49 protein-coding genes and 2 pseudogenes (1 of these 51 running past the window's edge) are annotated in these 57,671 nt (G+C 68.4%); 17 read left to right on the top strand and 34 right to left on the bottom strand.

Annotated elements, in window-relative coordinates; genetic code table 11:
• The 4 genes in view from A5760_RS03160 to A5760_RS03145 are tightly spaced (at most 47 nt apart) and all read right to left on the bottom strand, a layout consistent with a single transcriptional unit that may run on beyond the window.
• A protein-coding gene (locus A5760_RS03160; RefSeq protein ID WP_064877655.1) for an enoyl-CoA hydratase/isomerase family protein crosses the window boundary here: on the bottom strand, positions 1-90 show its 5' portion. Its footprint begins 870 nt before the window's first position; 90 of the gene's 960 nt are visible here — the first part of the coding sequence; its start codon is at positions 88-90; its stop codon lies off the left edge, out of view.
• Positions 91-93: 3 nt separating this feature from the next.
• Complete coding sequence (gene fadD4 / locus A5760_RS03155) at positions 94-1,611, bottom strand: fatty-acid--CoA ligase FadD4 (protein ID WP_064877654.1); 1,518 nt, start codon at positions 1,609-1,611, stop codon at positions 94-96.
• A 47-nt stretch (positions 1,612-1,658) separates the two neighbouring features.
• On the bottom strand, positions 1,659-2,720 hold the full coding sequence (locus A5760_RS03150; protein WP_064877653.1) for an S-adenosylmethionine:tRNA ribosyltransferase-isomerase: 1,062 nt from the start codon (positions 2,718-2,720) through the stop codon (positions 1,659-1,661).
• On the bottom strand, positions 2,717-3,430 hold the full coding sequence (locus tag A5760_RS03145; RefSeq protein ID WP_064877652.1) for an SDR family NAD(P)-dependent oxidoreductase: 714 nt from the start codon (positions 3,428-3,430) through the stop codon (positions 2,717-2,719). The genes A5760_RS03150 and A5760_RS03145 overlap by 4 nt, the downstream gene beginning before the upstream one ends.
• Before the next feature lie 60 nt (positions 3,431-3,490).
• On the opposite strand from A5760_RS03145, the gene soxR reads away from it, so the two are divergent.
• On the top strand, positions 3,491-3,952 hold the full coding sequence (gene soxR, locus A5760_RS03140; protein ID WP_064877651.1) for a redox-sensitive transcriptional activator SoxR: 462 nt from the start codon (positions 3,491-3,493) through the stop codon (positions 3,950-3,952).
• Positions 3,953-3,986: 34 nt separating this feature from the next.
• Here soxR and A5760_RS03135 read toward each other — a convergent pair whose 3' ends face one another.
• From A5760_RS03135 to A5760_RS03125, 3 genes are all read right to left on the bottom strand, one after another.
• Complete coding sequence (locus A5760_RS03135; RefSeq protein ID WP_064877650.1) at positions 3,987-5,825, bottom strand: phosphoenolpyruvate carboxykinase (GTP); 1,839 nt, start codon at positions 5,823-5,825, stop codon at positions 3,987-3,989.
• A 161-nt stretch (positions 5,826-5,986) separates the two neighbouring features.
• Positions 5,987-7,531: a hypothetical protein gene (locus A5760_RS03130; protein WP_196771967.1), complete on the bottom strand. Its 1,545-nt coding sequence runs from the start codon at positions 7,529-7,531 to the stop codon at positions 5,987-5,989.
• Positions 7,528-8,616 (bottom strand): hypothetical protein, encoded by a 1,089-nt coding sequence (locus A5760_RS03125; protein WP_064877648.1) that lies wholly within the window; start codon positions 8,614-8,616, stop codon positions 7,528-7,530. Before A5760_RS03125 ends, A5760_RS03130 begins: the two co-directional genes overlap by 4 nt.
• 193 nt (positions 8,617-8,809) lie before the next feature.
• On the opposite strand from A5760_RS03125, the gene trmB reads away from it, so the two are divergent.
• Genes trmB through A5760_RS03110 form a run of 3 tightly spaced genes read left to right on the top strand, consistent with a single transcriptional unit; the run spans position 8,810 to position 13,236 of the window.
• Positions 8,810-9,589: a tRNA (guanosine(46)-N7)-methyltransferase TrmB gene (trmB, locus tag A5760_RS03120; protein ID WP_196771972.1), complete on the top strand. Its 780-nt coding sequence runs from the start codon at positions 8,810-8,812 to the stop codon at positions 9,587-9,589.
• A gap of 13 nt (positions 9,590-9,602) precedes the next feature.
• The gene (locus A5760_RS03115; RefSeq protein ID WP_064877646.1) at positions 9,603-10,316 is read left to right on the top strand and encodes an NYN domain-containing protein; all 714 of its coding nucleotides are present in this window, start codon (positions 9,603-9,605) and stop codon (positions 10,314-10,316) included.
• A 49-nt stretch (positions 10,317-10,365) separates the two neighbouring features.
• Positions 10,366-13,236 carry an MMPL family transporter gene (locus A5760_RS03110; RefSeq protein ID WP_064877645.1) on the top strand — a complete coding sequence of 957 codons (2,871 nt, stop codon included), beginning with the start codon at positions 10,366-10,368 and terminating at the stop codon, positions 13,234-13,236.
• A 43-nt stretch (positions 13,237-13,279) separates the two neighbouring features.
• Here A5760_RS03110 and A5760_RS03105 read toward each other — a convergent pair whose 3' ends face one another.
• Positions 13,280-14,428: an AI-2E family transporter gene (locus tag A5760_RS03105; protein ID WP_064877644.1), complete on the bottom strand. Its 1,149-nt coding sequence runs from the start codon at positions 14,426-14,428 to the stop codon at positions 13,280-13,282.
• 180 nt (positions 14,429-14,608) lie between these two features.
• Between A5760_RS03105 and A5760_RS03100 the strand changes: the two genes are divergently transcribed.
• Positions 14,609-15,805, top strand: a complete 1,197-nt coding sequence (locus A5760_RS03100; protein WP_064877643.1) for a TIGR00374 family protein — start codon at positions 14,609-14,611, stop codon at positions 15,803-15,805.
• Here A5760_RS03100 and A5760_RS03095 read toward each other — a convergent pair.
• Positions 15,802-16,356, bottom strand: coding sequence for a hemophore (locus A5760_RS03095; protein WP_064877642.1), 555 nt, complete (start codon positions 16,354-16,356; stop codon positions 15,802-15,804). The genes A5760_RS03100 and A5760_RS03095 overlap by 4 nt on opposite strands.
• A 351-nt stretch (positions 16,357-16,707) precedes the next feature.
• Here A5760_RS03095 and A5760_RS03090 point away from each other — a divergent pair, with 351 nt between their 5' ends.
• A complete protein-coding gene (locus tag A5760_RS03090) occupies positions 16,708-19,755 on the top strand; it encodes an MMPL family transporter (protein WP_064877641.1) in 3,048 nt (1,015 codons plus the stop codon).
• Positions 19,752-20,288 (top strand): hypothetical protein, encoded by a 537-nt coding sequence (locus A5760_RS03085; RefSeq protein ID WP_064877640.1) that lies wholly within the window; start codon positions 19,752-19,754, stop codon positions 20,286-20,288. Before A5760_RS03090 ends, A5760_RS03085 begins: the two co-directional genes overlap by 4 nt.
• Positions 20,289-20,294: 6 nt before the next feature.
• Here the strand turns inward: A5760_RS03085 and A5760_RS03080 are convergent, their stop codons facing one another.
• Complete coding sequence (locus tag A5760_RS03080) at positions 20,295-20,978, bottom strand: hypothetical protein (RefSeq protein ID WP_064877639.1); 684 nt, start codon at positions 20,976-20,978, stop codon at positions 20,295-20,297.
• A complete protein-coding gene (locus A5760_RS03075) occupies positions 20,975-21,646 on the bottom strand; it encodes a hypothetical protein (RefSeq protein WP_064877638.1) in 672 nt (223 codons plus the stop codon). Before A5760_RS03075 ends, A5760_RS03080 begins: the two co-directional genes overlap by 4 nt.
• Before the next feature lie 41 nt (positions 21,647-21,687).
• On the opposite strand from A5760_RS03075, the gene A5760_RS03070 reads away from it, so the two are divergent.
• Complete coding sequence (locus tag A5760_RS03070; RefSeq protein ID WP_064877637.1) at positions 21,688-23,673, top strand: M13 family metallopeptidase; 1,986 nt, start codon at positions 21,688-21,690, stop codon at positions 23,671-23,673.
• Here A5760_RS03070 and A5760_RS03065 read toward each other — a convergent pair.
• The 5 genes and pseudogenes from A5760_RS03065 to A5760_RS03045 all read right to left on the bottom strand — a co-directional run bounded on the left by A5760_RS03065 (position 23,657) and on the right by A5760_RS03045 (position 29,499).
• A complete protein-coding gene (locus A5760_RS03065; RefSeq protein WP_064877636.1) occupies positions 23,657-25,906 on the bottom strand; it encodes a molybdopterin oxidoreductase family protein in 2,250 nt (749 codons plus the stop codon). The two genes, A5760_RS03070 and A5760_RS03065, sit on opposite strands and share 17 nt — an antisense overlap.
• Positions 25,896-26,498 (bottom strand): TetR/AcrR family transcriptional regulator, encoded by a 603-nt coding sequence (locus A5760_RS03060; RefSeq protein ID WP_064877635.1) that lies wholly within the window; start codon positions 26,496-26,498, stop codon positions 25,896-25,898. Before A5760_RS03060 ends, A5760_RS03065 begins: the two co-directional genes overlap by 11 nt.
• 171 nt (positions 26,499-26,669) lie before the next feature.
• Positions 26,670-27,712 (bottom strand): annotated as a pseudogene (locus A5760_RS03055) (L,D-transpeptidase).
• 117 nt (positions 27,713-27,829) lie between these two features.
• On the bottom strand, positions 27,830-29,062 hold the full coding sequence (locus tag A5760_RS03050; protein WP_064877772.1) for an MFS transporter: 1,233 nt from the start codon (positions 29,060-29,062) through the stop codon (positions 27,830-27,832).
• 146 nt (positions 29,063-29,208) lie between these two features.
• Positions 29,209-29,499 carry a metal-sensitive transcriptional regulator gene (locus A5760_RS03045; protein WP_064877634.1) on the bottom strand — a complete coding sequence of 97 codons (291 nt, stop codon included), beginning with the start codon at positions 29,497-29,499 and terminating at the stop codon, positions 29,209-29,211.
• 117 nt (positions 29,500-29,616) lie between these two features.
• Between A5760_RS03045 and ilvD the strand changes: the two genes are divergently transcribed.
• A complete protein-coding gene (gene ilvD / locus A5760_RS03040) occupies positions 29,617-31,329 on the top strand; it encodes a dihydroxy-acid dehydratase (protein ID WP_064877633.1) in 1,713 nt (570 codons plus the stop codon).
• Positions 31,330-31,398: 69 nt separating this feature from the next.
• Here ilvD and A5760_RS03035 read toward each other — a convergent pair whose 3' ends face one another.
• Positions 31,399-31,839 carry an SPW repeat protein gene (locus A5760_RS03035; RefSeq protein ID WP_064877632.1) on the bottom strand — a complete coding sequence of 147 codons (441 nt, stop codon included), beginning with the start codon at positions 31,837-31,839 and terminating at the stop codon, positions 31,399-31,401.
• 161 nt (positions 31,840-32,000) lie between these two features.
• On the opposite strand from A5760_RS03035, the gene A5760_RS03030 reads away from it, so the two are divergent.
• Positions 32,001-32,984, top strand: coding sequence for a nitronate monooxygenase (locus tag A5760_RS03030; protein ID WP_064877631.1), 984 nt, complete (start codon positions 32,001-32,003; stop codon positions 32,982-32,984).
• Positions 32,985-32,987: 3 nt separating this feature from the next.
• Here the strand turns inward: A5760_RS03030 and A5760_RS03025 are convergent, their stop codons facing one another.
• Entirely contained in the window at positions 32,988-33,641 is a 654-nt protein-coding gene (locus A5760_RS03025; RefSeq protein WP_064877630.1) for an O-methyltransferase, read from the bottom strand.
• Between the two features lie 158 nt (positions 33,642-33,799).
• On the opposite strand from A5760_RS03025, the gene A5760_RS25935 reads away from it, so the two are divergent.
• On the top strand, positions 33,800-33,946 hold the full coding sequence (locus A5760_RS25935) for a metallothionein (RefSeq protein ID WP_082279316.1): 147 nt from the start codon (positions 33,800-33,802) through the stop codon (positions 33,944-33,946).
• A 41-nt stretch (positions 33,947-33,987) separates the two neighbouring features.
• Here the strand turns inward: A5760_RS25935 and A5760_RS03020 are convergent, their stop codons facing one another.
• The 4 genes from A5760_RS03020 to A5760_RS03005 form a co-directional block, all read right to left on the bottom strand.
• Positions 33,988-36,063 (bottom strand): beta-glucosidase, encoded by a 2,076-nt coding sequence (locus tag A5760_RS03020; RefSeq protein ID WP_064877770.1) that lies wholly within the window; start codon positions 36,061-36,063, stop codon positions 33,988-33,990.
• Positions 36,064-36,107: 44 nt separating this feature from the next.
• Positions 36,108-36,620, bottom strand: coding sequence for a TIGR04338 family metallohydrolase (locus A5760_RS03015; protein WP_064877629.1), 513 nt, complete (start codon positions 36,618-36,620; stop codon positions 36,108-36,110).
• On the bottom strand, positions 36,617-37,366 hold the full coding sequence (locus A5760_RS03010; RefSeq protein WP_064877628.1) for a DUF2786 domain-containing protein: 750 nt from the start codon (positions 37,364-37,366) through the stop codon (positions 36,617-36,619). Before A5760_RS03010 ends, A5760_RS03015 begins: the two co-directional genes overlap by 4 nt.
• An 89-nt stretch (positions 37,367-37,455) precedes the next feature.
• Complete coding sequence (locus tag A5760_RS03005) at positions 37,456-38,250, bottom strand: alpha/beta hydrolase (protein ID WP_231122532.1); 795 nt, start codon at positions 38,248-38,250, stop codon at positions 37,456-37,458.
• Between A5760_RS03005 and A5760_RS03000 the strand changes: the two are divergent.
• Positions 38,243-39,377: pseudogene (locus tag A5760_RS03000) on the top strand (sigma-70 family RNA polymerase sigma factor). The gene A5760_RS03005 and the pseudogene A5760_RS03000 sit on opposite strands and share 8 nt — an antisense overlap.
• Positions 39,378-39,390: 13 nt before the next feature.
• Complete coding sequence (locus A5760_RS02995) at positions 39,391-40,800, top strand: alpha/beta hydrolase domain-containing protein (RefSeq protein ID WP_064877625.1); 1,410 nt, start codon at positions 39,391-39,393, stop codon at positions 40,798-40,800.
• On the opposite strand, the gene A5760_RS02990 is transcribed toward A5760_RS02995, so the two are convergent.
• A complete protein-coding gene (locus A5760_RS02990) occupies positions 40,797-41,930 on the bottom strand; it encodes a dihydrodipicolinate reductase (protein WP_082279315.1) in 1,134 nt (377 codons plus the stop codon). The two genes, A5760_RS02995 and A5760_RS02990, sit on opposite strands and share 4 nt — an antisense overlap.
• Positions 41,931-42,003: 73 nt before the next feature.
• Between A5760_RS02990 and A5760_RS02985 the strand changes: the two genes are divergently transcribed.
• From A5760_RS02985 to A5760_RS02970, 4 genes are all read left to right on the top strand, one after another.
• A complete protein-coding gene (locus A5760_RS02985; protein ID WP_064877623.1) occupies positions 42,004-42,882 on the top strand; it encodes a MarR family transcriptional regulator in 879 nt (292 codons plus the stop codon).
• A 25-nt stretch (positions 42,883-42,907) separates the two neighbouring features.
• A complete protein-coding gene (locus tag A5760_RS02980) occupies positions 42,908-43,633 on the top strand; it encodes a pirin family protein (protein WP_064877622.1) in 726 nt (241 codons plus the stop codon).
• Between the two features lie 57 nt (positions 43,634-43,690).
• On the top strand, positions 43,691-45,109 hold the full coding sequence (locus tag A5760_RS02975; protein WP_064877621.1) for a YhgE/Pip domain-containing protein: 1,419 nt from the start codon (positions 43,691-43,693) through the stop codon (positions 45,107-45,109).
• A gap of 87 nt (positions 45,110-45,196) precedes the next feature.
• Positions 45,197-46,297, top strand: a complete 1,101-nt coding sequence (locus A5760_RS02970; RefSeq protein WP_196771971.1) for a phosphodiester glycosidase family protein — start codon at positions 45,197-45,199, stop codon at positions 46,295-46,297.
• Here A5760_RS02970 and A5760_RS02965 read toward each other — a convergent pair.
• From A5760_RS02965 to A5760_RS02915, 11 genes are all read right to left on the bottom strand, one after another.
• Entirely contained in the window at positions 46,290-46,991 is a 702-nt protein-coding gene (locus A5760_RS02965; protein ID WP_064877619.1) for a YoaK family protein, read from the bottom strand. The genes A5760_RS02970 and A5760_RS02965 overlap by 8 nt on opposite strands.
• A 37-nt stretch (positions 46,992-47,028) precedes the next feature.
• Complete coding sequence (locus tag A5760_RS02960; protein ID WP_064877618.1) at positions 47,029-47,790, bottom strand: hypothetical protein; 762 nt, start codon at positions 47,788-47,790, stop codon at positions 47,029-47,031.
• Complete coding sequence (locus A5760_RS02955; RefSeq protein WP_064877766.1) at positions 47,757-48,317, bottom strand: hypothetical protein; 561 nt, start codon at positions 48,315-48,317, stop codon at positions 47,757-47,759. Before A5760_RS02955 ends, A5760_RS02960 begins: the two co-directional genes overlap by 34 nt.
• Positions 48,314-49,285: an RDD family protein gene (locus A5760_RS02950; RefSeq protein WP_064877617.1), complete on the bottom strand. Its 972-nt coding sequence runs from the start codon at positions 49,283-49,285 to the stop codon at positions 48,314-48,316. The genes A5760_RS02955 and A5760_RS02950 overlap by 4 nt, the downstream gene beginning before the upstream one ends.
• Positions 49,282-50,070 (bottom strand): hypothetical protein, encoded by a 789-nt coding sequence (locus tag A5760_RS02945; protein ID WP_064877616.1) that lies wholly within the window; start codon positions 50,068-50,070, stop codon positions 49,282-49,284. Before A5760_RS02945 ends, A5760_RS02950 begins: the two co-directional genes overlap by 4 nt.
• Entirely contained in the window at positions 50,040-51,590 is a 1,551-nt protein-coding gene (locus A5760_RS02940; RefSeq protein ID WP_064877615.1) for an MCE family protein, read from the bottom strand. The genes A5760_RS02945 and A5760_RS02940 overlap by 31 nt, the downstream gene beginning before the upstream one ends.
• Entirely contained in the window at positions 51,584-52,753 is a 1,170-nt protein-coding gene (locus A5760_RS02935; RefSeq protein ID WP_064877768.1) for a virulence factor Mce family protein, read from the bottom strand. Before A5760_RS02935 ends, A5760_RS02940 begins: the two co-directional genes overlap by 7 nt.
• Positions 52,754-52,776: 23 nt before the next feature.
• Positions 52,777-54,393, bottom strand: coding sequence for a virulence factor Mce family protein (locus A5760_RS02930; protein WP_064877614.1), 1,617 nt, complete (start codon positions 54,391-54,393; stop codon positions 52,777-52,779).
• The gene (locus A5760_RS02925; protein WP_064877613.1) at positions 54,390-55,982 is read right to left on the bottom strand and encodes a virulence factor Mce family protein; all 1,593 of its coding nucleotides are present in this window, start codon (positions 55,980-55,982) and stop codon (positions 54,390-54,392) included. The genes A5760_RS02930 and A5760_RS02925 overlap by 4 nt, the downstream gene beginning before the upstream one ends.
• Positions 55,979-57,019 (bottom strand): virulence factor Mce family protein, encoded by a 1,041-nt coding sequence (locus tag A5760_RS02920; RefSeq protein WP_064877612.1) that lies wholly within the window; start codon positions 57,017-57,019, stop codon positions 55,979-55,981. The genes A5760_RS02925 and A5760_RS02920 overlap by 4 nt, the downstream gene beginning before the upstream one ends.
• Positions 57,016-57,671, bottom strand: a 656-nt coding sequence (locus A5760_RS02915; RefSeq protein WP_196771966.1) for an MCE family protein, incomplete at its 5' end; no start/stop codon positions are given. The genes A5760_RS02920 and A5760_RS02915, both read right to left, overlap by 4 nt.

The raw sequence follows: 57,671 nt of genomic DNA, 5'->3' as shown, positions 1-57,671 counted from the left end.
CTCGGCGGCCGAGCCGACGGCGACGATCACCCCGGGCGGCGACGGCGGGCCGTCCTGCGGCGCCCTCGACAGGTCGACCACCCGGAACATCGGTCACACCGAGTATTTCTCGATCAGCCCGTTCTTGTAGAGCTTGCCTGTATCGGTGCGCGGCAGCTGCGCTTCGAAGGCGATCGATCGCGGGCACTTGTAGTGCGCCAACCGGTCTCGCAGCCACGCCGTCAGCTCGTCGGCGAATTCGTCGGTGGCGTCGGCCGGGTCGACGGTCTGCACGGCCGCCACCACGCGCTGGCCCATCTCGTCGTCGGGCACCCCGAACACCGCGGCGTCGAGCACCTTGGGATGGGTGACCAGAAGGTTCTCGGCCTCCTGCGGGTAGATGTTCACCCCGCCGGAGATGATCATGTGGTGACGGCGGTCGGTCAGGTACAGGTAGCCCTCGTCGTCCAGGTAGCCGATGTCCCCGACGGTGGCCCAGCCGTGCTTGTCGCGCGATGAGGCGGTTTTCGCCGCGTCGTTGAGGTATTCGAAGGAATAGCCGCCCTCGAAGTAGATCTCGCCGGCCTGCCCGGGCGGCAGCTCGTTGCCGTGCTCGTCGAGAATGTGCACGGCGCCCCCCATGGGCCTGCCGACCGAACCCGGATGCGCCAGCCACTCTTCCGCGGTGATCAGCGTCGACCCGTGCGCCTCCGAGGACGCGTAATACTCGTCGATGATCGGCCCCCACCAGTCGATCATCTGCTTCTTGATCTCCACCGGGCACGGAGCCGCGGCGTGCATCACCCGCTGCAGGCTGGCCAGGTCGTACGAATGACGAACCTGCTCAGGCAGTTTCAGCATGCGGGTGAACATCGCCGGGACGAACTGGCCGTGCGTGATGCGGTGTCGCTGGATGACGTCCAGGCAGCCTTCGGCGTCGAACTTCTCCATCACCACCGTGGTGATGCCGCCGGCCTGCGCGCTCATCGACCACACCGAGGGCGCCGTGTGGTACAGCGGAGCCGGGCTGAGGTAGACCGAGTCGGGCGTCATCCAGAAACCGACCAGTGCGGACATCATGCCGGGTGCCTCGGCCGGTGGCACGTGCGGCAATTCGCGCTTGATGCCCTTGGGCCGGCCGGTGGTTCCCGACGAGTACTGCAGCAGGTCGCCCTCGATCTCGTCGTCGATCGGGGTATCGGGCTGACCGGCAACGCAGTCCGGGTAACGCTCCCAGCCGGGCAGGTCACCGTCGGCGATCAGCAGCAGTTCCGGCAGCCCGCCCGGCAGCTGCTCGGCCAGGCCAGCGAGGGTGTCGCGCAGCGCCGCCGACCCGATGATCGCCTTCGCGCTGCTGTTGTCGATGATGTAGGCCGCCTCTGCCGCGGTCAGGTGGGTGTTGATCGGCACGTAGTACAAACCGCTGCGACGAGCCGCCCACATCACCGCGTGGATGTGCTCGTTGTTCTCCATCAGGATGGCGACGGTGTCGCCCTCGCGCAGACCCGCCTCGCGGAACCGGTGCGCCAGCCTATTGGCACGGGCCTCGAGGTCGTCGAAGGTGACGACCGTTCCGGATGGGTACAGGATGACAGCAGCTTTGTCGGCGCCGACATATGGGCGGATCTGCATGCGCAGACTGTACCGCCGCCAAACTTGACGGGTGTTAAGTGGTCGCTTCACCCGGGCAGGAGCAGCGCGCTGTCGCCGAATTCATGCCACAGGTAGCCGTGTTCCACCGCCTCCCGATACGCCCTGGCGACCAGCTCGGGACCGGCGACCGCCTCCAGCAACAACAGATGCGAGGCGCCGGCATCGTGCCAGCCGGTCACCAGGCCGCCGACGACACGACACGGCCGGTCGGGCCCAAGCACCAGATCCGTCCAGCCCTCCACCTGGCGCACCAGGCCGTCCGCGGTAGCGGCGGACTCCAGGGCGCGCGTCACCGTGGTTCCCACCGCGATCACCCGTCCGCCGGTCGCGCGCGTGAAGTTCACCAGTCGCGCAGTCGCGGCGGGCACGTGGACGGGTTCGGCGACCGGTGGCTCGCCCGCATCCGCCGACGACACCCCCGCGTGCAGCGTGATCGGCGCGATCGCGATGCCGGCGGCCACCAGGTCGGTGACTAGTTCTGTACTGAACGGCCGTGCCGCACTCGGCATTTCAGCGCTGCCGGGTCGTCTGGCGAAAACCGTCTGATAGTAGTGCAGCGGCCACGGCCGTGGCACGTACGAGTACCGGATGGGCCGGCCGTGCGTGGCCAGATACGACGCGGCGTCACCCTCCACAACGACTCGCGCGACCCACAACCGTGCCCCGCTGATCCCCGGGTCCGGGTAGGAGGACTCGATGACAAGGGCTCCGCCGCCCGGCATTTCGATTCGTTCGCCCGGCCGGATGTCGGTCAGGTGCCCCACCGCGTTGCCCGCCGGCCGGAGTTCGACCACCCAGACCAGGGCGGCGCGTGCCGTGGAGAAGTGAATGGCGATCGGCCGTCCGGCGCGGTCGCCATCGACGGCGGCGGGCAGGGTGGCCGAGTCGTTCACCACCAGTAGATCGCCCGGTCGCAGGTAGTCACCGAGGTCGCTGAATCGCGCGTGGTCGACCCTGCCCGGTCGGGCGACCAGCAGCTTCACCGCGTCCCTGGCGACGCCGCGGACCTCCGGCGGCTCGGTGGCATCCGACGTCGGCGCGCGGTGGAAATGCGTCTGCGGGCTCGCCGGCGTCCTGGAGGCGGTCATTGCTGCGCTCCGGATAGCGCCAGATGCGCGGCGCGGTAGCGGCCAGAAGCCGGGCGCGTATCGAGCAATCGCAGCAAGGCCGGCACGACGGACGCGGGCGCTGCACGGTCGGAGATGTCCTCGCCCGGGAAGGCGGCCTGGTGCATCTCGGTACGCATGTCGCCGGGGTCGAAGGCGTACACGCGCACCGCGGGCGTCTCGGCGGCTAGGACGGCTGATAGTTGGTCGAGCGCGGCCTTCGACGAGCCATACCCTCCCCAGCCGGGGTACGGTTCGACGGCGGCGTCGGAGGTCAGATTGACGATCACGCCGGCGTTTTCGGCCAGCGTCGGCAACGTGGCCTGGATCAGGGCCAGCGGCGCGAACAGGTTGGTCTGGTACACCGTGCACAACTCGCTCGCGGGGTAATCGGCGAGGACCGGTTGCGGGCTGGGCCCCAGCCGGCTGGCGTTGTTCACCAACAGGCCAAGTGGCCCGACCGATGCTGCCGCGACCAACTCGGCACGGTGCGACGCGTCGGTGACGTCACCGGGCAGCGCGATGAAATTCCTTGAATTCAGTTCTAGGGCAGTTGATTCCAGTTCAGAGGCGCGCCGGGCATCGCCGACGACGGTCCAGCCGCGCTCGAGCAGGGCGGCGGAAACCGCACTTCCGAAGCCGCGCGAGGCACCGGTGACAATCGCGACGGGTTGCTGTATGGATTGAGTCATCCCCCCATACTGATAGTTGAAGTAAACTTTAAGTCAAGTCACGAATTCGAGAAGGCCACAATGGATAAGCGAGACTTGTTCACCGTCAGTGAGATAGCGAACCGCAGCGGCTTCGCGGCGTCGGCGATCCGGTTCTATGAGAGCCAGGGCCTGATCACGGCGACCCGGACCGCCGGTGGCCAGCGCCGCTTCGAGCGGCAGATGCTGAGGCGCCTGGCCTTCATCAAGGCCGCCCGAAATGTCGGCCTGAGCCTGGATGAGATCGCCGACGCGCTCGCCACGCTTCCGGATGGCCGCACCCCGACCCGCGCCGACTGGAGCCGGCTGTCCAAAACCTGGCGCGCGCGCCTCGACGATCAGATCGCCGGGCTGATCGCGCTGCGCGACAACCTGGACTCGTGCATCGGCTGCGGTTGCCTGTCGCTCAAGCGCTGCGCCATCTCCAATCCCGCCGACCTGGCGGCCAGCGCCGGGACGGGAGCAGTCTACCTGCCGAGATCGCTACGGCGGCAGGCGATTTAGCGGCTGAGGTCTACCTCATCGCCCGCCAGCGGGCTCAGCCCGCTTCGGACAGCCGCTGCTTGAGCGCCTCGAACTCGTCGCGGACGCCGGTGGGCAACTTGTCGCCGACGAACTCGAACCACTCCTCGATCAGGGGCAGTTCCTCGCGCCACTCGGCGGCGTTGACCGCGAGCGCCTTGGCCACGTCGTCGCCATTGACGTCCAGGCCGTCCAGGTCCAGGTCGTCGGCGGTCGGCACGATGCCGATCGGGGTGTCCTGGCCGCCGGCCTGGTGCTCGATGCGGTCCACGATCCACTTGAGCACCCGACTGTTCTCGCCGAAGCCCGGCCACAGGAACCCGCCGTCTTCGTCGCGGCGGAACCAGTTGACGAAGAACACCTTCGGCATCTTGGACTCGTCGGAGTTCTTGCCCAGGTCGATCCAGTGCTGGAAGTAGTCACCGACGTGGTAGCCGAGGAACGGCAGCATGGCCATCGGGTCGCGGCGCACCGTGCCGACCTTGCCCTCGGCGGCGGCCGTCTGCTCGCTGCCCATGGTGGCTCCCATGAACACGCCGTGCTGCCAGTCGCGGGCCTGCGTCACCAGCGGCACCGTGGTCTTGCGGCGGGCGCCGAACAGGATGCCCGAGATCGGCACGCCCTGCGGGTCGTCCCACTCCGGCGCCAGGATCGGACACTGCGACATCGGGGTGCAGTAGCGCGAGTTGGGGTGCGCGGCCTTCTCGTCGGAATCGGGCGTCCAGTCGCGTCCCTTCCAGTCGGTCAGGTGCTGCGGGTCGCCCTCCAGGCCTTCCCACCACACGTCGTTGTCGTCGGTGAGCGCCACGTTGGTGAAGACGGTGTTGCCGGCCTCGATGGTGCGCATGGCGTTGGGGTTGGACTTCCAGTTGGTGCCCGGCGCGACGCCGAAGAAACCGAACTCGGGGTTGACCGCGTACAGGCGGCCGTCCTTTCCGAACCGCATCCAGGCGATGTCGTCACCGAGCGTCTCGGCGCGCCAGCCCGGGATGGTGGGCTGCAGCATGGCGAGGTTGGTCTTGCCGCACGCCGACGGGAACGCCGCGGCGAAGTAGTAGGCCTTGTTCTCCGGGGAGATGAGCTTGAGGATCAGCATGTGCTCGGCGAGCCAGCCCTCGTCGTGGGCCATCGCCGAGGCGATGCGCAGCGAGTAGCACTTCTTGCCCAGCAACGCGTTACCGCCGTAGCCCGAGCCGTAGCTCATGATCTCGCGGGTCTCCGGGAAGTGGGTGATGTACTTGGTGTCGTTGCACGGCCACGGCACGTCTTCTTTTCGGGTTCCGTCCCGACCTTCCAGCGGCGCGCCCACCGAGTGCAGCGCCTTGACGAAGAACCCGTCGTCGCCCATCTTTTCCAGGGCGGCCTTGCCCATCCGGGTCATCACTTTCATCGAGATGACGACGTACTCGGAGTCGGTGATCTCCACGCCCAGCTTCGGGTCGTCGGCGCCCAGCGGGCCCATGCAGAACGGCACCACCCACATGGTGCGGCCGCGCATGCAGCCGCGGTACAGGTCGGTCATGATGGACCGCATCTCGGACGGGTCCATCCAGTTGTTGGTCGGGCCGGCACCGTCCTCTTGCTCGGTGCAGATGAAGGTCCGGGATTCCACGCGTGCCACGTCGGACGGGTCCGACAGCGCCAGGTAGGAGTTCGGGTGCTTCTTCTCGTTGAGCTTCTTCAACGTGCCGGCCTCGACCAGCTGGGTGGCCAGCCGGTTGAACTCCTCGTCGGAGCCGTCAGCGAAGACCACCCGGTCGGGCTGGGTGAGTTCGGCGACCTCCTGCACCCATGACAGCAGGCCCTGGTGGTTCGTGGGTGCTGTGTCCAAACCGGGAATGGTCGCTGCGGTCATCGAACTCTCCTGGATTCATTTGCGTATCGGGCTGGTGTTGCTCGCTATGCTCTCGCCCACACAATTAAGGAATTGGTGGCGTTAACTACAGGTTATCGTGAGGATCTTGTCGGGGAAGTCTCGGGCAGGTATAAGCCTTCTCACAACAACGATTCAGAAGCTCATGACGGGTCGCCATCTTCGCTCCTCGAAGCGGGTTTTTCGGTGTGGTCACCGCCGGCGTTTTCGGAGTGACTTTCGTCCTCTCGTATACCCGGTTCTCCCAGTTCTGCACGCACGGCCGCCAGGGCCGCGGTCACCGCGGGCATCTCCCGATCGCGCGCGGCCGAGGCCCGCGCGGCGGCCAGGGCGTGCTCGCGCAGTTCGGTGTCGATGGCACCCACCGAGGCGGACACCGCCGCGTTCTCGGCCTCGTCCTCTGCCAGCAGCGCTTTGCTCAACACCGACTCGGCGACCAGCACCCGGGTGGCGACCAGCTCCTCGGCGACCGACTGCAGCGAGGCGGTGACGTCGCCCGCCCAGCGGTCCAGCAGCGCCCGATCGTGCAGCAGCGCACGGATGTTGATCACCATGAAGGTGAGCCCCACCGAGATCGCCACGCATGCCAGGGCCGCGACGACGGCCAGCGCGGGGTTCAGCCGCGAGGCCAGGCCGCTCATCAACCGGCTCAGCGTCAGCGCCACCCCGAGACCGAACCCGACGCCCAGCAGGATCATCAGCCAGGTCTCCTGGCGCCGCGATTTCAGCGGCGGCGGCGAGATGTCCACCGTCGGCAGCTGCTCGAGCGGCGGCAGCTCCATCGGCACATCCATCGCCTGCGCCACCTCGGCCAGTTGCGTGTCGGTGTCTTCGCTGACCTCGGCGACCACCCCGTCGAGCTGGTCGCGGGTGACCGCCTCGAAACCGGACATGTTGCGTCGCGACAAACCCGCCGCGTATTCCTGCAGTTCGGTGCGCACGCCCGCGCACCGGTTACGCGCCGAGTGGGACAGCGCGACCCGAGCCTGCTGGATCTGACTGCGCAGCGTGATGGTGCGCTCGCTTTTCGCCTGACGCCGCTGCTGCAACGCGGTGCTGCGCTCCTCGCGCAGCGCCTCGACCCGGGCCCGCCGGCCCGACCCCTCGACCTCGCGGTCAAACCGCCGCGCTACCGTCTGCAGGCGAGATTCCCACGCCCGCAACCTGTTTCGCCGGGCCAGATCGGGGTCGTCGAGTTGCGCCGAGACGGCGTCGACCAACTCGTCGACCTCGGGCTCACCCAGATCGGGCAGGGCCGCCACACCCACCCAGGGTGCCCGGCCGTAGCGGGGCGCGTGCGCGCTCAGCGAGTCGCAGTTGGCGGCGACGATGTCGCGCCAATTGAGATGCACGTCGATCTTGGACACCACACCGACGACCGCATCGGTGTGCTCGGTCGCGGCGTCCAGCAGCGCACAGTCCGATGGTGTCAGGTTGGCCGCCGCCGACACGACGAACACCACGAGCATCGGCACCTCACCGGGCCCCAGGTCCGTCGACTCCACGAATCTGTGCTGCGGCAGCCGTTCCCGCAGGGCGTCGGCCACCGCGGTGACCCCGGCCATCCACGGACCGGTCACCAGCACCACGTCGCAGCGCTGAATCGCCGGCGGATCCAGTCCCGGACCGGCCGCCGCCACCAGCGCGTCCACCGCGGCGACGGGATCGTCGCTTGTCGCGGCGCTCACCAGGATCCCCCCGGCAGCGAGCCGCAGGCCTGGGACCACAGCCGCAGCGACCCGCGGGCGATGTCGGCGCCGCAGGCGCGGTGCAGTTCGCTGGCCGACGCGCGGCTGTAGCGCTGCCACCGCACCGCCCGCGGCAGATGCGCGGACGGGTCGCGATGCGCGTCGAGAGGTTGCGGGTCACCCGGCTCCAGCCCGGCGGCCTCGGCCAGGTCCACGGCGGCCGCCATGCGGGCCAGGACGGTGTCGTCGCGGGACAGGAACCCGCTGATGCGCTCGGCGAGCCTGCCGCCCCCGGCGGCCAGCGCCTCGAGTTCGGCGACCGCGTCCAGCACCCGCTGGTAGCGCGCCTCGGCGCCCAGCGCGCCGATTTTGGCCAGGACGGTGTCCACGCCGCTCATCCGGTGCAGCAGGGTCAGCACCTGGGCCGGGGTCCGGCCCTGCCGGAGCGCGGCGACCGCCAGCGCGGTGCCGAAAAGGTCGAGGGTGTCGAGCAGGCGCTGCCGCACCTCGGTCGGCACCGGGGCGTCGGCGGCCAGGAATGCGGCGAAAGAGCCGTCGAAGCACGCAGTGCCGGGATGTGCGGCCAGCGCGGACAACGCCGTCCACTGGGCGCTGTCCAGGTCGTCGAGCGCGGCGACCGCAAGCAGACCCGTCATCGGTTCCATGGGCACGCCGACGAGCGCCGAGAGCTCCGTGCACCTGGCGCGCGCCGGCGCGCTCGGCCCGTCGCCGCCCCGGCCGGACAGCGAGCCCGCCAGGTCGGCCTTGTTCAGCACCGCCAGCACCGGACGCCCGGCCGACGCGATCGCCTGGGTGTCCTCGGGCTTGACCACCTCCGTGATCACGTAGACCACCGCGTCGACGTCGCGCTCGGCCGCCGGGCCGTCGACCACGATGCCCGCCGCGCGTCCCGCGCCGTCCAGGGCGCGGCGCACCGTGCGGCAGCCGACCCCCCGGCGGCCGCGCACAACCACGCGCAGGGGCGCGGCGGATCGCTGCGCGACCGCCGTCAGGCGCGGGTCGACGTGGCCGGCGGCGAAGCGCGCCAGCTCATCGACGAAACTCTGGTGTCCTTGTCCCCTCATATCCCGCCTGTTCGGTCCGGATGACCCCACCCCCCGGCCGGCGTCGCCGCTACCGGAGGCAGCGCCGGGCCCGAGCGGCCCCACCGAATGGTGGCACCCACGTCACCAAGAAGCGAGCCACCGTTAATGAGTTACCAGGTGGAGGCAACTGTTGGGTATCAATCCGGACCAGGGGCGGCTACATCCGAGGTTTATAGGCCACCATGGACAAATGCATGCGCAGCGCGGGATGGCGATGTCTGCCGACACGCCGACGGGGGGCTCGGACCGCGCCGACCAGCGCTATCTCCCGGCCACGGCGTTCCGATCGCGACGATCGGCCCTGTCCGATGCCCAGCGCCAGACCTGGGAACGGCGCTGGCCCGAGCTCGGCTTGTCGGTGGGCGCCGCCACCGACCAACCCGACAACTCCGAAACGCTGGATACCCGCGCCTGGTTCGGACGACAGGCACCGGTGGTGCTCGAAATCGGTTGCGGCAGTGGCATATCCACCCTGGCGATGGCCAAGGAAGAACCCGATATCGATGTGGTGGCGGTGGAGATCTACCGGCGCGGGCTGGCGCAGCTGCTGTGCGCGATCGACCGCGACAAGGTCAGCAACGTCCGGCTGATCCGCGGCAACGCCCTCGAGGTCCTGCAACGCCTCATCGCGCCGGGTTCGCTGACCGGCGTACGCGTCTTCTTTCCCGATCCGTGGCCGAAGGCGCGGCACCACAAACGCCGGTTCCTGCAGCCGGGCACGATTGGCTTGATAGCCGACCGGCTACTCCCTGGTGGTGTTCTGCACGTTGCGACGGACCACGCCGGCTACGCCGAGCACATCGCCGAGGTCGGCGCGGGCGAACCCCGGCTGCACCCGGCCGATCCCGACAGTGCGCTGCCGATCTCGACCGCGCGCCCGACCACCAAGTACGAGACGAAGGCTCAAGAAGCGGGCAGCGCCGTCACCGAATTCATTTGGCTTAGACGATGAGTAGGCGATGAGTATGAGCCTGACCGAAGAAACCGCGGCGGGGGCCCAACCCGTCGCGCCACCGGCGGTGCTGACCGGCGACGAGCTGGGCGGCTTCTCTCCCCCGGGTGGACGCGTGCTGCTGGTGTGGGACGCCCCGAACCTGGACATGGGGCTGGGCTCCATCCTGGGCCGCCGCCCGACGGCGCTGGAACGCCCGCGGTTCGACGCCCTGGGCCGCTGGTTGCTGGCGCGTACGGCCGAGGTCAGCGCCGGTCGCCCCGGCGTCGTGGTGGAACCCGAGGCCACGGTGTTCACCAACATCGCGCCGGGCAGCGCCGACGTCGTCCGGCCATGGGTGGACGCGCTCCGTAACGTGGGGTTTGCGGTCTTCGCCAAGCCGAAGATCGACGAGGACAGCGACGTCGACCGCGACATGCTGGCCCATATCGAACTGCGGCGCACCGAGGGGTTGGCGGCGCTGGTGGTGGCGTCCGCCGACGGTCAGGCGTTTCGTCAGCCGCTGGAAGACATCGCACGAAGCGGAGTCGGCGTCCAGGTGATCGGATTTCGCGAACATGCGAGTTGGGCGCTAGCGTCGGATACCTTGGACTTCGTTGATCTGGAGGATATCGCTGGTGTCTTCCGGGAACCGTTGCCGCGGATCGGCCTAGATTCGCTGCCTGACCAGGGTGCGTGGCTGCAGCCGTTCCGGCCGCTCTCCGCGCTGCTGACCGCGCGTGTGTGACACTGGAAAACCAATGCGCGGGTCGTTAACGATCCAGTAAGGAGCTTGCGTGTTCGCCTGGTGGGGTCGAACTGTGTACCGGTATCGGTACATCGTGATCGGGGTCACGGTAGCTCTGTGTCTGCTGGGCGGCGTCTTCGGAATCAGCCTGGGCAAGCATGTTACACAGAGCGGCTTCTACGACGACGGCAGCCAATCGGTTAAGGCCTCGGTGCTGGGCGACCAGACCTACGGCCGCGACCGCACCAGCCACGTGGTGGCCACCTTCACCGCCCCCAACGGAAAAACTGTCGACGATTCGGCGTGGCGGGACAAGATCGTCGGCGAGCTCAACAAGTTCAAGGCCGACCACTCCGACCAGGTCGTCGGCTGGGCCGGCTGGCTGGCCGTGGCCAATCCCGCCGACGCGCCCCCGATCATCAAGGGGATGGTCAGCGAGGACAAGAAGCACACCTTCGTGTCGATCCCGCTGAAGGGCAACGACGACGACAGCATCCTCAACAACTACAAGGCCATCCAGCCGGATCTGCAGAAGCTCGACGGCGGGACGGTCCAACTCGCCGGCCTGGAGCCCATCGCCAACGCCCTGACCGGCACCATCGCCACCGACCAGCGCCGCATGGAGGTGCTGGCGCTGCCGCTGGTGACGGTCGTGCTGTTCCTGGTGTTCGGCGGCGCCGCCGCCGCCGGCCTGCCGGCCATCGTCGGCGGGCTGAGCATCGCGGGCTCGCTGGGGATTCTGCGACTGGTCGCCGCGTTCGGGCCGGTGCACTTCTTCGCCCAGCCGGTCGTCTCGCTGATCGGCCTGGGCATCGCCATCGACTACGGGCTGTTCGTGGTGAGCCGATTCCGGGAGGAGATAGCCGAGGGCTACGACACCGAGGCCGCCGTGCGGAGAACCGTGATGACGGCCGGGCGCACCGTGACCTTCTCCGCGGTGCTGATCATCGCGTCCAGCGCCAGCCTGCTGGTGCTGCCGCAGGGCTTCGTGCACTCGCTCACCTACGCGATCTTCGCCGCCGTGGGACTTGCCGCGTTGCTGTCGATCACCTTCCTGCCGGCGTGCCTGGGTATCCTCGGCCGCCACGTCGACGCGCTGGGCGTGCGCACCGCGTTCCGGGTCCCGTTCCTGCGCAACTGGAAGTATTCGCGCGCCTACCTCAACTGGCTCGCGGACCGGCTGCAAAAGACCAAGACCCGCGAAGAGGTCGAGGCCGGCTTCTGGGGCAAGCTCGTCAACTTTGTGATGAAGCGGCCGCTGGCGTTTGCCATCCCAATCGCCGTCGGCATGATCCTGCTGGTCATCCCGCTGGGCAACCTGTCGTTCGGCGGCATGAGCGAGAAGTACCTGCCACCGGACAACCCGGTGCGCCTGGCGCAGGAACACTTCGACAAGCAATTCCCCGGCTACCGGACTGAGCAGCTGACGATGGTGATCCAGAGCACCAACGGCAGCAAGGTGACCGACCAGCAGGTGGCCGACATCCGCAACAGGATCTCCTCGATCGGCGGCTTCACCGACAAGACCTGGGAGGAGCGGGCCTGCCCGGCCATCGCCGGTAACCCCTGCGTCGCCGGCCCGAACGGGACGACGGTGCCCAAAGACGGCTCGGTGCGGGTGATCCAGAACGGGCTGGTCAACAAGAGCGATGCGGCGAAGAAGCTCACCGAACTGCGGTCGGTGAATCCGCCGAAGGGGCTGAACCTCTACGTCGGCGGCACGCCGGCGCTGGAGCAGGACAGCATCCACAGCCTGGCCGAGAAGGGTCCGTTGATGCTGGTGCTGTTGCTCAGCGCCACCCTGCTGCTGATGTTCCTGGCCTTCGGGTCGGTGGTGCTGCCGGTCAAGGCGGTGCTGATGAGCGCGCTCACGCTGGGCTCCACCCTGGGCATCCTGACCTGGATCTTCGTCGACGGGCACTTGTCAGGTGTCTTGAACTTCACCCCGACCCCGTTGATGGTGGTGCTCATCGCGCTGGTCGTCGCGGTCGGTTTCGGTCTGGCCACCGACTACGAGGTGTTCCTGGTCTCGCGCATGGTCGAGGCGCGCGAACGCGGCATGTCCACGGCCGAGGCCATCCGGATCGGGACGGCGACCACCGGACGCCTGATCACGGCCGCCGCGCTGGTGCTGGCGGTGGTCGCCGGTTCGTTCGTGTTCTCCGACCTGGTGCTGATGAAGTATCTGGCCTTCGGTCTGATGGCGGCGCTGCTGCTGGACGCCACCGTCGTCCGGATGTTCCTGGTGCCGTCGGTGATGAAGCTGCTGGGCGACGACTGCTGGTGGGCGCCGCGCTGGGCCCGCCGCCTGCAGAACAAGATCGGCCTCGGCGAGATCGACCTGCCCGACGAGCGCAAGCGGCCCACGCTCAACGGCCGGCCGGCGAGGCCGCCGGTTGCGGCGAGCCTGGTCGCCGCCTCGCCCCGGCCCCCGCACGACCCGACGCACCCCGGAGCGCTGGAGCCGTCGCGCCCCGCACGCCCCACGGACCCGCGGCCCGCGCAGGAACCTGGCACCACGCGCATCCCCGCCAGGCCCAGCCAGCCGACCGAAGCCAAGACGACGCGGTTGGCCGCCCAGGGCGCGCCCGGCCGTGACCGGCCGGCCGATCCACGTCCCGCCAATTCCGCGCCGCAGGCTCCCCAGCGGCCCCCGGCGCCGGGTCCAGCGGCACCGCCGTCCGGCGATCAGACGCGGGCCATCCCGGTTCCCGGCAACCGGTCCGACGACAACGGCGACACCGCCGAACCCACCACCGCCCTGCCCAAGATGCGCGCCGAAGGCAACGACCCGAACGCGGCCACCGAGCAGGTGAACGCGCACGAGCAGAGCGAGAACGGCGACCCGGCGCGGCAACGCCGCCGCGCTGGCGGCGGCCTGTCCGCTGCGGATCTGCTGCGCCGCGAGGGCCGGCTGTAACCAGTCGCCTGGCGCCCCTCAAAGCTCCGAAAAGGCTTGAGCCTCAGCCGGATTCGTTCTCGGGTTTGTCGGGCTCGGCCTGCAGGATCGCGTTCTTCTCGTCCGCCTCCTCGGTCTGTTTCTCGGCCTCGGCGGACGGATCGGGCGCCAACAGCACCTGGATCGCATTGTTGAGGAACGCGACCGTGGGTACGGCCAGCAGCGCGCCGACGATCCCCGCGAGCACGCCGCCGGTGGAAATGGCGAGCACCACCCCGAGCGGGTGAATGGAGACCGCGCGGCCCATCACCAGCGGTTGCAGCAGGTGAGCCTCGATCTGGTTGACCGCGATCAGCAGGCCCAGCGTGATCAGCGCGTACACGACGCCCTTAGCCAGCAGCGCGACCACCACGGCCACCAGGCCCGAGATCAGCGCACCGACGAGCGGAATGAACGCACCCAGGAACACCAGCGATGCCAGCGGCAGCGCGAGCGGGATGCCCATGATCGCCAAACCCGTGCCGACCCCGGCCGCATCGGTCAGGGCCACCAGGAAGGTGGCCCGCACGTACCCGATCAACGACCCGTATCCGGCGATGCCGGCTTCGTGCACCCGGTTGCGGACGTCCAACGGGATGATCTGCACGACGTACTGCCAGATGTTGCGGCCGCCGTAGAGAAAGAAGATCAGCGTGAACAGCACCAGCACCGCCGCGGTGACCAGTTCGGTAACCGTGGCGGCGGTGGAGAGCGCGCCGCTGGTCAGCTTCGCCTGATTGTTGTGCAGCGCCTCGATGGCGGCGTTGCCCGCGCTGTCGATCTGTTCGTTGCGCAGGTGGGCCGGCCCATGGATCAGCCAGCGGCGCGTCGACTCGATGCTCTGCGTCACCTGTTCGGTCAGCCCGGGTAGGCCGTCGATGAACTGCAGGATGACGAACGCCAGGATGCCGCCCAGGATCGCGAAGCCACCCAGCAACACCAGTGCCACCGCACCACCGCGGGGCAGGCCCCGCTTGTCCAGCCAGTCCACCACCGGCACCAGCAACGCGCTCACCAGCAGCGCCACCAGCACCGGAACGACGATGATTTCGAGCTTCTGCACGACCCACAACAGGGCGAGCGCGGCGACCAGGATGACGAGCAAGCGCCAGGCCCAGGCGGCGGTCTTGCGGACAAGGGGTTCGACCGACGCGTCGTCGGCGTTTGCTGACATTTGGCCAGCCTATCCGCCGCGGCCGGCCCCCAAACGTGTCTCGAAGCCGTCTCACGGGGTTCTGCGCGTGGGCTGGAGCCATCGCCGTCGGCACGATCCGGTTACGACCCCGGAACTTCCAAGACACGGTAGGCGGTGCGCAGCGATCGCGGCGCCACCTGCACCGTTACCCTAAATCACGTGCCGCACGACGCACCCGCCAACAAATTACCCCCGCGCGTGGGGGCACCTCCCGCTTGCGGGGGAGAAACCCCGCGCGGGAAGTACTGGTGGGTGCGCTGGGTGATCCTCGGGGCGGTTGCCATCGTGCTCGCCGTCGAGGTTTCGCTGGGCTGGGATCAGCTGGCCAAAGCCTGGATGAGCCTGTATGAGGCGAACTGGTGGTGGTTGCTCGCATCGGTGGCGGCGGCGGCCGCGTCGATGCACAGCTTTGCTCAGATCCAGCGCACGTTGCTCAAGTCGGCGGGCGTGAACGTCAAGCAGTTGCGCTCCGAGGCCGCGTTTTATGCCGCCAATTCGCTGAGCACCACGCTGCCCGGCGGGCCCGTGCTGTCGGCGACCTTCCTGTTCCGGCAGCAGCGGCTGTGGGGCGCCTCGACCGTGGTGGCGTCGTGGCAGTTGGTGATGTCGGGTGTGCTGCAGGCGGTGGGATTGGCTTTGCTCGGCCTCGGCGGCGCCTTCCTGCTGGGCGCGAAGAACAATCCGTTCTCGTTGCTGTTCACCCTCGGCGGCTTCGTCGCGCTGCTGCTGCTGGCCCAGGCCGTCGCGTCACGGCCGGAGCTGATCGACGGCATCGGCAGCCGGGTGCTGGCGTGGGTCAACTCGGTGCGCGGCAGGCAAGCCGACACCGGCCTGGACAAGTGGCGCGAGACGCTGATGCAGCTGGAATCGGTGAGCCTGGGCCGCCGCGACCTGGGGGTCGCGTTCGGCTGGTCGATGTTCAACTGGATCGCCGACGTCGCCTGCCTGGGCTTCGCCGCCTACGCCGCCGGGGATCACGCCTCGGTCGCCGGGTTGACGGTGGCCTACGCGGCCGCCCGCGCGGTCGGCACGATCCCCCTGATGCCCGGCGGCCTGTTGATCGTCGAGGCGGTGCTGGTGCCCGGCCTGGTGTCCAGCGGGATGTCGCTGCCCAACGCGATTTCGGCGATGCTGATCTACCGGCTGATCAGCTGGTTGCTCATCTCCGCGATCGGCTGGGTGGTGTTCTTCTTCGTGTTCCGCACCGAGAATGTCACCGACTCCGGCGAAGACCCGATCACGGGTCCGCTACCGATCGTGCCGCTGCAGGGCGACCCCCCGGCCGACCCGACCGAGACCGCGCTGCAGGGACCGTTGCCGCCCGACCGAAATCCGGAACCCGAGGACCAGCTCTAGCCGACGGTGTTGCCGCGCGACGGGCCCGGCAGCGGGTTGGTCGCCGCGGGCGGCGCCGGCTGCGGCGCGGCGGCCGGGGCGCCACCGGTGGTCCCGCCCAGCGGCGAAGCGCCCGCGGGGTTACCGGGCAGCGCGGGCAGCCCACCGGCCGCGCCCTGCGCCTGCTGCATCAGGCCCATCGCCTGCGGGATCGAGATCGGCAGCTTGCACTGCAGCGACAGGTTGGTCAGCGGCTGGGCAATCGACGTCATGTCACCGGCGACCTTGGGGTTGGCATCGAAGTAGGACTTCAGCCCGTTCACCGACTGCGGCCCCGCCTGCTGCTGAAGCATCGAGGTCATCGTCTGGTTGGTCTCCGGGTGCGAATCCAGGTAGTCACCCATCGACTTGGAGACCGAGCCGATCGTCCGGGCGACCTCACTGGCCGCGCACGGGTCGTTGGCGCCGGTCGCCGGGGCTCCCGCGAGCACCGCGACGGCCACACCGGGCACGGTGGCCGCGATCAGCCCGGCGAAGATTTTGCGACCCCGTCCGGCGGTGGCTCTCGTCATGGACAACTCCTTAGGAGTTTGCGACGGACCGCCGAATCGGCGCGTCGCAAACGACTGCGATGAGACGGCCCCACGCAACGAAGACGTCCCCGAATCCCCCGGGGGCCTCGCGGGCCATCCGACATCCTGCCACCGCCGATATCACCCCTGCCAGTCCGAACGGAGGCCGGGATGGGATATGTGATCGAAATCCCGCTTGGTCACCGGTTCACAACGTCTTCGCAGCGTCTTGGCAACAACGCCGTCGCCGCAGCTCAGGAACTAGATAAGCCCACATAATCCACAGGCTGCTGCGGTATCGTCGCCAACACGCGTTAGCGAGAAGCGGGGAGCGACAAAATCCAGCAGTTAATGATGCGCCTCAGCCGCAGCCTGCGTAAGTACCGCTGGTTGGTCTTCACGGGCTGGTTGCTGGCATTGGTTCCGGCGGTCTACCTGGCGCTGACGCAGTCGGGCAACCTGACCGGCGGTGGCTTCGACGTGGCCGGCTCGCAGTCGCTGGCGGTGCACGATCAGCTCGAGGATCTCTACCACGACCAGGGTGGTTCGTCGCTGGCGCTGGTGGCCGCGCCCCGCCCCGATGCCAGCTACCAGGACATAAACGATGCCGTCGCGCAGCTGCGAGAGATCGCCACCGGCATCCCCGGCACCACCGAGATCCCCAACCCCACCCAGCGGCCCCCGCAGCCTGACCGGCCCTACGTGCTGTCGGTGCGGCTGGATTCCCGCAACACCAGCGACGTCGCCAAGCAGCTCCGCACCAAGGTCGGCATCAAGGGCGACCAGCCCGGCCAGACCGCGAACGGCCGCGTGCGGCTCTACGTCATCGGACAGGGCGCGCTGTCCGCCGCCGCCGCGGCCAACACCAAGCACGACATCGCCGCCGCCGAGAAGTGGAACCTGCCGGTCATCCTGATCGTGCTGCTCGCGGTGTTCGGTTCGCTGGCCGCCGCGGCCATCCCGCTGGCCCTGGGCATCTGCACGGTCGTGGTCACCATGGGCCTGGTCTATCTGCTGTCCGCCTACACCACCATGTCGGTGTTCGTCACCTCGACGGTGTCCATGTTCGGGATCGCGCTGGCCGTCGACTACTCACTGTTCATCCTGATGCGGTTCCGGGAGGAGCTGCGCACGGGGCGCCAGCCCCGCGAAGCCGTCGACGCCGCCATGGCCACCTCCGGGCTCGCCGTGGTGCTGTCCGGCATGACGGTGATCGCCTCCCTCACCGGGATCTACGTGATCAACACCCCTGCGCTGAAGTCGATGGCCACCGGCGCCATCCTGGCCGTCGCGGTGGCCATGCTGACCTCGACGACGTTGACGCCGGCGGCGCTGGCGACGTTCGGGCGTGCGGCCGCCAAGCGGTCGGGCTTCCTGCACTGGTCGCGGCGGCCCGAAAGCACCCAGTCCCGGTTCTGGAACCGCTGGATCGGCTGGGTGATGCGCCGGCCGTGGGTGTCCGCGCTGGCGGCATCGCTGGTGCTGCTCGTGATGGCCGCGCCGGCGGCGTCGATGGTGCTGGGCAACAGTTTGCTGCGCCAGTTCGACTCGTCGCACGAAATCCGCGCCGGGGTGGGCGCCGCCGCCCAGGCCCTCGGCCCCGGCGCGCTGGGCCCCATCCGGGTGCTGATCAACTTCCCCGACGGCGGCGCGGCCTCCCCCGAACACAGCCACACCGTCGGCGCCATCCGCCAGCGGATGTCGCAGGCACCCAACATCGTCTCGGTGTCGCCGCCCCAGTTCGCCGAGGACAACGGCAGCGCGCTGCTGTCGGCGGTGCTGTCGGTGGACCCCGAGGACATGAAGGCCCGCGAGACCGTCGGCTGGATGCGCGCGCAGCTGCCCAAGGTGCCCGAGGCGGGCACGGCGCGCGTCGACGTCGGCGGCCCGACCGCGCTGATCAAGGACTTCGACGACCAGGTGTCGACGACCGAGCCGCTGGTGCTGGCTATCGTCGCGGCAATCGCGTTCGTGATGCTGCTGGTCTCGGTCCACTCGGTCTTCCTGGCGCTCAAGGGCGTCCTGATGACGCTGCTGTCGGTCGCCGCCGCCTACGGCAGCCTGGTGATGGTGTTCCAGTGGGGGTGGCTGAAGGATCTCGGCTTCGCCCAGATCAGCTCGATCGACAGCACCGTTCCGCCGCTGGTGCTCGCGATGACCTTCGGGTTGTCGATGGACTACGAGATCTTCCTGCTCACCCGCATCCGGGAGCGCTTCCTGCATTCCGGTAACACCCGCGACGCGGTGGCCTACGGCGTGAGTACCAGCGCCCGCACCATCACCAGCGCCGCGCTGATCATGATCGCGGTGTTCATCGGCTTCGCTTTCGCCGGCATGCCGCTGGTGGCCGAGATCGGCGTGGCGTGCGCGGTCGCGATCGCGGTGGACGCCACCGTGGTGCGGCTGGTGATGGTGCCGGCGCTGATGGCGATGTTCGCCCAGTGGAACTGGTGGCTGCCGCCGTGGCTTTCCCGGGTGCTGCCGTCGGTCGACTTCGACCGGCCACTGCCCGAGGTCGACCTCGGCGACGTGGTCGTCATCCCCGACGACATCTCGGCGCTGGTGGCGCCCAATGCCGACCTGCGGATGGTGCTCAAGTCCGCCGCGAAGCTCAAGCACCTGGCGCCCGACGCCATCTGCGTCACCGATCCGCTCGCCTTCACCGGCTGTGGCCGCAACGCCGCGCAGGCGCCGGGCCCGGACGAGGACCAGGCCCGCGGCCTGGGTCCCGCGCAGATCCCCCACCAGGTCGCCCTCAGCGAGGAGAAGGTCAGCGTCGGCGTGGGCGCCGCCGACAAGAAGCCCGGCACCAACGGCCACACCAACGGCTCCCTGGCGGCCAAGAAGCTGGTCGGCGGCCTGACCTCGCGCAACGGCATCGCGAAGGCCATCGCCGGAGCGGACCGGCCGGTTCACCCGGTGACGCTGTGGCGGGGGCGCCTGTCGGTCGCGATCGACGCGCTTCAGACGGACCCGGACACCGTGACCGCCGGCGACGGACCGAGATACGAGCGGCGCAGCCCGGTGGAGACCACCAACGTGCAGCTGCCCACCGGCGACCGGCTGCTGGTGCCGACCGGCGCGGAAACCCTGCGGCTCAAGGGCTACCTGATCATGTGCCGTAACAGTCGGCGCGACTATGCCGATTTTGCAGACATGGTCGATTCGTTGGAGCCCGAGACCGCCGCGGTGGTGCTGGCCGGAATGGACAGGTACTACTGTTGTAAATCATCCAGGCGGCAGTGGATTGCCACCCAGTTGGTCCGTCGACTCGCAGATCCCGACCCTTGCGATTACCCGGAAGACCAGGGATCGGAAGCCGACGCCAGCGCGGACTGGGAGGAAATCAGGCAACGCTGCCTGGCCGTGGCCGTAGCGATGCTGGAGGAGGCGAGGTGACGTTGGCACCCGACCGACGCCCCGCACCGCCGCCCCACCGGCCGGGCCCCGAACAGCGTCCCGGCGGCAATGGATCGTCCGGGTCCTTCCAGGACCCCGACCAGCCGGTGGAGTTCTGGCCGACCGCGGCCATCCGGTCCGCCCTGCAGGGTGGTGACATCGCGACCTGGAAGCGCATCGCCGGCGCGCTGAAGCGCGACCCGTACGGGCGGACCGCCCGCCAGGTCGAAGAGGTCCTCGAAGGCACCCGGCCGTACGGCATCGCCAAGGCGCTGTGGGAGGTGCTCGAGCGGGCCCGCGCCCACCTGGAGGCCAACGAGCGCGCCGAGGTGGCGCGCCACGTGCGGCTCCTGATCGACCGGTCGGGTCTGGCCCCGCAGGAGTTCGCGTCCCGCATCGGGGTCACGTCCGAGGAGCTGGGCGGCTACCTCGACGGCAGCACCAGCCCGACGGCCGCGCTGATGATCAGGATCCGGCGGCTGTCGGACCGGTTCGTCAAGGTGAAGTCCGCCCGGTCCGCCGAAGCCAACTGATCAGAGCTACCTGACCGGCAGCACATCGGCGATCAGCCAGTCGCTGCCCCGCTTGGTCAGCGTCACCCGCAGCGCCGGCGCCGCCCGACTGGGCGGCTGTCCCGGGGTGTTCTGGGTGACCCGCAGGATCACTGCCACACTGGCCGCCGACGGCCCGAGGGCCTCCACCCCGGCCGACACCGTGGTGGCCTGCGCCGTGACGTTGTGCTGGGCCAGGTCGGCGCTGGACTTGCTGTACTGCTCCTTGAACGCGGCCGCGTGCTCCGGGACGATCATCGCCGTGGCCCGGTCGATGGAGCCGGACGGAGCGGTGGGGCTGAAGGACGCCATCGCCTCCGCCATGCCGGTCGCGATCGCGACGACCTGGCGCGAGTCGTTGGTGAAGTCGTTGTCCGCCCTCGTCCAGTGCGTGTAGCCCGTCGCCACCGCCGCGGCCAGGACCGCCGTGCACAGCAACACGACCGCCAACCGCAGCCCCGGGGCGTCGTCGTCGGTGCCGAGGCTGACCGAATCGCGGCGCAGCAGCCAGAAATTGATCACCACGCCTTCCACGATCAGCAGGATCAGCACCGAGCACGCCGACACCCACCACAGCGGCCAGCCCAGCACCAGCCCGATGGCCAGCAGGGCCGCGATCGCGGCCAGCGGGGCCAGGATGTCGAAGGCGAACAGCCGCCAGATGTTCCTCATCGGATCGACCCCAGTCCGGAGATCATCTGCTTGCCGTCCACGTCGGAGACGTCCAGCCGCAGGTTCCAGTGCACGGTTTGCGGCTTGGCCCCGACGTTTTCGCTGACCGAGGTGGCGACCACCATCACCGAGTCGGTTCGGCTCGCGAACGGCGGCAGCTTGGTGGTGACCACCGGCCTCGAGACGCCGGGCTGGGTGTCCAGGTCGTGGTGCACGGTTTCGATCGCCACCGCCTCGATCCGCCCGGCGCTCTTGGACTGCAGCTTCTCCACGACCGCCTTGTACGGCTGCACGGCGGCGTCGAAGTCGGTGTTGAGCTCGCCGACCGTCCCGTCGTGCAGCCGCTGCAGGCTGGCGTCGACGTTGCCGCTGTTCATGTTGATCAACACGTTCGCCCAGTCCGCGGCGGTCTGCATGGCGCGGCTCAGGTAGCCGCGCTCGGCGACCTGGTCGCGATGGTCGGACCAGATGATGAAGCCGAGCACCACCGCGGCCACCGACAGCACACCGAGCACAGCCGAGGCGATGCCGTAATGGGAAAAGACTTCGGCCCTGTCGGATTCGTCTTTGTCGACGTCATTCGAGTCGTCGTCGGTCGAGTTGTCGTCGGGGGCGACGGCAACGGAATCTTCTTCGGCAGGTGGCTCGGTTCGCTCGCCCTCGGACATGGCCCGATCGTTGCACCCGGGAAAGATGGAAGGATGGCGGGGTGACGAATACGGCCATCCGCTCGGGCATCGACCTGAGCTTTGTCAACGAAAGTATCCGCCCCCAAGACGACCTGTTCGGTCACGTCAACGGTCGCTGGTTGGACGAATACGAGATACCGGCGGACCGGGCCACCGACGGCGCCTTCCGCCAGCTGTATGACCGCGCCGAAGAACAGGTGCGCGACCTGATCGTGGAGGCCAGCCAGCAGGGTTCGGCCGTCGCGGACGACGACGCGCAGCGCATCGGCGACCTGTACGCGAGCTTCCTCGACGAGGACACCGTGCAGCGCCGCGGCGTGCGGCCGCTGCTGGACGAGATGACCGTGATCGACGGCGCCGCCGACGCCGACGCGCTGGCCCGCGCCCTCGGCGCCCTGCAGCGCACGGGCGCGGGCGGCGGCGTCGGGGTGTACGTGGACACCGACGCCAAGAACTCGGCCCGCTACCTGGTGCACTTCACCCAGTCCGGCCTCGGGCTGCCCGACGAGTCCTACTACCGCGAGGAGCGGCACGCCGAGGTGCTGGAGGCCTACCCCGCGCACATCGCGCGGATGTTCGGTCTGGTGTTCGGCGGGGACCCGGCCGAGCACGTCCAGACCGCCGACCGCATCGTCGCGCTGGAGACCAGGCTGGCCGAGGCGCACTGGGATGTGGTCAAGCGCCGCGACGCCGACCTCACCTACAACCTGCGCACGTTCGCCGAGCTTCGCGACGAGTCGGTGGGCTTCGACTGGGCCGGCTGGGCCGGCGCATTCGGCGCGAACCCCGATGCGCTCGCGGAAGTGATTGTGCGCCAACCCGATTACCTGCGCACCTTCGCCGAGCTGTGGCGCGGCGAGGACCTCGAGGTGTGGAAGAGCTGGGCGCGGTGGCGGCTGATCCGCGCGCGGGCCGCCTGGCTGACCGACGAGCTGGTGTCCGCGGACTTCGACTTCTACGGCCGGCGGCTGACCGGCACCGAGCAGATCCGGGACCGGTGGAAGCGCGCGGTGTCGCTGGTGGAGAACCTGATGGGCGACGCCGTCGGAAAGCTGTATGTGCAGCGGCATTTCCCTCCCGGGGCGAAGGCCCGCATCGACGAGTTGGTCGCGAACCTGCGGGCGGCGTACCGGTTGAGCATCAGCGACCTGGACTGGATGACACCGCAGACCCGGGAGCGGGCGCTGACCAAGCTGGAGAAGTTCACCGCCAAGGTCGGCTACCCGGCCAAGTGGCGTGACTACTCCTCGCTGGTGATCGACCGCGACGACCTGTACGGGAACTATCAGCGCGGCTACGCGGTCAACCACGACCGTGAGCTGGCCAAGCTCGGCGGGCCGGTGGACAAAGACGAGTGGTTCATGACGCCGCAGACGGTCAACGCCTACTACAACCCGGGGATGAACGAAATCGTGTTCCCGGCAGCGATTTTGCAGCCGCCGTTCTTCGACGCCGAGGCCGATGACGCGGCCAACTACGGCGGCATCGGGGCGGTGATCGGGCACGAGATCGGCCACGGCTTCGATGACCAGGGCGCCAAGTACGACGGCGACGGCAACCTGGTCGACTGGTGGACCGACGCCGACCGGACCGAATTCGGCGCCCGCACGAGGGCGCTCATCGAGCAGTACGACAGCTACACGCCGCGCGGCCTGGCCGGCCACCACGTCAACGGCGCATTCACCGTCGGGGAGAACATCGGCGACCTGGGTGGGTTGTCGATCGCGCTGCTGGCGTACCAGTTGTCGCTGAACGGCCAGCCCGCGCCGGTGATCGACGGCCTCACCGGCGTGCAGCGCGTGTTCTACGGCTGGGCCCAGGTGTGGCGCACCAAATCCCGTGACGCGGAGGCGATCCGGCGCCTGGCGGTGGATCCGCACTCGCCGCCGGAGTTCCGTTGCAACGGCGTGCTGCGCAACATGGACGCGTTCTACGACGCCTTCGACGGCGCCGACTCCGGTGCGCTGTTCTTGGAGCCGGCCAGGCGCGTCAAGATCTGGAACTGACGCCGGTGGGCAAGGGGGCGGGCTCGATCCGCGCGGGCACGTGCTTGTGCCACGGCGTGCCGGCGTAAGGATCGCGCCACTCGGTCGAGGTGAGCACGTTCGGCGCGACGCCGGGGGTGACGGTGCGTCCCTCGTCGTCTACGTAATCGAGCCCAAAACCGTTGGGCAGGGCGGCGTGCCCGGCCATCATCGTCTCGGTGATCTCGATGGTGGCCTCGGCGCTGCCGGCCGCGGTGCTGATGCGCGCCCGGTCGCCCGCGGCGAGTCCGAGGTTCTGGGCATCCTCGACGCTGATCCGCAGCGCGCCCTCGGCATCGCGTTTGCGCCACGTCGGGTCGCGGAAGATGTCGTTGGCGGTGTAGGCGCGCCGCTCCCCCACCGACAGCACGATCGGGAACTCCGGCGTGGTGAGCTGGGGTGGAATCCGGGACAGCGTCTTCAATTCGTCGAGCATCGACGGGATTTCCAGCGCGATCTTGTGGTCGGAGTGACTGATCAGCGCGAAGTCGTCCTCGTAGTTGTGCACGGTGAACGTCACTCCCGACGGGGTGTCCAGTATCGCGTCGAACAGGGCGTTGCCATCGGCGTGCCCGGCGCGCCGCACCGCATCCGGATAACTCATGGCGGTCTTTTGGGCAAGGCCCCACAGGGCGGCCGCACCGCGTAACCCGTCCGGCAGGGTCGGCCCGAGCGTTTCGTAGAGCACGTACGGAAGTAGTTGCGCCACAGTCGGATTAGCTATGGCACTAAGGAACGCCTCGGTGTAAGCCTGCCGACCGTTTCGTGCGGCTTCGTGCAGTGGCCGCAAATCTGCGTCGTCCAGCACGCCGAGCGCCCGCACCAGGCGTGCCCAGATTTCGGGCTCGGCCAGGGTTCCCGGCAGGGGCTCCATCAATGCACGGCGCAAATGGAAGGTGTTGTGCGGGAATTCCAGGTTGAAGAAGGTGGCTTCGGGCTTCTCGAATTGGGACGCGGCGGGCAGCACATAGTGCGCGAGCCTGGCGGTCTCGGTCATCGCGACGTCGATGACCACCATCAGTTCCAGGGCTTGAAAAGCCTCGCGGCAGGCGGCCGAGTTGGCCAGCGAGTGTGCGGGGTTGCTGCTTTCCACGATCATGGCCCGGAACCGGTCCGGGTGGTCGGTCAGGATTTCCTCGGGCACCACATTGCTGGGCACCAGCCCGGAAATGATCGGGGCGCCGGTGACCGGTGTGCGCCCGGAGAACTGGCCGAACAGTGGAGCGAACGACGAATGTAGGTGCTGGCCGCCTTTTTTCGCGAAGTTGCCGGTGAAAATCCACAGCAGCTTGTTCAGATACGAGCACAGCGTGCTGTTGGGTGCCTGCTGCACGCCGAGGTCCTCGAACACCGAGACGCTGGCGGCCGTGCCGATGCGCCGCGCCGCGGCGCGCAGCAGCTCCTGGTCGACTCCGCAATGCTGGGCGTAGTCGGCCACCGGAACGTCGCGCAGCGCGGCGCGCACGGCATCCGCGCCGCGCACATGTTCGCCGAGAAATGTTTCGTTGCACAGGTTTTCCTGGACGAGAATGGCGGCCAGTGCGGCCAGGCACCATGCGTCGGTGCCGGGTCGCACCCGCAGGTGGAAGTCGGACATCTTGGCGGTGTCGGTGACCACCGGATCGATGACGATCATCGAGCGGGCCGGATCCTTGGCGATCTCGTTGAGCACCACCCGGGCTCGCGGAAAGCTCTGCGACATCCACGGGTTCTTCCCGACGAACACCGCGACCTCGGCGTGCTCGAATTCACCCCTGGTGTGGCCACCGTAGAGCTGCCCGTCGATCCAGGCCTCACCGGTTTTCTCCTGCGCCAGCGCATTTGAGCGGTAGCGCGAGCCCAACGCCTTCAAGAAGGCGCCGCTGTACGCCCCGCCCAGGTGGTTGCCCTGCCCGCCGCCGCCGTAGTAGAAGATCTTGTCGCCGCCGTAGCTGTCGCGAATGTGCTTGAAGCCCTCAGCGATCTCGACGATCGCCGTGTCCCAATCGATCTCCTCGTAGCTGCCGTCGGCGCGGCGGCGCAGCGGGGAGGTCAGTCGGGCGCCGCTGTTCTGATAGTGGTCCAGCCGCAGCGCCTTGTTGCAGGTATAGCCCTGCGAGGCCGGATGGGCCTTGTCACCGCGGATGCGGGTCAGCCGGCGGTCGTCGACCTGGACGACGATGCCGCAATTGCATTCACACAGGATGCACGCGCTGGATTGCCATTCACCGGTCATGTGGGTTTCCTTTCCGAGTGCCTGGACCAGACGACGCCGCCGACAGCAGGTCGCGCAGCTGGCGGTGGACGACGTCGAGGGGCATCAGGTCGCGTCGCACTCGGGCGAGCACGATCGCACCCTCGAGCGAGGTGGTGGCCAACACCGCCAATTCGCGGGCCCGCTCCGGCGCAATGCCGTCGGCGATGAACCGTGCGGCGATCAGGTCCGTCCATCGGTCGAAGACCGCCGCGGCGCGTTCGATCACCATGCGTTCGGCGTCGTGCTGCTCGCCCGCTTCGACGGAGACGGCCACGATGGGGCAGCCCGCGCGAAAGTCGCTGTCGAGGAGCTGGCGGCGGTACTTGTCGATCAACGTGTCCATCAGTTGCAGGCCGTCGTCGGCGCCGGTGATGACGGCGGCGACGTGCTCGCCGGCGTAGTCGACGGCCTCGCAGAGCAGCTGGGTGCGCCCGCCGGGAAAGTAGTGGTAGGCCGATCCGCGGGGCGCGCCGCTGTGCTCGAGCACATCGGAGATCGCGGTGGCGCGCGCCCCGCGCTCCCGGATCAGCAGGGCGGCAGAAACGACCATCCGCTCGCGTGGACCACGCATCGCAGCTCCTCAGGTGTCGTCTGTTATGTATGATGCTATATATAATTCGCGGGCGAGCGAAAGCCCCCCTTTTTTGCGGATCGCACGGTTGCTATGCGCCTTGCCGGGCACACAGAAGCGAAATCGCCCATCTCCCAGCGGAAATGGGCGATTCTGCGTGGTTGACGCGGGTCAGTTCAGCCAGTCGGCGGATCCGTCGTTCTTCTTGTAGTTGCCACCGCTGGAGTTCTTCACGACGATCGGGTCACCCGGACCGAAGTTGTCGAAGAACCACTTGGCGTTGGAGGGGCTGATGTTGATGCACCCGTGGCTGACGTCGCGCTTGCCCTGGTCATCCACCGACCACGGCGCGCTGTGCACGTAGTCGCCGACGTTGTCGAAGCGGACCGCGTCCTCCACCGTCACCTTGTAGCCGTAGGTCGAATTGACCGGCACCCCGTAGGTGGAGGAGTCCATCACCACCGACGCCTTCTTGTCCTGCACGTAATAGGTGCCGTTGGGGGTCTGGTGATTGCCCGACGTCATGCCCATCGACATCGGGAAGGTCTTCTCCACGGTGCCGTTGCGGCTGACGATCAGCTGATGACTCGCGTCGTCGGCCGTGGCGATCAGCGAGTCGCCGGTCTGGAAGGTCGACACGGTGCCGCCGGCGTCGACGGTGACCGCGGTGTGTGCGGGCCAGAAATTGATTGGGCGCCAGCGCAGCTGGGTCGGGGTCATCCAGTAGAACTTGCCCGGTACCGGCGGGACCGACGAGACGTGCACGGCGCCGATCGCCGCGTCGGCGTTCTCGACCGTTCCGGGGAAGTTGATGATGATCGGCTGGGCCACACCCACGGTCGAGCCGCCCTTGGGGACGAACGACGGGGGCCCGAACGGGGCCGTGCCGGTGAACGGCGTGTTGTTCTGCCCATCGGCCGGGGCCGCCGCGGCGGGTTGCGCACCCGGGGGAAGCCATGGCGGCGGCGCCAGCGGGTTGGGCGGCGGCGGGGCCGCGAGCGGGTCAGCCGGCGGCGGGGGCGCCGCGGGTCGGGTGGCGGCGGCGGTCCGGGCGGGGCCGCGACCGCGCCCGGGTCAGCGGGCGCCGGGTCCGGATCCGCCAGTGCGGGAGCCGCACTCAGCACCAGCACCAAGCCCAGGACGGACGCCAAGCCGGCGGCGTTCAGAGCGGCGAAGAGGCCCTTCTTGGTACCGGCCCTCGTCCTGCCCGACATATGCATACCTCCACTCGTGTTCTCGACACAGTGTCGCATAAGGACCGCGCCAGCTACCGTCACCGCCGGTTGCCCGCGTCCCCGAGAGGGCGTCGATTACCCGGCTGACCTGGGCGGCTATGAATCGGGTGAGCTTGTCGGAGCTACGTCCAGCATCCGCCGGTTGGCCACGATGCCGATGAGCGCGACGGCCATCAGGGCCGCCGAAGCGGTCAGCATCATCGTGACGCTGCGCTCATAGAACAGGCCGCCGGCCAGCGAGCCGGCCATGATGCCGACCTGGAAGGCGGTCACGTAGAGCCCCGACGCGCCGTCGGGGTCGTCGGCCCCGTTGCGCATCGCGGCGGATTGCATCATCGGGGAGACCGCGGTGGCCATCGCCCCCCACAGCACGATGGCGGCGGTCCCGATCAGCGCGGTGGCCACGCCCGTCCTACCGCCCAACGCCAGCGCGGTCAGCACCACGAAGGCCGACATCAGCCCAGTGATGCACAGGATGATGGCGCCCTTGGGCCGGTGGTCCAGCGGCCGCGCCACCAGAGGCAACGACAGCAGGCCGGCCAGCCCGTAGGCCGCCAGCACGAAGGCGAGGTTCGGCCCCCGCACGCCGAGGACGTTGCGGATCAGCTCGACGATGTAGGTGTAGGACACGAAGTGGCCGGTGACCGCGATCATTGCCAGCACGCTCACCAGGATCAGCCGCGGGTTGCGGTGGTGTCGCGACCTCGGACCCACGTGGGCGAGCTGGTCCTCGGTGAGCACCATCTCCGGTAGCATCACCCGGGCGGCGAGGGTGACGACGGCGGCCGCGACGGTGACGCACACGACGGCCAGGCGCCAGCCCCACATCAGGCTCAGCGCCGCGGTCAGCGGGCTGCCCACCACCAGCGCGAGGCTGGTGCCGACGTAGATCGACATGGTGGCGCGCCCGGCGTGGGTCGGCGGCACCAGCCGCGTCGCGATCGGCGCGATGACCGCCCACAGCAGGCCGTGGGTGACCGCGCATAGCACCCGCCCGGCGGCCAGCACCGCGAAGTTGGGCGCGAGTGCCGAGATGACCTGCGAGGCGGTGAGGCAGGTCAGGCTGAGCATGAGCGTGCGGCGCCGCGGCCAATGCGCGGTCCAGCGCACCAGCGGAAACGTCGTCAGGGCCGCCACGAAGGCATACCAGGTCAACAGCGTTCCCACCGCAAACAGGCTGACGTGCAGGTCGCGAGCGATGGCCGGCAGCGCGCCGACCGGCAGAATCTCGGCGGTGACGTAGGTGAAGGCCGCGGCGGCCAGCACAGCCAACTGAGCCGCGATCCGTGGAGTCCACGTTCGCGCGGCAGCGTTGGTTTCGGCAGTCATGGCGTCTGTATCGGCCGGACCACCCATTTCCTGGGTTGTCGCGCCTAATGCGATCACACTGCCTTACCGTACGGACCGCAACTACGCCTGCCCCGGAATCAGGGCCGGGATGCAGGTCTCAACTATGTCACCGATGAAGAACGAAATCAGGAACGAACCAGGCGCGCGATCGCGGCGGAGGCTTCGGCGAGCTTCTCATCGGCATCGTCGCCGCCCTCGGCAACCGCGCGGGTGACGCAGTGGCTCAGATGTTCGTCGAGCAAATTCAGGGCGACCGAACGCAACGCGCTGTTGACGGCGCTGACCTGGGTGAGGACGTCGATGCAGTACTTGTCCTCCTCGATCATCCGGGCGATGCCACGCACCTGGCCCTCGATGCGCCGCAGCCGCTTGGCGTAGTTGTCCTTCTGCTGCGAGTACCCGTGGTCGTTCGTCATCTGTCTCCCCTGCCAATTCACCGCCCTGCAGCGGCATCACGCCGAACTCCAGCTTATACCCCGTCGGGGTATTACCCCGAAAATTGGCATCGCGACTGGCCAGCGCATACTTGAGCAATGCCCACCACCGATTCGGCCGGAACCGCCGACATCAAGCCGCGTAGTCGTGACGTCACCGACGGCCTGGAGAAGGCCGCCGCCCGGGGCATGCTGCGGGCCGTAGGCATGGGAGACGAGGACTTCGCCAAGCCGCAGATCGGCGTCGCGTCGTCCTGGAACGAGATCACCCCGTGCAACCTCTCGCTGGACCGGCTCGCCAAGGCGGTCAAGGAGGGCGTGTTCTCGGCCGGTGGTTACCCGCTGGAGTTCGGCACCATCTCGGTGTCCGACGGCATCTCGATGGGCCACGAGGGGATGCACTTCTCGCTGGTGTCGCGCGAGGTGATCGCCGACAGCGTCGAGACGGTGATGCAGGCCGAACGCCTGGACGGCTCGGTGCTGCTGGCCGGCTGCGACAAGTCGCTGCCCGGGATGCTGATGGCCGCCGCGCGGCTGGACCTGGCCTCGGTGTTCCTTTATGCCGGCTCGATCCTGCCCGGGGTCGCCAAGCTCTCGGACGGCAGCGAGCGCGAGGTCACCATCATCGACGCGTTCGAGGCGGTGGGCGCCTGCGCCCGGGGGCTGCTGCCCCGCGAGGACGTCGACGCCATCGAGCGCGCGATCTGTCCCGGTGAGGGCGCGTGCGGCGGCATGTACACGGCCAACACGATGGCCAGCGCCGCCGAGGCGCTCGGGATGTCGTTGCCGGGCAGCGCGGCGCCGCCGGCGACCGACCGCCGCCGCGACGGGTTCGCCCGGCGCAGCGGTGCGGCCGTCGTCGAACTGCTGCGGCGCGGGATCACGGCCCGCGACATCCTCACCAAGGAGGCGTTCGAGAACGCGATCGCGGTGGTGATGGCGTTCGGCGGCTCGACCAACGCGGTGCTGCACCTGCTGGCCATCGCCCACGAGGCCGACGTCGAACTGTCGCTCGACGACTTCAGCCGGATCGGGTCGAAGGTCCCGCACCTGGCCGACGTCAAGCCGTTCGGCCGCCACGTCATGTCCCACGTCGACCACATCGGCGGCGTGCCGGTGATGATGAAGGCGCTGCTGGATGCCGGGCTGCTGCGCGGCGACTGCCTGACGGTGACCGGTGCGACGGTGGCCGAGAACCTGGCCGCGATCGACCCGCCCGACCCGGACGGCAAGGTGCTGCGCGCGCTGAGCAACCCCATTCACCCGACCGGCGGGATCACCATCCTGCGCGGATCGCTGGCGCCCGAGGGCGCGGTGGTGAAGTCGGCCGGGTTCGACTCCGACGTGTTCGAGGGCACCGCAAGGGTTTTCGACGGCGAGCGGGCCGCGCTGGACGCTTTGGAAGACGGCACGATCACCAAGGGCGACGCGGTGGTGATCCGCTACGAAGGACCCAAGGGCGGCCCCGGCATGCGGGAAATGCTGGCCATCACCGGCGCCATCAAGGGCGCCGGCCTGGGCAAGGACGTGCTGCTGCTGACCGACGGCCGCTTCTCCGGCGGGACGACCGGCCTGTGCGTCGGCCACATCGCGCCCGAGGCGGTCGACGCCGGACCGATCGCGTTCCTGCGTGACGGCGACCGCATCCGGCTGGACGTGGCCAACCAAGTGCTCGACGTGCTGACCGATCCGGCCGAATTCGAGGCTCGGCGAAAGGATTTCACCCCGCCGGAGCCGCGCTACAAGACCGGCGTGCTGGCCAAGTACGTGAAGCTGGTCAGCTCGGCCGCCATCGGCGCGGTCTGCGGCTGATCGCCGTCCCGGGCCGCGCTGATCAGCCCGGGGCGGGCGAACTGCCTTGCGGCCTAACCGCGTTCGCGATCAGGCGTGGGTGTCCGTCGCGCGGGTGCGCATGCCGAAGTAGGTCGCGTTGAAGCCCAGGAATGCCAACAACACGCCCGCAACGACATTCGACCAGGTCATGCCGGCGGTCATCACGACGCCCGGCAGGATCCACGTCGAGACGATGACCCACACGCCCAGCACCGGCAGCGTCCAGGTCATGCCGTGCGCGCGATCCAGTGTCGTCGCGAACCCGTAGGCCAAGAACGCCGCCGCGATCCCGACGATCAGGTCGGACGTGGCAAGCGATGTCGTGGCGCTGAATCCGACGATCCACGGCGACGCGGCCACGTACAGGCCCGTCAGCAGGGCCAGCCCGAACGTGACATGCGCGCTCATCGACTCGGCCACGCGCTCGTAACGCGCACGCAGAGCCAACAAATCGGGGTGGTGATCGATTGATGAATGGACTGTACTCATTTTGTGACCTTTCTGTTATGCGGCAAGCCTTTTGAGCGTGGCCGCACCCATCCATCTGCCGTCAACATTACGCCCGCACGTCGGTTACCAGCAACGAAAATCAGTGCCCGGCAGGGCCGCCCGGTGTGGCCGTATGGACGACCCGCGTAGCGTCTTAGGACATGGATATCGCGGACCGGCTGCGGCTCGATGTTCCGGTCGGGCAGGCCGGCATGGGCGGCGGACTGGCGGGCGCGGCGCTGGCGGGCGCGGTCGCCCGGGCGGGCGGCCTGGGCACGCTGGGCATCGACACGCCCCAGCGGCTACGCGAGTCGATCGAGCGGGTGCGCGATCAGGCGCCGGGCCGCGCGGTCGCGGTAAACCTGTTGATGCCCTTCGTTCATCGCCGGCACGTCGCGGTCTGCGTCGACGCGCGGGTGGATGTCGTCGTGGTGGCGTTCGGCGAAAAGCGGGGGCTCGTCGAGCACCTGCGCGATGCGGGGATCTTCGTCTTCGTGATGGTGGGCACCGACGCGCAGGCGCGTGCCGCGATCGCCGCCGGTGCCGACGGTTTGATCGCCCAGGGACGCGAGGCCGGCGGACATCTGGTGGGAACCATGGCGGCGCTGGACTTTTTGCCGCGCGCCCTGGCCGCGGCCGCCGGGCGTCCGGTGCTCGTGGCCGGCGGCATCGCCACCGGCGCCGACACCCGCGCCGCGCTCGACGCGGGCGTCAGCGGTGTCGTGGCCGGCACGCGATTCCTGTTGACCCACGAGGCCAACGCGAACCACGCGTACCAGCAGCGAATCCTGCGGGCGGACAAGACGATCGAAACCAACCTGTTCGGCCTGAGCTGGCCGCTGCGCCACCGCGTCGTGCCCAACGCGGCCACCCGCCGGTGGTGCGGCGAGGACGGTAAGGCCAAGGCGTTGCCCGCCGCCCTGAACGCGGCCAGCCGCCCGCTGTCGGCGCTGGGCTATTTCGACGCGGGACCGCTGATGCGCCTGCAGTCGCCCGCCCTCCCGTTCTTCACACCGCTGGCGCCGGTTGCCGGCGTGCCCGACTCCTGGTTGGACAGCGCAGCGCTGTACGCCGGCGAAACAGCTTTGCGGATCGGCGAACTCACCTCCGCCGAGCAAGCCGTCGCCGACCTCGCCCCCCGCTGAGGCCTACCGCACCAACGCGAACGCGAAGCCGTCCCAGCGCTTGGCGCCCACCGTCTGGAGCACCGCGGTCTCCAGCCGCGGGTGCTCGCCCATCGCCTGCAGCGTCTGGCGCACCGCCTGTGCTTGGGCGTTGGACTCCGGATCGAGGATCTGTCCCTGCCGAATCACGTTGTCCGCCACGATGACCGCGCCGGGGCGGGCCAGTCGCACCGCCCACTCCAGGTACGCGGGGTAGTTCTCCTTGTCGGCGTCGATGAAGATCAGATCGAACGGACCGGTCACCGTCGGCAGCGTATCCAGTGCGGCCCCGACGATCACCTCCACCCGATCGGCGAGGCCGGCCCGCTCCAAATTGGCCCGCGCCACCTCGGCGTGCTTGGGCTCGTATTCCAGCGTCACGACTCGTCCTTGCGGGCCGGCGCCGCGCGCCAGCCAGATGGTGCTGAAACCGCCCAGCGTGCCGAGCTCGAGGATGCTGCGCGCACCGATGGCACCGGCCAGCAGGCTCAGGAACTTTCCTTGCTGCACCGACACCGCGATCGACGGCAACCCGGCCGCGTCGCTGGCCTCGAGGGCCGCGGTCAACGACGGGTCGCCGTCCACCACTGTGCTGTCCAAGAATGCGTCGACGTCTTCGGGGGTTGGGTTCTCGGTCATGGCGCCCACGCTAGCCGCGCCCGGCGGCGTTGGCACGGACGGCCGGGCCGGCATCGAACCGGTCGCGACCGTTTACGGTATACCCGTGGGGGGTATATAGTGAGGGTGCGGTCGACCCACACCGCAAGAATCACCACAACAGGAAAAGAGTGAGTCAAATGGCAACTTATGAAGCCGGGACCGAGCTGACGTGCGGTCACGAAGGCTGCGGCTGTCGCGTCCGCATCGAGGCCCCCTGCCACTGCTCGGGTTCGGGTGAGCCGTACCGCTGCACGTGCGGCGACGCGCTGGTTCCCGTCAAGTAACCCACCGGGCCGGTCGTGCGTTCGGGCGTAGCCCCTGTGACTTATCGCCCGAACGTACGACCGGTCAGCTCGACCGCGGCTTCCAGCCGTAAAGCGATCGCCGACGTGCCCACCGCGGCCGTATAGGTACCCGGGCGGATCCGCCAACTCTTAGCGCTGCCGTCATAGCGGGCCAGCAGTCGCGGGTCCGCCTCGACGGTCACCCGTTGGGTCGCGCCCGGCGCGAGGTCCACCCGCTCGAATCCCAGCAGCCGTAAACACGGTTCACCGGCGGCGGCCGTCAGGTACAGCTGCGGTACGTCGGCCCCGGGGCGGTCGCCGACGTTGAGGACGCCGAAACTGGCCTTGATGGTTTCTCCGCCGCTGACCACCAGGTCATGGTAGTCAAACCTGGTGTAGGACAACCCATGACCGAAGGCGAACATCGGTTCATGGCCACGCCGGGCGAACCAGCGGTAGCCGACGTCGGCTCCTTCGGCGTAGTCGATCGTGGTCGGTGTCCCCCATGGTTCGCCGGTGCCGGGCAGCTGCGGGCGCGGCGTCTGGGCGAGGTCGACCGGAAAGGTGATCGGCAGCCGGCCCGAGGGGTTCACCGCCCCGGTGAGGATCTCCGCGATGGCCCGGGCGCCGCCTTGGCCCGGAAACCACGCCTGCACAACGGCATTCACCGAGTCGCGCCACGGCATCGATACCGGATTGCCGGTCTGCAGCACCACCACGGTGTTGGGGTTGGCGGCCGCGACCGCCGCGATCAGCTCGTCCTGGCCCCAGGGCAGCGAGAGGTCGGCGATGTCGAAACCCTCGCCCTCCGCGCGGACCGCGAACACGATCGCGATGTCGGCCGCGCGCGCCGCCCGCACCGCCTCGGCCGGGCCGATGCCGGGATCGAACTCGATCTGGGCCTGCGGGAGCAGTTTTCGCAACTCTTCCAGCGGACTCGACGGCAGCAGGTACAGATTGCGCATCCCGGCCTCCAGGCCCGAGCCGCCGATCGGCACCACGCCGGCGTATCCGCCCGGCGGAACGACGGTGCTCGAACCGTATCCGGCCGGCACACCCACGTGCGCGTACCCGCCGATGACCGCGATGCGTGGGCTCGACCCGGGCGCCAGCGGCAACAGGCCCCGGTTGCTCAACAAAACCGTTCCCTGCCGCGCTATCTCCAGCGCAATCTTGTTGTGCGAGGCCAGGTCCGGTGCCGGTGCCGGGACGCCGCGGTCGATGCCGACGGCGAACATGGATCGCAGGATCCGGCGAACCATGTCCGAGAGGCGCTCCGCGGTCAGCCCGCCGTCGGCGTACGCGTCGCGAAGCGGCGCACCGAAGGACTCGGCCTGCCAGAGCAGCGCGTCGATCTGGGCCCCACACTCCTGATCGAGGCCGGCCGGCGCGCACTTCCAGCTCGGCGTGGCGCCCCAATCCGACATGACCCAGCCGCGGTACCCCCACGCGCCTTTCAGCACGTCGTTGATCAAGACGGCGTTCGCGGCGGCGTAGTCGCCGTTGATCCTGTTGTAGGCAGTCATCACGGCGCCGGGCTGCGAGCGCTCGATCGCCAATTCGAAGGCCAGCAGATCGGATTCGCGGTGCGCGTCGGGATCGATGACCGCGTCCAGGAAGTGGCGATTGGTTTCGTTGCAGTTCAGCGAGTAGTGCTTGACCGTCGAGATGACGCCCTGGCGCTGGATGCCGTCGACTGACTCAGCGGCCATCGTGGCGGTCAAAAGCGGGTCCTCGGAAAGGTATTCGAAATTTCGGCCGTTGCGCGGGTCGCGGGTCAGGTTCATTCCGCCGGCGAGCTGCACGTTGAACCCGCGGCTGCGCGCCTCGCGGCCGATCACCTCGCCCGCGGCCCGGGCCAGCGACGGATTGAAGCTGGCGGCCAGCGCCAGACCGGCGGGCAGCGCGGTGGCCGTATCGCCAACACGGAACCCGGGATTGGTGACGCCCAGCCCGGCGTCGCTCATCAGCAACGCGGGCACACCGAGACGGGGAACCCCCGGCACGTATCCCGCACTCATCGGGGCGTCGGCGGGGATGCGCTCGTCGCGCACCGGCCACATGTCCCCGGCCCCCATCACCGAGACCAGCAGCGCGAACCGCTCGTCGTCGGTCATTTGGGCTTCGACCTCACGCGCCCGTGCGTCGGGGTCGGCGGGGTTCACCGAACGCCCTCTTTGGCGTAGACCACCCGCAGCACGTGCCCCAGTTCCGGTCCCATCACCAGCTCCGTCAGCTCACAGATCGTCGCAACGAACTCGGGGCCGTGCGGCGGATCGGCCTGGCACAAATGATGCGCCACTTCGTGCAGCATCACCAGCTCGCGCAGTGCCCAGTCGGCGGTGTCCCGATCGGGAACCGCGATAACGCCTGTGCCGTCATAGTTTTCGTAGTGCGCGGAGCTGGCGGCGCGCCGTCCCCGCACCCGCAGCGGCGACACATCCGGCCAGCGTTGCCGCACCGCCGGGAGAGCCAGCACGTCGTCCACGTAGCGCTGCGCGGAGGACACCGATCCGAATCGTCCCTCGGGTGGCAGGGTCAGCTGGGTGCCGAAGAACTCCACCACCTGCGAGCCGTGCTGGGCGGCACGGTCGAACAGCGTCCGGACGAACTCCTCGGCCGCATACACCTTGGAGCGTTGAGAATCCCGGCGTGGGGAGTTCCCCGCGGTCACCCGCTCAGCGCGCTCCGCGCCCCGGGGAGTTCGGGGCTGTTGCCGAGCCGCGCCCGCTTGCCGGCCCGGTCGCCGGCGCGCCGCGCCGCCGACGAATATCCGGCCGACGCCCGGCTGGCCTGCCAGGTGCCACGCGCCTTCGACGCATCGCGGTAGTAGTCCACCAGTTCGATCTCCTTGTCCCGCAACGCGATAGCGGTGCCCGGCGATCGGCGGCGGTCGTTAGTGGCCTCCTGCCGCGCCTGGTCGCGAGCCTCGGTGAGCCGCTGGCCGACGCGCGCGCCGAATGCCAGCTGAAAGTTGAGCCGCGCGGTGATCGTCGGCGTGGGACGATGCGCGCCCGACGCGAGATAGGCGTCCGACGCGCGGACCATCTGGACGACCAGGCTGGCGTACAAGGCGTGGCTGGCGTCGATGTCCTCGACGAACCCGTAGGCATACACGAACGTCGAATTCGAGGCCACGTCGCAGCGCACGTCGTTGGCCGCGGCGATCAGCACGAACAGCTGCACGTACGTGCGCAACCCCTTGGCGCCCGCCGCCCCGATGGTGATGGTGCGCTGCGTCGGCGTCTGGGCCGCCGACCGCTGGGCCGAATGCGACCGCGCCACCGCGAGGTCGATGGCCGCGGCCGTCGCGAGCCGCTGCGCGGCGGACATGAACGCGTCGGCTTCGTGGGTGTTGTCGGTGCCCTCGGCCTGACGCAGCAGTGCGGCGATGCGCGCCAGCATCTTGTCGTCAGTCATGGCGCCGCTCCTCCTCATCGCTTCGCTCTGCATCGTCGCCGACGCAAGTCATGGCGCCAAACTACTCAAGCGATCCGACACGTCCCGCCTCACAGCCGAGCGGTGATCCAGGAGACCACGTCGTCGAGCACCTGGTCGCGCTCGGGCTCGTTGAAAACCTCGTGGTAAAGCCCCGGGTAGATCTTCAACTCGACGTCGGTGGACCCGACACACTCGACCAGGCGACGGCTGCCCGCTACGGAGATCAGCCGGTCCTGCTCCCCGTGCACCACCAGCAGCGGCGCCGTCAGGGCCGGTGCCCGCTGCGGCATGGTCTCGCCGACCTGCAGCAACGCGCGGCCGATGCCGGCGGGCACCTTGCCGTGGTACACCAGCGGATCGTCTTTGTAGGCGGCCACCACCGCAGGGTCCCGGGAGATGGCGTCGACGTCGAGTTCTTGCGCCGGCAGCCCGGGCACGACCGCACCGAGCACCTTGGCGGCCAGCGCCAGCAGCGGCGACACCTGATCCTGGGCCGCCACCGCGGGCCCCGACAGCACCATCAGGTCGTAGTTGTCCGGGCGTTCGACGCCGTAGGCGAAGACGATCCCGCCGCCCATGCTGTGTCCCAGCACGATGCACTTGAGGCCGTGGTGTTCCCGGGTGGCGATGCCGACCAGGGTGTCGAAGTCGGCGGTGTACTCGTGGATGTCGCGCACCAGCACCCGCTTGCCGCCGGAGCGGCCGTGCCCGCGATGGTCCAGCGCATACGTGACCAGGCCCGCCTCGCCGAAGCGCTTCGCGACGTGGTCGTAGCGGCGGGCGTACTCCCCGAGGCCGTGTGACAGCACCAGGACCGCCCGCGGTGCGGTGTCGGGTGTCCAGACGTCGTAGACGATGCGCACGCCGCCGAACCCGTCGAAACTGCGTTCGGTGCGGTTCACTCGGAGGTCCTAGTCATTACGGGCAGCGTAATGGCTGCTGATGCGGGACGTGTTGGCAGACACTGCGTAGGCTCATGCGGATGAGCCTTCTCGCGCAGAACTCTGAAGGTGACCCGGTGGCCCGCGCGGATTTCTCGGCGCACGCCGAACCGTATCGGCGCGAACTGCTGGCGCACTGCTACCGGATGACCGGATCCCTGCACGACGCGGAGGACCTGGTGCAGGAGACCCTGCTGCGGGCCTGGAAGGCGTACGACCGTTTCGAAGGCAAGTCCTCGATACGCACCTGGCTGCACCGCATCGCCACCAACACCTGCCTGACCGCGCTGGAGGGGCGCCAGCGCAGGCCGTTGCCGGTGGGCCTGGGTGGCCCGAGTTCGGACCCGAACGCCGAGCTGGTGGAGCGACGCGAGGTGGCGTGGCTGGAACCGCTACCGGAGCTGACCGAGCATCCCGCCGACCCGTCGGTCGTCGTCGGGTCGCGGGAATCGGTGCGGTTGGCGTTTGTCGCTGCGCTGCAATACCTCCCGCCCCGACAGCGGGCGGTGCTACTGCTGCGCGACGTGTTGGGATGGCGGTCCGCCGAGGTCGCCGACGCGGTCGGCACCACCACCACCGCCGTCAACAGCCTGCTGCAGCGGGCCCGCACCCAGCTCGAGTCCGCCGGGCCCAGCTCCGAAGACCCGCTCGTGCAGCCGGATTCGGCCGAGGCCCAGGACCTGCTGGCGCGCTATATCGCCGCGTTCGAAACCTACGACATCGATCGGCTGGTCGACCTGTTCACCGCGGAGGCCATCTGGGAGATGCCGCCGTACACCGGCTGGTATCAGGGTCCGGGCGACATCGTCACTCTCATTCATCAGCAGTGCCCGGCGGAGGGCAGCGGGGACATGCGCATGCTGCCGCTGATCGCCAACGGCCAGCTCGCCGCGGCGATGTACATGCGCACCGGCGACATGCACGTGCCCTTTCAGCTGCACGTTCTGGATGTGCAGGGCGGCAAGGTCTCCCACGTGGTGGCCTTCCTCGACGACAGCTTGTTCACGAAGTTCGGGCTGCCCAGTTCGTTGTCCGCGGGCCAGAGCTGAGAAGGGTGCTTTCATGACGAACACCACTCAGGTGACGCCCGCCCCCGGCAAGCCGGCGCTGCTGCTGAGCGCTTTCGACATGACCGATGTGGGCTACGTCGTCGAGGAGTTCTTCGTCTCCGGCACGTCCTGCCGCTATGCCCCGGTGAGCGAGCTGGGCCCCGATGGCCGTTGGGACGTAACCCCTTCGGGCTCAGCCGATTACACCACCCGAATCGTGGCATTGACGCCGTCCGACCCGGCCCGGTTCAACGGTACGGTGCTCGTCGAATGGCTCAACGTGAGCGGTGGCATCGACGCCGCCGCGGTGTGGATGATGGCGCACCGTGAAATCCTGCGCTCCGGTTACGCCTATGTCGCGGTGTCGGCCCAGCGGGTGGGGGTCGAGGGCGGCGAGAGCCTGCTCGGCGCGGACATGTCGCTGAAAAGCCAAGACCCGCAACGGTATGCGGGCCTACACCACCCGGGCGACGCGTTCTCCTATGACATCTTCTCCCAGATCGGCGCGCTCATCAAAGCTGGCGAACACGGCGCGATCCTGCGCGACCTGCCCGCGCAACGCGTCATCGCCCTGGGCGAATCCCAGTCCGCGATGTTCCTCACCACCTACATCAACGCCGTCGATCCGCTGGCCCCCCGCTACGACGGCTTCCTGGTCCATTCCCGGTTCGGCCCGGCCGCGCCGCTGGACGGCAGCTCGATCTTCGAGGAATCCCCTGCGACGCAGGCGGTCACGTTCCGCCCGGAACTACGCGTCCCGTTACTCACGGTCATCACCGAGACCGACGTTTTCGGCGGACCACGCGAGGGCTATTACTTCGCCAGGCAGCCCGACAACGACCGGCTGCGGGTCTGGGAGATCGCCGGTGCCGCCCACGCCGACAATTACACGATCCAGGTGGCGTTCATCGACAGCGGCTCGGCGCCGCTCGAGGCCATCGCGGCCGGCTACACGCCGACCAACACGTTGATGGGCCAGGAACTGGCGCACAACATCAACTTCGGCCCGCAGCACCACTATGTGGTGCAGGCGGCGCTCGCGGCGCTGAACACCTGGGTCGCCACCGGCGAACCGGCGCCGGGTGCCGACCCACTCGAGGTCCGCGAAAGCTCCGCGCCACAACCCGTTCCGGACGGCAACGGCATCGCCCGAGGCGGCATCAGGACGCCATGGGTGGACGTGCCGATCGCCAGGACGTCGGGCCTGGGCGGTGACGAGAGCATCATGTCGGCGATCTTCGGATCCGGAGAGCTGTTCGACGCCAACACGATTCAGCGGCTCTATCCCGGTGGCAGCACGCAGTACCTGGAAAGCTTCACCGAGGCCCTCGACGCGGCGATCGGCGCGGGGTTCATCCTGCCGGCCGACCGCGCCGAGATCCTGCAGCTGGCCGCCGCGACGTACCCGGGCGAACGGGCTTAGAACAGCCGGCTGTCCGGCGGCGGCCCCTGCACCGGACGGACCAATCCGGCCCCGGTGACCATCGGCAGGTCCAGTGCAGACAGCAGGCCGGGCGGGGCCGCGCACACCGCCGGGATGGCATTCACCATCCGCGAGGCGCCCGCCACGCGCGCCCCCAAATCGTGGTCGTGGTCTTCGGCCATCTCGAATTCGCACCGCATACTCGGGGATCCCTCGATCTCCACGCGGTAGAGGCCCTGCCCGGAGGCGGGCCCGTAGCCGAGGTCCTTCGGCGGGATCGAGATGTGCGGCTGCGGCCAGTCGGGGGCGATGTCGTCGCGCATCCGCGTCACGTGGTCGAGCACGAAAGTCGGCTTCCCGTCGACATAACCGGTGAGCGTGGAGCGCATCGCGGCGATGGTTCCGGCGCCGATGTGACCGGTGGGGGTGTCGAAGGACTCGGTGGCGGGAATCCGCTCGTTGCTCTCCTCGATGCTGTTGACCTTGACGCCCAAACCCGCGGCGAGCTGGTGCAGGACGGGTCCCCACCCGAAGGTGAACATTCCGGGCTGCGCCGCGAACGCCTGATATTCGGGCGGCTTGCCGAAGCCGAGAATCTCATACACCGCACCACGGTCCGGGTAGGTCGCGTAGTTGAACATCTCGGTTACCCGCACCGACTCGATCGCTCGAGAAACGCCGGTAAGCACCAGTGGCAGCACGTCATTGGCGAACCCGGAGTCGATGCCGGTCGTGAAGAACGACACACCGCCGTCGAGCGCGGCCTGCCGCAGCGGGGCGGTGAAGGCGGCGTCAAGCCCGTCGGGAAAGACCAGCGGCACGACCGAGCAGGACACCACGTTCTTGCCGGACCGCAGAATCGAGATCATGTCGGCCGCGGCATCAAGCGGCCGTAGGTTGGCGGCGGCGGCATACACCACCACGTCGGCGTCGCCGGAGAGCAGCGCCGCCGAGTCCTGGGTGGCCACCACGCCGACCGGCGCGATGCCGCACAACTCCCCGGCGTCGCGGCCGGCCTTCGCGTCGCTGTGCACCACGACGTCGACCAGTTCCAGCTCCGGATGGTCGATCACCCCACGCAGGGCGATCACACCCATGGATCCCGGCCCCCATACCCCCACCTTGAACACGACTATCTCCTAATATTAGGACGCATATCCTTGCATTTTGGACGGATCGTAGGGAGGTGGCGTGGATACGTCAATGGCCGAGACGCGAGGCGAATCGGGCGTCAAGTCACCGCCCACCGCGCGGGTGATGGACGCCCTTGCCGCCCTGGCGAATTCGAGGCGCGGCCTCACCTCGACCGAGCTGGCCAAGAGCTGCGCGATCAGCACCTCGACCTGTGCCCTGGTGCTGGCCGAACTGGAGGGACGGGCCTGGGTGGCGCGCCGCGGCGATCGCCGCTACGTGCTCGGCAGCGGCTTGTTCAGGCTGGTCCACGGGCTGCGCGAACAGTTCCCGCTGCTGGACCGCGGGCGTGACGCGCTGCGCTTCCTGCACGACACGCTCGGCGCGGGCTGCTCGATGTCGAGGATCGATGCACGGCATCTGACCATCGTCGACGCGGTCGGCCATGGCACCGACGGCGAGCACGCCGTGGGGCAACACTTTCCCATCGACCCGCCGTTCGGCCTGGTCGCCATGGCCTGGCGCGACGCCGACTTCGTCGAGGCGTGGTTGCACGGCGTGATACCCAGGCTCACCCGCGCCGAAATCGCCGAGCACCAGCGGGTACTCGCGGATATCCGCGCCCGCGGCTACGGCGCCTGGCGGTTCGACGACACCCACCGGTCGCTGCACACCCGGCTGGCCGACGTGCTGGCCTCGCTGGAGCCGACGGCGCAGGTCGCCCGTCAGCTCACCACGCTGATGACGATGGTCACCCTGCAGTCGGTCGCCGATGTCCTCGAAACAGAATTGCCCACAACGGAATTCGTCGTCCTGCCGATATTCACCCATGCCGGCCAGCCGGAGTACCAGATCGAGATTCACCTGGGCCACGCCGCCGGGCTGACCCTGCCGGAACTCGACGCCGCGCTGCGGCACGCCCAAGGGCTGCTCGCCGCGGCGCGGCCCTGACGCGGCCGACGATTAGGCTGGGGTGATGCCCGCCACCACGGAGATCAGGGATGCCGCAACCCGTGCCGTCACCAGTACCCCCTGGCTGACATCCCGGCACTCTTTCTCCTTCGGCGACCACTACGACCCGGACAACACCCATTTCGGGCTGCTGCTGGTGAACAACGACGACATCGTCTCGCCGCGAACGGGATTCGACACCCACCCACACCGGGACATGGAGATCGTGACCTGGGTGCTGCGCGGTGAATTGTCGCATCATGACTCCGTCGGCAATCGCGGCGTGATCTATCCCGGCCTGGCGCAACGCATGTCGGCCGGCAGCGGGATCCTGCACTCCGAGCGAAACGACTCCCCCAGTGAGCCGGTTCATTTCGTGCAGATGTGGGTGGTGCCCGACGAGGCCGGTGTGCAACCGAGCTACCAACAGCATGAGATCGACGACAAGCTGCTGGCGGGCAACCTTGTGACGATCGCCTCCGGGATGGCCGCGCACGACGCCGCGATCACCCTGCACAACCGCAACGCCGCGCTGCACGGAACCCGGTTGCCGGCCGGCGCCGCCGTGGACCTTCCCCGGGCTCCCTACCTGCACCTTTTCGTGACCCGGGGCCGGGTCAGCGTGGAAGGCATCGGCACGGTGAACGAGGGCGACGCCGTGCGTTTCACCGATGCGGACGGCCGGCGCGTGTCGGCGGGCGAGCCGTCGGAACTGCTGATCTGGGAGATGCACGCGAAGCTGGGTGGCTGAGCCCATAGAGGGCCACGGCCGCAGCCCATAGAGTGGGCACGACAGACAGGAGTCGGCATGCCTCACTCGCACCCTCAGCACGCGGCGCCCAACCCCAACCGGAACATCGAGGCGATCCGCACCCTGCGGTTCTGGGCGGCACCCCTGGTCATCACCGTGGCGCTGATGTCGGCGTTGTGTGCGCTTTATCTCGGCGGGATCCTGAACCCGACGACCAACCTGCGCCATTTCCCCATCGCGGTGGTGAACGAGGACGCCGGGCCCGGGGGCGCACAGATCGTCGACCGGCTGGTCAATGGGTTGGACAAGAACAAGTTCGACGTCCGCGTGCTCTCCCGTAGCGCGGCCAGGCACCAGATGGACACCGGCCGGGTGTACGGCCAGGTGCTGATCCCACCGAGCTTCTCATCGCGGCTGCGCGACTTCGCGACCAGCGCGGTGCTGCCGGCCCGCGCGGACCGGCCGTCGATCACGGTCTCCACCAATCCGCGGGCCGGCACCCTGGGGGCGAGCATCGCCGGCCAGACCCTCAACACGGCGATGGGGATGGCCAACGGCATAGCCGGGCAACGGGTTATGGCCGAGGTGGCCGCGCAGACCGGTGGCGCGCCGCTGACCGGCGCGGCCGAGGTAGGCCTGAGTGCCCCCATCGATATCCAGTCGAACGTCTACAACCCGCTGCCCAACGGCACCGGCAACGGCCTGTCGGCCTTCTACTACGCCCTCTTGCTGCTGCTCGCCGGATTCACCGGCAGCATCGTGGTCAGCACGCTGGTGGACGCGTTGCTCGGTTATGTGCCCGCCGAATTCGGCCCGGTGTACCGGTTCGCCGAGCAGGTCAGGATCTCCAGATTCCAGACGCTGCTGCTGAAGTGGGCCATGATGGTGCTGCTGGGATTGCTGACCTCGGCGGTGTATCTGGCGATCGCCGATGGGCTGGGCATGCCCATCGATCACAGCTGGCAGCTGTGGGCGTTCGGCGTCTTTTCCATCGCCGCCGTCGGCATCACGTCCAGTTCCCTGCTCTCGGTACTGGGCACCGCCGGAATGCTGGTCAGCATGCTCATCTTCGTGATCCTCGGGCTGCCGTCGGCCGGCGCCACGGTGCCACTGGAGGCGACGCCGTCCTTCTTCCGCTGGCTGGCCGAATTCGAGCCGATGCACCAGGTCTTCCTCGGGACCCGCTCGCTGCTGTACTTCGGTGGCCATGGGGATGCCGGCCTAGCGCAGGCGCTGACCATGACGACCATCGGTCTCGTCATCGGTTTGTTGCTCGGTGGCATCGTCACACACCTCTACGACCGCAAGGGTTTTCACCGCATTCAGGGTGCAGTCGAGCTGGTGATCGCCCAGGAACACCAGTCGCAGCACCAGGCGCGCCGCGGCAAGCAAGGGGAAGCGGCCGGCGCCCCGGCCGCCGGGCCCGCCGCCCCGGGCGCCGGCATCGAGCCCGAAAGTTCAAGCGAGCAAGCGTAATTCGCGCGTAGCCCTACCGTCATCGCTCCGTTATTTTTATTGACAGTGTGACTCCTGGGACTGATGATGTTCCTGTTGCATTAGTACCTGGCGGAAAGGGCTATCGTGCTGACCCGACGCGCCAGCTTCCGCCGGTTGGCGGCGTGCTGCGCCGCCGTCGTTGCCTGTTACACCCTGGCCGTCACCTCCGGACAGCCCCTCGCCCGGGCCGCCGACGGCCGCGATCTGCTGGCCAACGCCATCGGCAGCACCCGTGGCTCCTACCTGGTCTACAACTTCGGCCCCGGCCATCCCGCGCCGATGCTCAACGCCGGCGGCAGCTGGTACGAGATGAACAACGGCGGCCACCTGATGATCATCAAGAACGCGGCGGGACGCCTGTCGCCGCACCTGCTGGTCGACACGCACCAGGGCGATCAGGCCCGTTGCGAAAACAACCCCGGCGCCCGCACCGCCGAGGGCCTCTGGCAGGCCTCGGAGCTGTACGCCCCCCTGCAGGCATGGCAGCGCATGGGCCAGCCGACCATCGCGATCAACGCCAACTTCTTCGACGTCCGCGGCCAAAAGGCCGGCTCATGGCGCCAGACCGGCTGCAGCTCACCGCTGGGCGCCTTCGTCGACAACACCCAGGGCCAGGGCCGCGCCAACCAGGCGGTCACCGGCACCGTCGCCTACCCCGGCAAGCAGGGCCTGTCCGGTGGCGGTGAAAGCTGGAGCGCCCTGTCGACCATGATCCTGCCGTCCGGTGGCGCCCCATATGTGGTGTGGCCCAGGACAAAGAGCGACTACGACGCCGCCACCCCGGTGGTCGCAGACCTGCTCAACAAGAACGAGAAGTTCGTCGCGGTCTCGGGCATCGGGCTGTTGGCGCCCGGCAACACGGGACAGCTGCACGACGGCGGGCCCAGCGCGGCCCGAACGGCCGTAGCCTATGCCAGGCAAAAGGACGAGATGTACATCTTCGAGGGCGGCAACTACACCCCGGACAACATGCAGGACCTGTTCCGCGGCCTGGGCAGCGACAACGCGGTGCTGCTCGACGGCGGCGGCTCGTCAGCGATCGTGCTGCGCCGCGACACCGGGGGCATGTGGGCCGGTGCGGGATCACCGCGCGGATCGTGCGACACCCGCCAGGTGCTCTGCGATTCGCACGAGCGGGCGCTGCCCAGCTGGCTGGCGTTCAACTAGCAACGGCGGCAGTGTTTTTCGTTGCCGACGGTCCCCAGCGGAAGATCAGCAGGCTCGCCGCTATCACCCCCGCGGTGACCACGAACACCGGGGCGATCACGTATCTCGACATGGTTGCGCCGAAGAAAGCGCCGGCGCACATGGTGGCGACCACGCCGATGCGCAGCCTCTGGCGTTCACCGGTGCCGCCCGCCAGGTGGCTGTCCAGTCCGAGGCTGACGATCGTCGACGTCAGCACCGTGGTGGAGAGCTCCTGAATGCCGAACTGGCGCGCGCTCGAATGCTGAAGGCCGAAGGTGACCGCCAGCATGCCGATCATGATCAGCTTGGAATTCGCCTGGTAGCGCAGCACTCCCGCGCCGGCCAGGATGGCGAGCGCCACCAGCAGGACGATCTCGGTTGCCAGCACCGTGGTGATCCACGATCGCGTGCGCGGACCGAAGTGTCGCGACAGGCGGCCGCTGACGATCGTGGTGCAGATGAAGGTCGGCAGCGCTACTGCGACGGCGGTCAGGTCGATGGTGGTGCTCGGGGCCAGCCAGAACCCGAGGAAGATCACGTTGCCGGTCATGTTGGCGACGAAGACGTGGCCGAGCGCCAGGATGCTGATCGAGTCGGCCAACCCGGTGGCGAAGGTCAACAGCAGCAACGCTGCTACGGTCCATCGTTCGGATACCGGTGACGTGACAGCCATGCGCTGCAGTATATTTCGGCGCCTCCCGCGGTCGGCGTTAAACTTTCGGCGTCAGATCCAGCGACGTGATCGTCGTCATCCTGGTCACCAGCCAACGGCTGTTGGACCGCTTCAGGAACAGCCGGTACGACAGGTATTTCAGTGACGGGACGTTCTTGGTCAGCGGGCTGGTGGAGGTCGTGTTGGTGTAGACGATGACCGAAGCGTTGGGGTCGTCCAGCATCTCGACCGCCGCGCCGGTGACCTCGGTGCTGTTGCTGATCTTGGCCTGCTTGTTGGGGGCCACGATCGCGTCGACGAATTTGCGGTACTGCGCCTCGAAATCGCCGCTGAGATAGCGGGATGCGCGGTCGGCGAGCGTGTCCATGTTCTCCGGCGTGTACGTCCACAGCGTGGTGATCGCGTTGGCGGCGGTCCGCGCGACGTTCAATTTCGTTGCGGCGGTGGCCCGATCGGCCAGGTACGGCTGCACCATCGCGCCGGCGAACGCGGCAGACCCGACGAACAGCAGGGCGGCGATCACGGCGACGACGGCCCAGGCCTTACCGGTCCGCCGCTTCTTCCCCCGTCCGTCGGCCGGGGCCGCGTCGGTGGTCTGTTCCGCGTCCTCGTCGGCGGCCTCGGTATCGGCGCCGTCCGACCCGGCCGCGTCCCCGGCGTCGGATTCCGTTGTGGCGTCCGGCTTTTCGTCGCGCTCCTCCGGGCCGTCGCCCTCCAGCGCGCCGGTCGCCTCCGCCTCGGGGGTGGCCGGGTTCTCCTCGGCGGTCACATCACCTGCTGCAGGTTGCTGATCTTCCACTGGTTCCCTTCCTGCGTCGCGGTTGCCGCCCAACGATTGGTGTTCTCCAAGACCTGTTTTTCATCCGGCGACTTGGTGGTGATCGCCGTGGCCACCATGACGCTGACGCTGCCGTCGTCGTTCCATCGCTCCAGCCCGGCGTCCAGGACGCTGCCGCTGGCCGGTTCGGCCCGCGCGACCTGGAGCAGAATCTCGTTGGCGCTCTTCTGGTACTGCTTGGCGAAGTCTCCGGTCGCCTGCGCCAATATCCGGTTCACGTAGTCGTTGGCGTGAAAGGGATCGATGGAGGTGAACTGCGTCATAAACCCGGTGACGTAGGTGAGCACCTCGCGGTCCTTCGACGCCGTCCGCGCCCGGGATTCGTGCGAGCCGAGCATCAGCGCGCAGGCCGTGATCGCCGCCACCATCAGCAGGGCGGCGACGGTGCCGGCCAACGGCGCCAGCCACGGCCGCTGCGCCTCGGCCTCGACCGGGCGCGCGACGAGCAGGGGTCGCTCGCCGGGCGCAAACCTGCGCCGCGGGCTCATTTTCCGCTCCCGGGCTGCTTCGGCTTCGTCAGCACGTTGAGATCGTCGACGCGCCACGTGTTTCCGCCGCCCTTGGCGAAGTTCACCCGCACGGTGGCGCTGATGTAGCGCTGCTCCGGCCCGATGCCGCGCCGGCCTTGCATGAACAGCAGCATCGTCGCCCGGTCCGGGGCCGCCGTTTCGATCGAGCTGTTGGTGACCCAGTATTCGTTGATGACCGGGTGCCCCTTCTGCACCACGTCCTGCTGGGCGGCCAGCTGGGGCCGATATTTGTCGGTCGCCAGCGACAGCGCCCGCGTGAAGTCGTCGTGCAGCGTCTTGGGGTCGTACGTCAGCATCTGGGCGACGATTTTCGGTCCCTGCGTGGCGATCTGGGCGCGGGTCTGATCGGTCGCCCGGTCGGTGGAGTACACGACGAAAAAGCTGACTGCCGCCCCGGCCAGGCAGAGCGCCACCGCGCTCGCCACCGCGGCCGCGGTCCAGCGCCGGATGCGGGCCGGCGCCGTGCCCGGGTGGAGGGGGCCCACCTCGGTGCGCGCCAGCATGTCGGCGAACGTGCGGCGGCGTGAATCCCACAGGGGCCAAAGCCATCCCACGATCGAGACGGTATCGATCAGATGGGCGACGTCCCGCAACAGCAGGGTCCACGGGCCCGGCGCGTCGCCGGTGCGTCCCGTCACCGCGATGCCCACCAGCGCGCGGCCCAGGCTCCAGCCGGTGATCACCGGCAGTAGCAGCCGGTTGACCAGCACCAGCAGGGTGGCGACGCCGAGGACGGAGATGGCCAGCCACCACCACGCGCCGTGGGCCGGCACGGTACGCAACACCAGCGCCATCGTGATGATCACCGCGAGGCCCGGCAGCACGTCGACGGCGAATGCACGAACGCGAGAATGCCAGGGCGCCAAGCCTTCCCGCGGTGACTCCTGGATTGCCGTGGGCGCAGTCTGTTCGACCACCACCGTCACTTCGTCACCTGGTCGAGCTTGGAAATCTTGTACTGTCCCTCGGCGAAGGCCATCTTCACGCGCAGCCGGTAGCCGGCTTCGCTCTGGTTCTGGTCGCTGGCCACCTTGACGCGCAGCGCGACGAGGATGTCGATCGAACCGTCGGGGTTGTTGCGCTCGACGGCCGCCCGCACGTCCGACACCTGAACGTGGATGTTCGCGGCCTGATACGCCTGCACGAGCATGCTGGTGTAGAGCAGCGCCTGCGAGCGGAAGGCGTCCGTGCCGCAGTCGACGATCTTCTGCTCGCTCGCGGTCATCGCGTTGGTGTCCGGTGCCTGGGTCGCTGACACGCATTCCACCGCCGCCTTCAGCGCCGCGGCGTCGTTGCGGGCGATCCGCTGGCTTTGGTGGTGGTAGTGCAACGCGAGGTAGCCGCCCCCGCCGATGCCGAGGGCGCACAGCACCAGCACCGCGGCGATCGCGGCCAGCCATCCGCGGCCCACCCGGGACGGGCCTCGCGGTGCGGCCACCGCGGCCTCGCCGGATTCCACCTCATCCTCGGCGGCGCCCGCCTCATCCTCGGCGGTGCCGTCGGACTCGGACGCGTCGGCGTCGTCGGACTCGGACGTGTCGGTGTCGGCAGCGCCGTCCGTGGATTCCACCGCATCCTCGGAAGCGTCCTGCGGGCCGGTTTGCTCGGCTCCGTTCTCGGGTGCCGCCGAATCCTCGTGCTTGTCCTGGATGGTCAACGAATCGTCCGTGTCGATGGGGTTCAGCCGGCTGGCGCCAGCATCTCCTTCCATCCATCGTCTCCTGTTCTGGTCGAGTTCTCGACGGAGTATTTAACTCCGTCTGGCCCTACCAGTTCACCGCTTTGGGGACTGTAGATCGCCGAGGGAGGCCCGCTGGGTTTGTAGACACAGGGGTTGGGCTGCTGGCCATTGCACTGCACGGTACCCGACCCCGGCCGGGACAACGGATCGCTGGTGGGCGGTGGTGTGCCCGGGACCCGATCCGAGGGCGCCGGGTTCATCCCGTTGTCCACCGACGGCGCGGGGATCACCATCCCCGGCCGGACCGATTGGTCACAGCGCGCCGCGGGCGCGGGGCAGGTCAAGATCTGGTTGGGGTCGCCGTACCACGGGTTGGTACCCGCGGGCACATACGGTTTGGGGTCGCGGCATTCCCGCGGAGTCGCGGCCCGTTTGCCCGGAATGTCCGTACACGGGATGTTGCGCGACCCGCGCACACTGTTCGCCGGGGTGTCCATCGGGATCTTGCAGTACGTGCCCGTGGGCAACGGCTGGATGCTGGTGTCGGCCGGGGACCGCCACTCCGGGGCCGGGATGAAGCCCGTCAGGCACGGCGGCGGCTGGTTGATCGACAGCGCCAGGTCGAGCGCGGCCATGTTCGGGAACGGCGCCGCCACCGTCTGGGCGATCGATGCACCCTGCGGGAGGAACACCAGGACCTGCTCGACGCCGGTGTGGTAGCGCTTGAGCAGGTCGAAGACGACCTCGAGGTTGGCCAGCGTCTGCGGCAGCGAATCCCGCACGTCGTTGAAGACCGAGTTGACCTGGTCGGCCGTCGGCGCCGCCTGGCGCAGCAGGCTTTTCAGGTGTTGATCCTCCTGCGCGGACTGAGCGCCCAGCCTGTTCAGGTTGCGTGCCCAGCGCTCGATGTTGTCACCCGATTTGACCTGGCTGTCCAGCACCGGCCCGGAGTTCTGGATGATGTCGTTGACGTCGGTCATCTGGTTTTTGAAGTCGCCGACGATCGCCTGCGTCGCGTCGACCAACCGCTGCAGGTTGGGGCCCAAGCCGCCGACGGATTGCGCCGTCTCGTCGAGCAGCTGGCCGATCTTCTCCTTGGGCAGCACCGACAGCCCGCGGTTCGCCGTGTCCAGGGCCGGTCCGATCTCGGCGGGCACGGTGCCCTTCGTGATGGTCTGCCCGTCCGCCAGGTACTTGCTGGGGTTCCCGCTCGACGTCAGGTCCAGGTACTGCTCACCGACGGCCGAAACCGAATGCACGTTGGCCGTCGCGTCGATCGGGATCTTGTAGTGGCTGTCGATGCTCATCGTCGCCTGGGCGCCGCGCTCGGTGGGCTCGACGTCGGTCACCTTGCCGATGGTGATGCCGCGATAGGTGACGTTGGCGGTCGGATACAGGCCGCCCGATGCGGGCAGGTCGGCCTTCAGGGTGTAGCGGCCGATGCCCACCAGGCTCGGGATCTGCAGATAGTAGATCCCGAGCACGAGCAGCGAGATGACGGTCAGGATCCCGAAGGCGATCAGCTGGCGTCGGATGAAGGGAGTCAGCAATTCCTGTCCCCCCTTTCCACCAGCGGTCCACCCGGCGCGTCATTCGGGTTCGGCGTGTAGCGCACGTCCGGGATCATCGTCTCCGGATCGCGCCCGAACGACTGCTCGAGCGCCCGCAGGGCTCCCGACAATCCGGTCCCGGTGAGGAACGCGTTGTCGACGGCGCTGTAGGTCAGGTCGAGCGTCAGCGAGATGTTGATGTAGTCACCGCGGAAGATCTTCGGGACCGTGTCGATGTCGAACGGCTGGGTGAGGATCAGCTTCAACGCGCCGATCAGGTACGGCGACGCCCTGCCGAGCTCCTTCAGCGGACACTGCAGCGCCTCCAGGTCCGTGTGCAGCGGACCGCGCGCCTCCGACAGGTACTGGTCCGCCGCCTGGCTGAGGCGTCCCACCGAGTCGACGGCGTTGATCAGATGCTGCTGATAGTCCTTGTTCGCGAAGTATTTGATCAGCGGCGGAATGTCGGTCAGCACCCGGTCCAGGACGTCGGCGCGGCCGGCCACGTAGGTCAGCAGCCGGTTGGTGGAGTCGATGGCGTGGGTGATGTCATCGCGCTGCTGGTTGAGCTGGTTGGTGAAGGTGTCCAGCTTGCCGAGCAGCGACCGGATCTGGTCGCCGCGGCCGTTGAAAATGTTGTAGACCTCGTTCTGCAGCACCTCGAGGTTCGGGATGCCGCCGCCGCGCAGGATCAGCGAGAGGCTGGCCAGCGTCTGCTCGGTCGTCGGATAAGCCTGCGAGTTCTTCAGCGGGATGGTGTCACCGCTCTTGAGCAGCTGGGGCGACGGGTTCGGCGGCGCGGCGAGCTCGACGTGCTGCGAACCCAGCAGCGAGGTCTGGCCGATCTTGGCGGTGGCGTTCTTGGGCAGCTTGGTGTTCTTGTCCACGCCCAGCGTCAGCGTGGCGATCCAGTTCTTCAACTGGATGGCTTTGATCGAGCCGACGAAGACGTCGGCGACCATCACCTTGCTGTTGCCGTTGATCGCCAGCGTGTCAGGCACCTGCACATAGATGGTCATGGCCCCGGATCCGCTGCCGGGCCCGCCCGGGATCGCGACGTTGGAGATGCCTTTCCAGCCACACGAGCTCAACACCATCGCGGCGACCAGCAGGGTCAGCCCCTGCCAGCTCCGACGGCGAATCACCCGGAGCGCGCTTCTCATGGGCCGACGGTTCGGCTTGCCCATCACTGGCCACCTCCGAAGTCAGCGGGTGACGGGGGGCCACCCGCGTTCGGGGCGGGCGCGGACACCGGCGCCGGTGTCGGGGCGACCGGGCCCGGGATCACTTCCGGCCCCGGCGGTGGCGGCGGTATCGGCACCTGCGGCGGGTTCTGCCCGATGACCGGCGCTATCGGGTTCTCGTCGTAGGCGTTCGGCGGACCCGGTGGGGTCTGCAGCGTCGACTGGACCGGCGCGATGTTCGGTCCGCCCATCAGCTCTTCCAGCGAGTCCGGGGTCATCAGGCCCGCGGTGATCGGTCCGACCTGCTGGCCCTGCATGCCCTGGGCGACGATCCAGCCCGGCTGGGTGTTGCGGTGCGACGTCGGGGTGTCCGGCACCCAGATGCCCGGGACGGTGGTGTCCTTGTATCCGTTCGGCGGGTGCAGCCGGTCCTCGGAGTAGGCGACCTCCTTGGGCAGCGTCTCGGCCGTGCTGAACAGGTTCAAGCCGAACGGCGGGTAGTTGAACTTGATCGCGTCAAGAATCGGCGAGAGGTACTGCGCACACAGTTCGGCCGACTCCTGGTAGCCCAACCGGCTGCCGGCCTGGATCGCACTACAGATGAACTGCATCGGGTTCGCGAAGTTGGTGATCGACGGGATGGCGACCACCGAACCGTGCGACGGGTGATAGATCTGGTTGATGTTCGACGCAGCTGTCGGCAGCACGTGCAGCGCGGTCTCCAGCCCGTTCAGCGGATCCGGTTGCAGCAGCGCGTTGGTCGCGGTCTCGAGGTTGTTGATGTCCTGAGTCAGCACCCCGCGGTTCTGGTCCAGCCAGGGCCGCACGGTGGTGAGCAGGCTGTCGAACTGCTCGATCGCGTTGGCCAGGTCGGTATCGGAATGCGCGAGCCGCGTGGTGAAGTCCGCCAGGTTCTGGTTGAGCGCGACGAACTGTTGGTCGTCGTTGTGCAGCGCGTTGACGAACAGCGCCAGGCTGCGCACCACCGCGAAGAAGTCGCCGCGACCCTCGTTCAGCGCGGTGAGCGCCTGCGACAGGCTGGTCAGGGTGCTGTTGAACTGCTTGCCCTTGCCGGCCAGCCCGTTGGCGAACGACTCGATGACCTCACCGAACGGCCCCTTGGGCTGCTCGGGTGTCGGGCCCAGCTTGGAGATGATGTTGGTGATGCTGTTGCGCAGCTGGTCCCACTCCACCGGCACCTGGGTGCGCTCTTCGGGGATCACCGCATTGTCGGCCAGCACCGGCCCGCCCTTGTAGGCCGGCTCCAGCTGGATGGCCCGCGAGGCCACCAGGGTGGGGTTGAGGATCACCGCCGAGGCGTTGGCCGGCACCCGGTACTTGTTCTCGTAGTGGAAGGTGACCTTCATCTTGTCGCCGCTGGGCTCGATCTTGTCGATCGCGCCCACCCGCAGACCCATGATCTGAACCTTGTCCCCCGCGTACAGCGCGTTCGCCGCCGGGAAATAGGCCACCACGGTGTTGTTGGTCAGCTTCTCGTAGAGCCGCCAGCCGACGTAGCCGACGACGAGCGCCAGGATCACCACCAGCGATCCGATGATCACCGATGCCCGAGACAGCCTCGGCAGCCGCAGGTTGCGGATGTCAAAGATAGTGCTCAATTCTGGCTACCTCCCCCCGCTGCGCCACTGCCTCCGGTTCCGCCGGGGTTGATGAACGGTGCCGGTAGCTGGTTGCCCGGTCCGGGCGGCACCGCGGGTCCCGGCGGGAAGCCGGGCGCGAACGTCGACGGCGGCGGGGGCGGTCCGGCCGGTGCGAGGTTCTCGGTGCGCGCACCCGGGGGTGCCTGCGTCGGCAACGGCACCGGTGTGCCCGGGACGTCGGGCGGCGGGTCACCCGGCCGGCCCGCGATCGGGATGCCCGGCGTCGGCGGCAGACCCGCGGGGTTCGGCGGCGACGTCATCACGTCGACCGGCGCCGGGAAGCCCGGCCCACCGAACGGGCCCGACGCCGCGCCCGCGCAGGGCAGCGGATTCCATGGTCGCGGCAGACCCTCGTCCCCGACGGTGACATTGCCGCCGGGGTTGGCCGGCGTGTACGAGCACGGCGATCCCGGTGGGACGGCCGGGCCCGGGTGATCGGGCGTGCCCTCGAGCACCGGCGGCGCCGGCGGCGGCGCGCCGTTGGGGAATCGGGTGCCATTGGGATCGGGCCACCGGTATTCCGGCAGTCCCGCGCTGCGCCAGAAGTTCTCCGGATCGATGCCGCGCTTCTTGAAGGCGGCGTCGACCCACGGCTGGGTAATCTGGTACAGGGCCAGGTTGTGCAGGACCACTTTGAAGAACGGTCCCGACGCGATGGCCTCGTTCAGCGAGGGCAGGAACTTGCCGACCTCGGTGAAACCGTTGGCCAGGTCGTCTTTGCGTTGCACCAGGATGTCGCTGACCGTGCGCAGCTGTTCCAGCACGTGGTTCAGGTTCGGGTTGTCGTTGATCAGGCCCTTGACCTGTTCGGAGAACGCGGCGATGTTGCCGAGCAGGGCGTTGATCGCCTGGCCGCGCTCGTTGAAGGCGGCCAGCAGCGTATTGGTGTTGACCAGCAACCGGTCGACTTGATCGCTGCGCTTACCGAGAATGCCCGCCACCTGGTTGGCCTGGGCCAGCAGGTGCTTGACCTGTTCGTCGCGCTTGCCGATGGTGTCGGAGAACTTCTCCACGCCTTCCAGGGCCGGGCTCAGGTGCGGGTAGGTCTGGTCGATGGTCTGCGAAAGCACGTGCAGGGACTGCTTGACGGTGTCGATGTCCCAACCCTGGGCGGCCTTGGTGACGTCGAAGAACGCATCGTAAATCTGGTAGGGCGTGGTGCTCTGGCCGATCGGCAATGTCGCGCCCGGCCGCAGCGGCTGGTTGCCGCGCGCCTCCAGTTCGAGGACCTTCTTTCCAAGGATGGTGTCGGTCTTGACCGCGAGCCGGCTCTCGGTGCCGAACGTTGCGGTGCCGGCGTTGAATTGGACCACGATGTGATCGCCGTCGATCTTGAGGCCTTCCACCTTGCCGACCTCCACGCCGGCGATGCGCACCTTGTCGCCTTTACTGAGGCCGCCGGTATCGGTGAACTGCCCGTAATAGTGCGGTTTGGCCATCAACATCGGGACACTGGTGAAGCTTTGGCCGACGCCGATCACGAGCACCGTCACGACGATGCCCATCACCCCGATGCGGATCCGGTTCTCTGGTTCCAGTGTTCTCATTGCGGCGTGCACCTACCCGTCGGCTGCTGGAACAGCCGGACCGTGCGGACCGGGCCACCGGCCTGCAGACCGTTGATCTTCAGGGTGATGTCGCAGGCGTAGAAGTTCACGAAGTCCCCGTAGGAGCCTATGGCGCGCCCGATCATGTTCAACGCCGTCGGCACCTTCTTGAGGTAGTCCTGCAGTTGGTCTTGCTGGTCGATCAGCGGCTGTTGCACCGCGTCCAGGTAGTTGATCGTCTTGTGGAGAAGGCCGCGGTCCTCGGCCAGCAGGTCGGCGACCGTGCCGGCGGCGTTGCTGATGTGCGCGACGCCGCCCGCCAGTTGGTCACGGTGGTTGTTGAGGCCGGTGATCAGCACCTCGAGGTTGTTGATGGTCTGGTCGAACTGCTCGCGGTGCCGGACCGTGGTGTCCAGCACGGTGTTCAGGTTCTTGATGACCTCGCCGATCGCCTGGTCGCGCTCACCGAGCTGGCTGGTCAGCTGCGCGGTCTGGTCGAGGATGTCGTTGATGGTGCCGCCCTGGCCCTGGAACACGGTGACCAGCGCGCTGGCGATGGTGTTGACCTTCTGCGGATCCAGCGCCCGGAACAGCGGCTTGAACCCACCGATCAGGGCGTCGAGGTCGAGCGCCGGCTGGGTGCGCGACAGCGGGATGAACCCGCCGGCCGGCAGGACCTTGTCGGCGCCCTCGCCCTGACCGCGCTTGATCTCCAGGTAGCGGTTTCCGATCAGGTCGAGGTAGCGGATCTGGGCGGTCGTCGACTGGTACAGCTGCACCGATCGGTCGACGTTGAATTTCACCCGGGCGCGCTTGCCGCCGTCGACCAGCTCCACCTTGTCGACCTTGCCGACCTCAACCCCCGAAGCGCGGACGAACTGGCCGGCGCGCAGGCCGCTGACGTTGATGAACTCCGCCGAGTAACCGTTGGTGCGGTCGAAGCGCATCTGACCGAACACCACGATGATCATCACGGTGAAGATCAGCAGCACCACCGAGAAGATGCTGAGTTTGACAAGGGTTCCGGTGATTTTCATGGGTTGATCGTGTTATCCCCTACCTGGCGTCCCCAGACGTACTCGATCGCATACGGCGACCCGGTGTCCAGGTGGTTGTAAGGCGCGATGCTGTTGCCGGAGTCCATCACCAGCTCAGGTGCGGGCCACAGGTCGTGGGTGAGCGGCTGCCAGCAGCCCGGCGCGCCGCCGGGGCCGCCGCGAGCGTTCACCCGCGGCAGGTTCTCCGGGTAGACATAGGGGTTCGGGGCGCCGCCGACCAGCCCGGCCGCGCCGCCGAGTCCCAGCGTGAGGGCGGCGACAGCGACCAGCGACAGGGGGTTGGCGACCAGCCCCAACCCGGACAGCGCCTGGGTGTGGGCGACCAGCGAGTAGCCGTTGCCGCCCAGGAAGGACGCGGCCTTGGGTTCGATGTCGTGGTAGTTGCGCACGGCGCAGAACAGCTCGGGGCTGTAGGTGTCGAGCAACTGCGCGGTCGGCACCAGGTCGGCGGCGCCGCGCGCCAGGTACGGCCCAGCCTTGTTGAACAGATCCGCGCCGGTGTTGCCGAATCCGGCCGCCGACAGCAACGCCTGGTCCAGATCCTTCTGCTGGGCGTTGATCGTGCGCGAGGTGATCACCGCGTTGTTCAAAAAGTCGAACAGATCCGGCGACGCGTTCGCATACGTATCCC

It is taken from the genome of Mycobacterium colombiense, from assembly GCF_001665835.1.
Lineage (GTDB): Bacteria > Actinomycetota > Actinomycetes > Mycobacteriales > Mycobacteriaceae > Mycobacterium > Mycobacterium colombiense_A.
This window is presented reverse-complemented; position numbering and strand designations above follow the sequence as displayed.

What these genes read in the sequence shown, in the direction of transcription:
- fadD4 (WP_064877654.1), bottom strand. Translation starts at nt 1,611, where the DNA reads ATGCAGATCCGCCCATATGTCGGCGCCGACAAAGCTGCTGTCATCCTG.
- A5760_RS03150 (WP_064877653.1), bottom strand. Translation starts at nt 2,720, where the DNA reads ATGACCGCCTCCAGGACGCCGGCGAGCCCGCAGACGCATTTCCACCGC.
- A5760_RS03145 (WP_064877652.1), bottom strand. Translation starts at nt 3,430, where the DNA reads ATGACTCAATCCATACAGCAACCCGTCGCGATTGTCACCGGTGCCTCG.
- soxR (WP_064877651.1), top strand. Translation starts at nt 3,491, where the DNA reads ATGGATAAGCGAGACTTGTTCACCGTCAGTGAGATAGCGAACCGCAGC.
- A5760_RS03135 (WP_064877650.1), bottom strand. Translation starts at nt 5,825, where the DNA reads ATGACCGCAGCGACCATTCCCGGTTTGGACACAGCACCCACGAACCAC.
- A5760_RS03125 (WP_064877648.1), bottom strand. Translation starts at nt 8,616, where the DNA reads ATGAGGGGACAAGGACACCAGAGTTTCGTCGATGAGCTGGCGCGCTTC.
- A5760_RS03115 (WP_064877646.1), top strand. Translation starts at nt 9,603, where the DNA reads ATGAGCCTGACCGAAGAAACCGCGGCGGGGGCCCAACCCGTCGCGCCA.
- A5760_RS03105 (WP_064877644.1), bottom strand. Translation starts at nt 14,428, where the DNA reads ATGTCAGCAAACGCCGACGACGCGTCGGTCGAACCCCTTGTCCGCAAG.
- A5760_RS03095 (WP_064877642.1), bottom strand. Translation starts at nt 16,356, where the DNA reads ATGACGAGAGCCACCGCCGGACGGGGTCGCAAAATCTTCGCCGGGCTG.
- A5760_RS03090 (WP_064877641.1), top strand. Translation starts at nt 16,708, where the DNA reads ATGATGCGCCTCAGCCGCAGCCTGCGTAAGTACCGCTGGTTGGTCTTC.
- A5760_RS03080 (WP_064877639.1), bottom strand. Translation starts at nt 20,978, where the DNA reads ATGAGGAACATCTGGCGGCTGTTCGCCTTCGACATCCTGGCCCCGCTG.
- A5760_RS03075 (WP_064877638.1), bottom strand. Translation starts at nt 21,646, where the DNA reads ATGTCCGAGGGCGAGCGAACCGAGCCACCTGCCGAAGAAGATTCCGTT.
- A5760_RS03065 (WP_064877636.1), bottom strand. Translation starts at nt 25,906, where the DNA reads ATGACCGGTGAATGGCAATCCAGCGCGTGCATCCTGTGTGAATGCAAT.
- A5760_RS03060 (WP_064877635.1), bottom strand. Translation starts at nt 26,498, where the DNA reads ATGCGTGGTCCACGCGAGCGGATGGTCGTTTCTGCCGCCCTGCTGATC.
- A5760_RS03050 (WP_064877772.1), bottom strand. Translation starts at nt 29,062, where the DNA reads ATGACTGCCGAAACCAACGCTGCCGCGCGAACGTGGACTCCACGGATC.
- A5760_RS03045 (WP_064877634.1), bottom strand. Translation starts at nt 29,499, where the DNA reads ATGACGAACGACCACGGGTACTCGCAGCAGAAGGACAACTACGCCAAG.
- ilvD (WP_064877633.1), top strand. Translation starts at nt 29,617, where the DNA reads ATGCCCACCACCGATTCGGCCGGAACCGCCGACATCAAGCCGCGTAGT.
- A5760_RS03035 (WP_064877632.1), bottom strand. Translation starts at nt 31,839, where the DNA reads ATGAGTACAGTCCATTCATCAATCGATCACCACCCCGATTTGTTGGCT.
- A5760_RS03030 (WP_064877631.1), top strand. Translation starts at nt 32,001, where the DNA reads ATGGATATCGCGGACCGGCTGCGGCTCGATGTTCCGGTCGGGCAGGCC.
- A5760_RS03025 (WP_064877630.1), bottom strand. Translation starts at nt 33,641, where the DNA reads ATGACCGAGAACCCAACCCCCGAAGACGTCGACGCATTCTTGGACAGC.
- A5760_RS25935 (WP_082279316.1), top strand. Translation starts at nt 33,800, where the DNA reads ATGGCAACTTATGAAGCCGGGACCGAGCTGACGTGCGGTCACGAAGGC.
- A5760_RS03020 (WP_064877770.1), bottom strand. Translation starts at nt 36,063, where the DNA reads ATGACCGACGACGAGCGGTTCGCGCTGCTGGTCTCGGTGATGGGGGCC.
- A5760_RS03010 (WP_064877628.1), bottom strand. Translation starts at nt 37,366, where the DNA reads ATGACTGACGACAAGATGCTGGCGCGCATCGCCGCACTGCTGCGTCAG.
- A5760_RS02995 (WP_064877625.1), top strand. Translation starts at nt 39,391, where the DNA reads ATGACGAACACCACTCAGGTGACGCCCGCCCCCGGCAAGCCGGCGCTG.
- A5760_RS02985 (WP_064877623.1), top strand. Translation starts at nt 42,004, where the DNA reads ATGGCCGAGACGCGAGGCGAATCGGGCGTCAAGTCACCGCCCACCGCG.
- A5760_RS02980 (WP_064877622.1), top strand. Translation starts at nt 42,908, where the DNA reads ATGCCCGCCACCACGGAGATCAGGGATGCCGCAACCCGTGCCGTCACC.
- A5760_RS02975 (WP_064877621.1), top strand. Translation starts at nt 43,691, where the DNA reads ATGCCTCACTCGCACCCTCAGCACGCGGCGCCCAACCCCAACCGGAAC.
- A5760_RS02965 (WP_064877619.1), bottom strand. Translation starts at nt 46,991, where the DNA reads ATGGCTGTCACGTCACCGGTATCCGAACGATGGACCGTAGCAGCGTTG.
- A5760_RS02955 (WP_064877766.1), bottom strand. Translation starts at nt 48,317, where the DNA reads ATGAGCCCGCGGCGCAGGTTTGCGCCCGGCGAGCGACCCCTGCTCGTC.
- A5760_RS02945 (WP_064877616.1), bottom strand. Translation starts at nt 50,070, where the DNA reads ATGGAAGGAGATGCTGGCGCCAGCCGGCTGAACCCCATCGACACGGAC.
- A5760_RS02935 (WP_064877768.1), bottom strand. Translation starts at nt 52,753, where the DNA reads ATGAGAAGCGCGCTCCGGGTGATTCGCCGTCGGAGCTGGCAGGGGCTG.
- A5760_RS02925 (WP_064877613.1), bottom strand. Translation starts at nt 55,982, where the DNA reads ATGAGAACACTGGAACCAGAGAACCGGATCCGCATCGGGGTGATGGGC.
- A5760_RS02920 (WP_064877612.1), bottom strand. Translation starts at nt 57,019, where the DNA reads ATGAAAATCACCGGAACCCTTGTCAAACTCAGCATCTTCTCGGTGGTG.